Annotated in this window: 51 protein-coding genes, 1 tRNA gene and 1 riboswitch; of the genes, 30 read left to right on the top strand and 22 right to left on the bottom strand. The window is 65.7% G+C overall.

Annotation, left to right across the window (positions count from 1 at the left end; genetic code table 11):
• From ACYP33_RS27640 to nadC, 4 genes are all read left to right on the top strand, one after another.
• A partial coding sequence (locus ACYP33_RS27640; protein WP_459624633.1) for a mechanosensitive ion channel family protein occupies window positions 1-1,154 on the top strand: 1,154 nt, incomplete at its 5' end.
• Between the two features lie 219 nt (window positions 1,155-1,373).
• The gene (locus ACYP33_RS27635) at window positions 1,374-2,570 is read left to right on the top strand and encodes a DesA family fatty acid desaturase (protein ID WP_414451166.1); all 1,197 of its coding nucleotides are present in this window, start codon (window positions 1,374-1,376) and stop codon (window positions 2,568-2,570) included.
• 130 nt (window positions 2,571-2,700) lie between these two features.
• Window positions 2,701-3,828, top strand: coding sequence for a quinolinate synthase NadA (nadA, locus tag ACYP33_RS27630; RefSeq protein WP_459624632.1), 1,128 nt, complete (start codon window positions 2,701-2,703; stop codon window positions 3,826-3,828).
• On the top strand, window positions 3,825-4,706 hold the full coding sequence (gene nadC / locus ACYP33_RS27625) for a carboxylating nicotinate-nucleotide diphosphorylase (protein ID WP_459624631.1): 882 nt from the start codon (window positions 3,825-3,827) through the stop codon (window positions 4,704-4,706). The genes nadA and nadC overlap by 4 nt, the downstream gene beginning before the upstream one ends.
• 102 nt (window positions 4,707-4,808) lie before the next feature.
• Here the strand turns inward: nadC and nadB are convergent, their stop codons facing one another.
• The 4 genes from nadB to radC form a co-directional block, all read right to left on the bottom strand.
• Entirely contained in the window at window positions 4,809-6,389 is a 1,581-nt protein-coding gene (gene nadB / locus ACYP33_RS27620) for an L-aspartate oxidase (protein WP_414442873.1), read from the bottom strand.
• 198 nt (window positions 6,390-6,587) lie between these two features.
• Window positions 6,588-6,755 carry a 50S ribosomal protein L33 gene (rpmG, locus tag ACYP33_RS27615; RefSeq protein WP_006478046.1) on the bottom strand — a complete coding sequence of 56 codons (168 nt, stop codon included), beginning with the start codon at window positions 6,753-6,755 and terminating at the stop codon, window positions 6,588-6,590.
• Window positions 6,756-6,766: 11 nt separating this feature from the next.
• On the bottom strand, window positions 6,767-7,000 hold the full coding sequence (gene rpmB / locus ACYP33_RS27610; RefSeq protein WP_007586227.1) for a 50S ribosomal protein L28: 234 nt from the start codon (window positions 6,998-7,000) through the stop codon (window positions 6,767-6,769).
• Window positions 7,001-7,281: 281 nt separating this feature from the next.
• Window positions 7,282-8,073, bottom strand: a complete 792-nt coding sequence (gene radC, locus ACYP33_RS27605) for a RadC family protein (protein WP_459624678.1) — start codon at window positions 8,071-8,073, stop codon at window positions 7,282-7,284.
• 147 nt (window positions 8,074-8,220) lie between these two features.
• Between radC and ACYP33_RS27600 the strand changes: the two genes are divergently transcribed.
• The 7 genes from ACYP33_RS27600 to ACYP33_RS27570 all read left to right on the top strand — a co-directional run bounded on the left by ACYP33_RS27600 (window position 8,221) and on the right by ACYP33_RS27570 (window position 14,714).
• Complete coding sequence (locus ACYP33_RS27600; RefSeq protein ID WP_414445646.1) at window positions 8,221-8,676, top strand: FKBP-type peptidyl-prolyl cis-trans isomerase; 456 nt, start codon at window positions 8,221-8,223, stop codon at window positions 8,674-8,676.
• A 2-nt stretch (window positions 8,677-8,678) separates the two neighbouring features.
• Window positions 8,679-9,659: a 4-hydroxy-3-methylbut-2-enyl diphosphate reductase gene (ispH, locus tag ACYP33_RS27595; protein ID WP_414442871.1), complete on the top strand. Its 981-nt coding sequence runs from the start codon at window positions 8,679-8,681 to the stop codon at window positions 9,657-9,659.
• 193 nt (window positions 9,660-9,852) lie between these two features.
• Complete coding sequence (locus ACYP33_RS27590) at window positions 9,853-10,854, top strand: hypothetical protein (RefSeq protein WP_459624630.1); 1,002 nt, start codon at window positions 9,853-9,855, stop codon at window positions 10,852-10,854.
• A gap of 211 nt (window positions 10,855-11,065) precedes the next feature.
• A complete protein-coding gene (locus tag ACYP33_RS27585) occupies window positions 11,066-12,016 on the top strand; it encodes a branched-chain amino acid ABC transporter permease (protein ID WP_414442869.1) in 951 nt (316 codons plus the stop codon).
• An 11-nt stretch (window positions 12,017-12,027) separates the two neighbouring features.
• On the top strand, window positions 12,028-13,200 hold the full coding sequence (locus ACYP33_RS27580; RefSeq protein ID WP_414451170.1) for an ABC transporter permease subunit: 1,173 nt from the start codon (window positions 12,028-12,030) through the stop codon (window positions 13,198-13,200).
• Between the two features lie 24 nt (window positions 13,201-13,224).
• Window positions 13,225-13,998 (top strand): ABC transporter ATP-binding protein, encoded by a 774-nt coding sequence (locus ACYP33_RS27575; protein ID WP_414442867.1) that lies wholly within the window; start codon window positions 13,225-13,227, stop codon window positions 13,996-13,998.
• The gene (locus tag ACYP33_RS27570; protein ID WP_414442866.1) at window positions 13,998-14,714 is read left to right on the top strand and encodes an ABC transporter ATP-binding protein; all 717 of its coding nucleotides are present in this window, start codon (window positions 13,998-14,000) and stop codon (window positions 14,712-14,714) included. The genes ACYP33_RS27575 and ACYP33_RS27570 overlap by 1 nt, the downstream gene beginning before the upstream one ends.
• 95 nt (window positions 14,715-14,809) lie before the next feature.
• Here the strand turns inward: ACYP33_RS27570 and ACYP33_RS27565 are convergent, their stop codons facing one another.
• The 3 genes from ACYP33_RS27565 to ACYP33_RS27555 form a co-directional block, all read right to left on the bottom strand.
• Window positions 14,810-15,262: a GNAT family acetyltransferase gene (locus ACYP33_RS27565; protein ID WP_459624629.1), complete on the bottom strand. Its 453-nt coding sequence runs from the start codon at window positions 15,260-15,262 to the stop codon at window positions 14,810-14,812.
• 22 nt (window positions 15,263-15,284) lie between these two features.
• Window positions 15,285-16,469, bottom strand: a complete 1,185-nt coding sequence (locus ACYP33_RS27560; RefSeq protein WP_459624628.1) for an acetylornithine transaminase — start codon at window positions 16,467-16,469, stop codon at window positions 15,285-15,287.
• 304 nt (window positions 16,470-16,773) lie between these two features.
• Entirely contained in the window at window positions 16,774-17,805 is a 1,032-nt protein-coding gene (locus ACYP33_RS27555) for a CDP-6-deoxy-delta-3,4-glucoseen reductase (RefSeq protein ID WP_414451173.1), read from the bottom strand.
• Between the two features lie 26 nt (window positions 17,806-17,831).
• Here ACYP33_RS27555 and ACYP33_RS27550 point away from each other — a divergent pair, with 26 nt between their 5' ends.
• A complete protein-coding gene (locus ACYP33_RS27550) occupies window positions 17,832-18,917 on the top strand; it encodes an NAD-dependent epimerase/dehydratase family protein (protein ID WP_459624677.1) in 1,086 nt (361 codons plus the stop codon).
• Here the strand turns inward: ACYP33_RS27550 and ACYP33_RS27545 are convergent.
• Together ACYP33_RS27545 and ACYP33_RS27540 are read right to left on the bottom strand one after the other, a co-directional pair.
• Window positions 18,910-19,098 (bottom strand): hypothetical protein, encoded by a 189-nt coding sequence (locus tag ACYP33_RS27545; protein WP_414451174.1) that lies wholly within the window; start codon window positions 19,096-19,098, stop codon window positions 18,910-18,912. The two genes, ACYP33_RS27550 and ACYP33_RS27545, sit on opposite strands and share 8 nt — an antisense overlap.
• Window positions 19,099-19,242: 144 nt before the next feature.
• Complete coding sequence (locus ACYP33_RS27540) at window positions 19,243-19,959, bottom strand: 16S rRNA pseudouridine(516) synthase (RefSeq protein WP_459624627.1); 717 nt, start codon at window positions 19,957-19,959, stop codon at window positions 19,243-19,245.
• A gap of 66 nt (window positions 19,960-20,025) precedes the next feature.
• On the opposite strand from ACYP33_RS27540, the gene ACYP33_RS27535 reads away from it, so the two are divergent.
• On the top strand, window positions 20,026-20,871 hold the full coding sequence (locus ACYP33_RS27535) for a LuxR C-terminal-related transcriptional regulator (protein WP_459624626.1): 846 nt from the start codon (window positions 20,026-20,028) through the stop codon (window positions 20,869-20,871).
• 19 nt (window positions 20,872-20,890) lie between these two features.
• Here the strand turns inward: ACYP33_RS27535 and ACYP33_RS27530 are convergent, their stop codons facing one another.
• Window positions 20,891-21,889, bottom strand: a complete 999-nt coding sequence (locus tag ACYP33_RS27530) for a GlxA family transcriptional regulator (RefSeq protein ID WP_414451177.1) — start codon at window positions 21,887-21,889, stop codon at window positions 20,891-20,893.
• 216 nt (window positions 21,890-22,105) lie between these two features.
• Between ACYP33_RS27530 and ACYP33_RS27525 the strand changes: the two genes are divergently transcribed.
• Both ACYP33_RS27525 and ACYP33_RS27520 read left to right on the top strand, forming a co-directional pair.
• Window positions 22,106-22,804, top strand: coding sequence for a response regulator (locus tag ACYP33_RS27525; protein WP_414442860.1), 699 nt, complete (start codon window positions 22,106-22,108; stop codon window positions 22,802-22,804).
• A 223-nt stretch (window positions 22,805-23,027) separates the two neighbouring features.
• Entirely contained in the window at window positions 23,028-24,017 is a 990-nt protein-coding gene (locus tag ACYP33_RS27520) for a LysR family transcriptional regulator (RefSeq protein WP_414451178.1), read from the top strand.
• Window positions 24,018-24,415: 398 nt separating this feature from the next.
• Here ACYP33_RS27520 and ACYP33_RS27515 read toward each other — a convergent pair whose 3' ends face one another.
• The 3 genes from ACYP33_RS27515 to ACYP33_RS27505 form a co-directional block, all read right to left on the bottom strand.
• Window positions 24,416-25,525: a hypothetical protein gene (locus ACYP33_RS27515; RefSeq protein WP_459624625.1), complete on the bottom strand. Its 1,110-nt coding sequence runs from the start codon at window positions 25,523-25,525 to the stop codon at window positions 24,416-24,418.
• 359 nt (window positions 25,526-25,884) lie between these two features.
• A tRNA-Leu gene (locus ACYP33_RS27510) sits at window positions 25,885-25,969 on the bottom strand.
• Window positions 25,970-26,124: 155 nt separating this feature from the next.
• A complete protein-coding gene (locus tag ACYP33_RS27505) occupies window positions 26,125-27,066 on the bottom strand; it encodes a CysB family HTH-type transcriptional regulator (RefSeq protein ID WP_414442857.1) in 942 nt (313 codons plus the stop codon).
• A gap of 226 nt (window positions 27,067-27,292) precedes the next feature.
• Here ACYP33_RS27505 and ACYP33_RS27500 point away from each other — a divergent pair, with 226 nt between their 5' ends.
• The 6 genes from ACYP33_RS27500 to cobA all read left to right on the top strand — a co-directional run bounded on the left by ACYP33_RS27500 (window position 27,293) and on the right by cobA (window position 33,493).
• The gene (locus tag ACYP33_RS27500) at window positions 27,293-28,972 is read left to right on the top strand and encodes a nitrite/sulfite reductase (protein ID WP_414451180.1); all 1,680 of its coding nucleotides are present in this window, start codon (window positions 27,293-27,295) and stop codon (window positions 28,970-28,972) included.
• Window positions 28,973-28,990: 18 nt separating this feature from the next.
• On the top strand, window positions 28,991-29,533 hold the full coding sequence (locus ACYP33_RS27495; protein ID WP_459624624.1) for a DUF934 domain-containing protein: 543 nt from the start codon (window positions 28,991-28,993) through the stop codon (window positions 29,531-29,533).
• Window positions 29,530-30,267 (top strand): phosphoadenylyl-sulfate reductase, encoded by a 738-nt coding sequence (locus tag ACYP33_RS27490; protein WP_459624623.1) that lies wholly within the window; start codon window positions 29,530-29,532, stop codon window positions 30,265-30,267. The genes ACYP33_RS27495 and ACYP33_RS27490 overlap by 4 nt, the downstream gene beginning before the upstream one ends.
• 93 nt (window positions 30,268-30,360) lie before the next feature.
• The gene (gene cysD, locus ACYP33_RS27485; RefSeq protein ID WP_414451182.1) at window positions 30,361-31,317 is read left to right on the top strand and encodes a sulfate adenylyltransferase subunit CysD; all 957 of its coding nucleotides are present in this window, start codon (window positions 30,361-30,363) and stop codon (window positions 31,315-31,317) included.
• Between the two features lie 23 nt (window positions 31,318-31,340).
• Window positions 31,341-32,657, top strand: a complete 1,317-nt coding sequence (locus ACYP33_RS27480; RefSeq protein ID WP_414442852.1) for a sulfate adenylyltransferase subunit 1 — start codon at window positions 31,341-31,343, stop codon at window positions 32,655-32,657.
• Window positions 32,658-32,725: 68 nt separating this feature from the next.
• Window positions 32,726-33,493: a uroporphyrinogen-III C-methyltransferase gene (gene cobA, locus ACYP33_RS27475; RefSeq protein ID WP_414451183.1), complete on the top strand. Its 768-nt coding sequence runs from the start codon at window positions 32,726-32,728 to the stop codon at window positions 33,491-33,493.
• Window positions 33,494-33,594: 101 nt separating this feature from the next.
• On the opposite strand, the gene ACYP33_RS27470 is transcribed toward cobA, so the two are convergent.
• Genes ACYP33_RS27470 through lptF form a run of 3 tightly spaced genes read right to left on the bottom strand, consistent with a single transcriptional unit; the run spans window position 33,595 to window position 36,229 of the window.
• Entirely contained in the window at window positions 33,595-33,969 is a 375-nt protein-coding gene (locus ACYP33_RS27470; protein WP_414442850.1) for a sirohydrochlorin chelatase, read from the bottom strand.
• Window positions 33,970-33,985: 16 nt separating this feature from the next.
• A complete protein-coding gene (lptG, locus tag ACYP33_RS27465) occupies window positions 33,986-35,134 on the bottom strand; it encodes an LPS export ABC transporter permease LptG (RefSeq protein ID WP_414451184.1) in 1,149 nt (382 codons plus the stop codon).
• A 3-nt stretch (window positions 35,135-35,137) separates the two neighbouring features.
• The gene (lptF, locus tag ACYP33_RS27460; protein WP_414451185.1) at window positions 35,138-36,229 is read right to left on the bottom strand and encodes an LPS export ABC transporter permease LptF; all 1,092 of its coding nucleotides are present in this window, start codon (window positions 36,227-36,229) and stop codon (window positions 35,138-35,140) included.
• A gap of 112 nt (window positions 36,230-36,341) precedes the next feature.
• On the opposite strand from lptF, the gene ACYP33_RS27455 reads away from it, so the two are divergent.
• The 3 genes from ACYP33_RS27455 to ACYP33_RS27445 are packed head-to-tail and all read left to right on the top strand — an operon-like array spanning window position 36,342 to window position 40,193.
• Window positions 36,342-37,853, top strand: coding sequence for a leucyl aminopeptidase (locus ACYP33_RS27455; RefSeq protein ID WP_414442847.1), 1,512 nt, complete (start codon window positions 36,342-36,344; stop codon window positions 37,851-37,853).
• Window positions 37,854-37,899: 46 nt separating this feature from the next.
• Window positions 37,900-38,316: a DNA polymerase III subunit chi gene (locus ACYP33_RS27450; protein ID WP_414451187.1), complete on the top strand. Its 417-nt coding sequence runs from the start codon at window positions 37,900-37,902 to the stop codon at window positions 38,314-38,316.
• Between the two features lie 17 nt (window positions 38,317-38,333).
• The gene (locus ACYP33_RS27445; RefSeq protein ID WP_459624622.1) at window positions 38,334-40,193 is read left to right on the top strand and encodes a DUF2486 family protein; all 1,860 of its coding nucleotides are present in this window, start codon (window positions 38,334-38,336) and stop codon (window positions 40,191-40,193) included.
• A gap of 89 nt (window positions 40,194-40,282) precedes the next feature.
• Here ACYP33_RS27445 and ACYP33_RS27440 read toward each other — a convergent pair whose 3' ends face one another.
• Together ACYP33_RS27440 and ilvD are read right to left on the bottom strand one after the other, a co-directional pair.
• A complete protein-coding gene (locus ACYP33_RS27440; RefSeq protein ID WP_459624621.1) occupies window positions 40,283-40,609 on the bottom strand; it encodes a c-type cytochrome in 327 nt (108 codons plus the stop codon).
• Window positions 40,610-40,733: 124 nt separating this feature from the next.
• Complete coding sequence (ilvD, locus tag ACYP33_RS27435; RefSeq protein WP_414442843.1) at window positions 40,734-42,407, bottom strand: dihydroxy-acid dehydratase; 1,674 nt, start codon at window positions 42,405-42,407, stop codon at window positions 40,734-40,736.
• A gap of 130 nt (window positions 42,408-42,537) precedes the next feature.
• On the opposite strand from ilvD, the gene ACYP33_RS27430 reads away from it, so the two are divergent.
• Together ACYP33_RS27430 and lgt are read left to right on the top strand one after the other, a co-directional pair.
• Window positions 42,538-43,452 carry a LysR family transcriptional regulator gene (locus ACYP33_RS27430; RefSeq protein ID WP_459624620.1) on the top strand — a complete coding sequence of 305 codons (915 nt, stop codon included), beginning with the start codon at window positions 42,538-42,540 and terminating at the stop codon, window positions 43,450-43,452.
• A gap of 92 nt (window positions 43,453-43,544) precedes the next feature.
• Entirely contained in the window at window positions 43,545-44,435 is an 891-nt protein-coding gene (gene lgt, locus ACYP33_RS27425; RefSeq protein ID WP_414442841.1) for a prolipoprotein diacylglyceryl transferase, read from the top strand.
• 112 nt (window positions 44,436-44,547) lie between these two features.
• Here lgt and ACYP33_RS27420 read toward each other — a convergent pair whose 3' ends face one another.
• From ACYP33_RS27420 to ACYP33_RS27405, 4 genes are all read right to left on the bottom strand, one after another.
• Window positions 44,548-45,249, bottom strand: a complete 702-nt coding sequence (locus tag ACYP33_RS27420; RefSeq protein WP_414442840.1) for an SIMPL domain-containing protein — start codon at window positions 45,247-45,249, stop codon at window positions 44,548-44,550.
• 181 nt (window positions 45,250-45,430) lie between these two features.
• The gene (locus ACYP33_RS27415) at window positions 45,431-45,892 is read right to left on the bottom strand and encodes an EVE domain-containing protein (protein ID WP_414451191.1); all 462 of its coding nucleotides are present in this window, start codon (window positions 45,890-45,892) and stop codon (window positions 45,431-45,433) included.
• 384 nt (window positions 45,893-46,276) lie between these two features.
• Window positions 46,277-46,591, bottom strand: a complete 315-nt coding sequence (locus tag ACYP33_RS27410; protein WP_414442838.1) for a cell division protein ZapA — start codon at window positions 46,589-46,591, stop codon at window positions 46,277-46,279.
• Window positions 46,588-46,944 carry an ATPase gene (locus ACYP33_RS27405; RefSeq protein WP_459624618.1) on the bottom strand — a complete coding sequence of 119 codons (357 nt, stop codon included), beginning with the start codon at window positions 46,942-46,944 and terminating at the stop codon, window positions 46,588-46,590. The genes ACYP33_RS27410 and ACYP33_RS27405 overlap by 4 nt, the downstream gene beginning before the upstream one ends.
• Window positions 46,945-47,128: 184 nt before the next feature.
• A riboswitch (cobalamin riboswitch) is annotated at window positions 47,129-47,398 on the top strand.
• Between the two features lie 68 nt (window positions 47,399-47,466).
• Here ACYP33_RS27405 and ACYP33_RS27400 point away from each other — a divergent pair.
• From ACYP33_RS27400 to ACYP33_RS27385, 4 genes are all read left to right on the top strand, one after another.
• Window positions 47,467-49,425: a TonB-dependent receptor domain-containing protein gene (locus ACYP33_RS27400; RefSeq protein WP_459624617.1), complete on the top strand. Its 1,959-nt coding sequence runs from the start codon at window positions 47,467-47,469 to the stop codon at window positions 49,423-49,425.
• Between the two features lie 71 nt (window positions 49,426-49,496).
• Window positions 49,497-50,543 (top strand): FecCD family ABC transporter permease, encoded by a 1,047-nt coding sequence (locus ACYP33_RS27395; protein WP_459624616.1) that lies wholly within the window; start codon window positions 49,497-49,499, stop codon window positions 50,541-50,543.
• The gene (locus ACYP33_RS27390) at window positions 50,540-51,361 is read left to right on the top strand and encodes an ABC transporter ATP-binding protein (RefSeq protein ID WP_459624615.1); all 822 of its coding nucleotides are present in this window, start codon (window positions 50,540-50,542) and stop codon (window positions 51,359-51,361) included. Before ACYP33_RS27395 ends, ACYP33_RS27390 begins: the two co-directional genes overlap by 4 nt.
• Window positions 51,362-51,446: 85 nt before the next feature.
• Window positions 51,447-51,733 (top strand): nicotinate-nucleotide--dimethylbenzimidazole phosphoribosyltransferase (locus ACYP33_RS27385; RefSeq protein WP_459624614.1); only part of this gene is annotated, 287 nt, incomplete at its 3' end.

The following is a 51,733-nucleotide window of genomic DNA, read 5'->3' as shown; positions in this document are numbered from 1 at the left end:
GCGCCGCCGGCCGCGCGTCCGGCACCGGTTCGGAAAGCCTGAACCGCGCGCTGTTCCCGCTCGCCGGCGGCACGCTGCTGACGGTGGCGCAGGCGGTTGGCGACCGCTTCTTCGCCACGCCCATCCTGCAACTCGCGCTGGTGCCGTTGTTCGGCATCGCGCTGCTCTATCTGCTGTTCTCGATCGCGCGCCGCGCGTTTGCGCGCGACGGCGATACCCACGCGTGGCTGTCGATCGTCGAAAAGCTGGTGTCGGCGGTGGTCTGGGTCGCGATGGGGCTGACCGTGCTCGGCATCCAGCGCGACGTGGTCGACTGGCTCGACAGCCTGACGTTCCATGTCGGCAGTGCGCACCTGAGCCTGCTCTCGCTGTTGTCCGGTTGCCTGTGGATTTGCGTGACGCTGGTGGTGGCGATGTGGCTCGGTTCGCTGCTGGAGGACCGCCTGGCGCGGGCCGTCACGCTCGATGCGAACCTCAAGGTGGTGCTGTCGCGGGTCGGCCGCGCGCTGCTGGTGGTGGCGGCCGTGCTGATCGGCCTGTCGCTGGTCGGCATCGACGTGACCGTGCTCGGTGTGTTCGGCGGCGCGCTCGGCGTGGGGCTCGGCTTCGGCCTGCAGAAGATCGCCAGCAACTACGTGTCGGGCTTCATCATCCTGCTCGACCGCTCGCTGCGGCTGGGCGACGCGATCGACGTGGGCGGCCTGCAGGGCATCGTCACGCAGATCCGCACCCGCTACACGGTGGTGCGTGGCCTCGACGGCTACGAAAAGCTGATCCCGAACGAGAAGCTGATTACCGACGTGGTGCAGAACCAGTCGTCGTTCCAGACCCGCGGCTACGCCAAGGTGGCGATCCGCATCGCCTACACGAGCGACGTCGAAGCGGCGCTGGCCTTGCTGGCCGAGGCCGCGAACGGCGTCGAGCGCGTGCTCGACGAGCCGGCGCCGGCGCCTTATCTGGTGGGCTTCGGCGTGGACGGCATCGAACTCGAACTGGGCTTCTGGATTGCCGATGCCGCGCGCGGCACGTCGGGGGTGCGCTCGGCCGTCAACCGCAGGCTGTGGCGGTTGTTCGCGGAGCATGGGGTTGCCGTGCCGTTGCCGCAGCGCGAAGTGCGGGTGATCGACGGGCGTTCGTTGCATGTCGAAGAATGAATTCGACCCTTTTCAAGGGTTTCGGGCGTGCCATTGGACCATTTTGGATCGATGGTCCACAGGTGGACTGCAATCCCCTTGCGCCGTAGCAACAATCATTCATTTTTGACAGTTGCCGGGAACGGATACAGTAAAATTTCGTCCATACCCGGTATGCTTTCATTTCTATGACGTTGGCGCGCGCATACCGGCGCCATCTCCGAATTACAGGTAAATGCCTTGTTGAATTCTGTGCTCGACTTCCTGGCCCACGGGCTGCTGCACCTCTCCTGGTGGCAGATCATTCTGTTCACGCTCGTTGCCACGCACGTCACGATCGTGGCCGTGACCATCTATCTGCATCGCTGTCAGGCGCACCGCGCGCTCGATCTGCACCCGATCGTCAGCCACTTCTTCCGTCTGTGGCTGTGGATGTCCACGGGCATGCTGACGGGCCAATGGGCGGCGATCCACCGCAAGCACCACGCCAAGTGCGAAACCGAAGAGGATCCGCACAGCCCGCAAACGCGTGGCATCTGGAAGGTGCTGCTCGAAGGCGCCGAGCTGTATCGCGCCGAAGCGAAGAACGAAGAAACGCTGCGCAAGTTCAGCCACGGCACGCCGAACGACTGGATCGAACGCAACATCTACTCGAAGTACACGATCCTCGGCGTGAGCCTGATGATGGTGATCGACGTGGCGTTGTTCGGCATCGTCGGCCTGTCGGTGTGGGCCGTGCAGATGATCTGGATCCCGTTCTGGGCTGCCGGCGTCGTCAATGGTCTCGCGCACTTCTGGGGTTACCGCAATTTCAACTCGGCCGATGCCAGCACGAACCTGATTCCCTGGGGCATCGTGATCGGCGGCGAGGAAATGCACAACAACCACCACACGTTCGCCACTTCCGCGAAGTTCTCGAACAAGTGGTACGAGTTCGACATCGGCTGGATGTACATCCGTATCCTGTCGGCATTCAAGCTCGCGAAGGTCAAGAAGGTCGCGCCCACGCCGCGCCTCGTCGCACGCAAGGCCGTGCTCGACCAGGAAACGCTGCAGGCCGTGCTGTCGAACCGCTATGAAGTGATGGCGCGTTACGGCAAGGCATTCAAGCGCGCTTACCGCCAGGAACTGGCGCATCTGAAGGGCCTCGGTTCGAGCGAGAAGTATCAGTCGCTGCGTGGCGCGCGCAACTGGTTCCACAAGGGTGAAGACGGCCTGAACGAACCGCAGAAGCGCCAATTGCCGGAAATCTTCGCGAACAGCCAGAAGATGGAAACCTACTTCCAGTTGCGCCAGGATCTGGCCTCGATGTGGGATCGTTCGAATGCTTCGCGCGAACAGCTGCTGGCCCAATTGCAGGACTGGTGCCATCGTGCCGAACAAAGCGGCATCAAGGCGCTGCAGGAGTTCGCGACGCGTCTGCGCCGCTACGCATGATCTGAAATCGATTAGAATTTCGGAACGTCACAAACCCCGCGTTGGCGGGGTTTTTTCTTTTGTGCCGCCGATTTGGCGGTGGCCAATCGACAGCGATTCTGCCGTGCAGAGGAAGTAGAGGAGATACGAGATGCAAGCCGCGATCAAACCCGTCGAGTACGACCGGCCCGGCGCCGTGTGTGGAATCGGGCAAGCCTGGGCGAAGGTGCCCGACAGCCCGTCCGCGGCGGAGCGCGATGCGCTGAAGGCGCGGATCAAGGCGCTGCTCAAGCGCGAAAAGGCGGTGCTTGTCGCCCACTATTACGTGGACGCCGAGTTGCAGGAACTGGCCGACGAAACCGGCGGTTGCGTAGCCGATTCGCTGGAAATGGCGCGTTTCGGGCGTGATCACGAAGCGCAAACCTTGATCGTCGCCGGCGTGCGCTTCATGGGCGAAACGGCGAAGATCCTGAGTCCCGGCAAGCGGATTCTGATGCCCGATCTCGACGCCACCTGCTCGCTCGACCTCGGCTGCCCGGTCGACGAATTCTCGGCGTTTTGCGACGCGCATCCGGATCGCACGGTGGTGGTGTACGCCAACACCAGCGCCGCCGTGAAGGCACGCGCCGACTGGATGGTCACCTCGTCGATCGGCCTGGAGATCGTCGCCGATCTGCATGCACGCGGCGAAAAGCTGATCTGGGCGCCGGACCGGCACCTCGGCAGCTATATCCAGAAGAAAACCGGCGCCGACATGCTGATGTGGCAAGGCTCCTGTTTGGTGCACGACGAATTCAAGGGCATCGAGCTCGACCTGCTGCGCGCCGAACACCCCGGCGCGAAGGTGCTCGTGCACCCGGAATCGCCCGAGAACGTGGTGGCGCTGGCCGATGTGGTGGGCTCGACCACGCAGTTGATCGACGCGGCCGTGAAGCTCGACGCGCAAACCTTCATCGTCGCCACCGACCTTGGCATCCTGCACAAGATGCAGCTTGCCGCGCCGGGCAAGACGCTGATCGCCGCGCCCACGGCCGGCAACAGCGCCACCTGCAAGAGCTGTGCGCAGTGCCCGTGGATGGCGATGAACGGCCTCGCGAATCTGGCCGACGTGCTGGAGCGCGGTCACAACGAAATCTTTGTGGATGCGACGCTCGGCGAGCGTGCCCGCCTGCCGATCGATCGGATGCTCGACTTCGCCGCGCAGCACAAGCGGCGCGTGCAGGCGAGCGGTGATCTGCAGCGCGATGCGCAACTGTTCTCGAACGTGGGGGCGGCATGACGGCAGCGGTGTCCCCGATCTACGACGAAATCGTCCATCAATACGGCGCGGCCTTCGAGGCCGCGATCGCGCGCAATATCGCCGATGCGATTGCCGAGGATGTCGGCAGCGGCGACCAGACGGGTCGCCTGGTGCCCGACGGCCCGGCGCGGCTCGCGCGGATCATCGTTCGCGAGAACGCGGTGCTGTGCGGCGTGCCCTGGTTTCAGGCCGTGATGCGCGCGATCGATCCGGCCATCGAGGTGGACTGGCGTTATCGCGAAGGCGAGCTGATGACGGCCGATTCGACCGTTTGCGAGCTGCGCGGTCCCGCGCGTTCGCTGCTGACGGCCGAGCGCAATGGCCTGAACTTCCTGCAATTGCTGTCGGGTGTGGCCAGCGCGACGCGGCGCTACGTCGACCTGATCGATGGTCAGCGTGCACGTATCCTCGATACGCGCAAGACGCTGCCGGGGCTGCGGCTCGCGCAGAAATACGCGGTGCGCGTTGGCGGCGGCGCGAATCAACGGCTCGCGCTTTACGACGGCATCCTGATCAAGGAAAACCACATCGCGGCGGCCGGCGGCGTGGGTGCGGCGCTCGATGCCGCGTTCGCCCTGGATGCCGGCGTGCCGGTGCAGGTCGAGGTCGAAACGCTGGCGCAGCTCGATACGGCGCTCGCGCACGGCGCGAAATCGGTGCTGCTCGACAACTTCACGTTCGACATGATGCGCGACGCGGTGCGCGTGGCCGGTGGCCGTGCCGTGCTCGAGGTGTCGGGCGGGGTCAATGCGGATACGGTCTGCGACATCGCCGCGACGGGCGTGGATCGCATCTCGATCGGCGCGCTGACCAAGGATGTGCGCTCGACCGATTATTCGATGCGGATCGTCGACTGAGAAACGGCTGGCCGCCTAAGCCAAAAACGAAGCCGCTCGCGGATGACCTCCGCGAGCGGCTTTGTCGTTTCGGGCTGCCGGAAATCGGCAGCGGCCGCGCGTTCAGCGACGCGGCAGCAGCACCGACGGCAATGCCTTCGGCAGCGTATCGGGCCAGTCGCGGCTGAAATGCAGGCCGCGGCTTTCGCGCCGCGAGCGCGCGCTTTCCACGATCAGCGACGCGACATCCACCAGATTGCGCAGTTCGAGCAGGTCGGGGCTGACGCGGAAATTCGCGTAGTACTCCTGGATTTCGTCGCGCAGCAGTTCGATGCGGTGCATCGCGCGGGCGAGCCGCTTGTCGGTGCGGACGATGCCCACGTAATTCCACATCAGGCGGCGCAGCTCGTCCCAGTTATGGGCGACCACCACTTCTTCGTCGGGATCGGACACGCGGCTTTCGTCCCAGGCGGGCAGCGCACCGTGCGGCAGGCGCGCGTAGCCGGCCGTTTCGATCGCTTCGGCGGTGGCACGGCCGATCACCAGGCATTCGAGCAGCGAGTTGCTGGCCAGCCGGTTCGCGCCGTGCAGGCCCGTGTATGACGTCTCGCCCACCGCGTAGAGGCCGGCCACGTCGGTGCGCCCGGCCAAGTCGGTGACCACGCCGCCGCACGTGTAGTGCGCGGCCGGCACCACCGGAATCGGTTGCTTGGCGATGTCGATGCCGAATTCGAGGCAGCGTGCGTGGATGGTCGGGAAGTGCTCGCGCAGGAACGCTTCGGGCTGGTGGCTGATGTCGAGATAGACGCAATCGATACCGCGCTTCTTGATCTCGAAATCGATCGCGCGCGCGACGATGTCGCGCGGCGCCAGTTCGGCGCGCGCATCGTGCGCCGGCATGAAGCGCGTGCCGTCGGGCAGCTTCAGCAGGCCGCCTTCGCCGCGTACCGCTTCCGAGATCAGGAACGACTTCGCGTACGGGTGGTAGAGGCAGGTCGGATGGAACTGGATGAATTCCATGTTCGCGACGCGGCAACCTGCGCGCGAGGCCATCGCGATGCCGTCGCCGGTCGCCGTGTCGGGGTTGGTCGTGTACAGATAGACCTTGCCCGCGCCGCCGGTGGCGAGCACCGTGTGCGGCGCCTCGATCGTGACGGTCAGCCCGGTGCGCACGTCGAGCGCATAGAGGCCGACGCAGCGCCCGCCGGGCAGGCCGATGCGCTCCGACGTGATCAGGTCGACCGCGTGGTGGTTCTCGAAAAACGTGATGTTCGGATGCTGGCGCGCCCGCGCGCTCAGGGTGGCCAGCACGGCATGTCCGGTGGCGTCGGCGGCATGAATGATGCGGCGATGGCTGTGGCCGCCTTCGCGCGTCAGGTGGAAGCCGAGTTCGGCGGCGGCGTCGCGCGTGAACGGCACGCCTTGCGAGATCAGCCACTCGATCGCCTCGCGGCCGTGTTCGACGATGAAGCGCGTGGTGGTTTCGTCGCACAAGCCGCCACCGGCCACGAGCGTGTCGCTGACGTGGTTTTCGACGCTGTCGGCCGAATCGAGCACCGCCGCGATGCCGCCCTGCGCGTAGTCGCTCGCGCCCTCCATCATCGATCGCTTCGCGATCAGCGCGACCTTGCGTGTTTGCGCGAGGTTCAGCGCGACCGACAAACCGGCAAGACCGCTGCCGACGATCGCCACATCGAAATTCATCTTGCTTCTCCGTTTCTGCGCCTTCATCCGGTATTCCCGTGCCGGCATGGCCGGCGGGAAGGGCAGAGCATACCGCGAACGCTGTGGCAATGTGTCACGGCCAAGGCAAAAAGACGATCGTCGCGAGGAAAAGCGGCGTGCCAAATAAAAAACCCCGCGATTGCGGGGTTTTTTGTGTCGCTAGACAGGGATCGAAGATTACTTGATCTTCGTTTCCTTGTATTCGACGTGCTTGCGGACGACGGGATCGAACTTCTTGATCGCCATCTTTTCCGGCATGTTGCGTTTGTTCTTCGTGGTCGTGTAGAAGTGACCCGTGCCTGCGGTCGATTCCAGCTTGATCTTGTCGCGTGCGCCCTTTGCCATGCTCGTGCTCCTTAGGCTTCGCCGCGTGCGCGCAGGTCAGCGAGCACGGTGTCGATACCGTTCTTGTCGATCAGGCGCAGGCCGGCGTTCGAAACGCGCAGACGCACCCAGCGGTTTTCGCTCTCCACCCAGAACCGGCGGTTTTGCAGGTTCGGCAGGAAGCGACGCTTCGTCTTGTTGTTGGCGTGGGAAACGTTGTTGCCGCTCATCGGCGCTTTCCCAGTTACTTGGCATACGCGTGCCATGAGAGCACTCCTAATACGCTGAATTCGGGTTCGATTGCCGATGAAGTTTCTTTGCACAACGACTGCGAACTCGCTGCCGTCTCGGAAAGACCTGGCCATCCTGAATGGCTAGACCCCTCGTCCCTTCTTTGGCTTCAGAACTGGTTGGAAAAAAGTCAGACGGCGATTCTAACAGAAAAAATTCTGGAAAATCAACCCTATTTCAGGTGCGGATCTCGGGGCGCGGTGATGGCCCGCGCCGGACGTGCGGGGTCATATCGAATGACGGCCCGTGGCGGGGTTCAGAGCAGCCCGGCGTGCGAAAACGACAAGGTGTCGCTGGCGCCGACCACGATGTGATCGATCAGCCGCACGTCCACCAGTGCGAGCGCCTCGCGCAGCAGCCGGGTGAGGCGGCGATCCTCGGCGCTCGGCCTGACCGCGCCGGACGGGTGATTATGCGCCACGATCAGTGCCGCCGCACTCAGTTCGAGCGCGCGGCGCACGATTTCGCGCGGGTAGACGGCCATCCGCGTCAGCGTGCCGACGGTGCTTTCCTCGCAATCGATCAGCCGGTGCTGCGCATCGAGATAGAGGCAGAGGAACGCCTCGCGGGTGCGGGTGCCGATCGTGAGCCGCAGATAATCGTGCACCGCCTCTGGTGAATCGATCAACGTGCGTTCCTTGCTGCGTTCGATCAGCGCACGGCGCACCAGCTCGGAGGTGGCGATCAACACGGCGGCGCGCGCCGCGCCGATGCCGGGCCGAGCGAGAACCGCCGCGGGCGACGCGTCGAGCAGGGCGCGCAGCGAGCGGAAATGCTCGAGCAGCGCCTGCGCCGTGATGGCGGTGTGCTTGCCGGCGATGCCGTTGCCGATCAGCAACGCGAGCAGTTCGCTGTCGGTCAGCGCGGCCGGCCCGCGCTCGAGCAGGCGTTCTCGTGGCCTGTCGTCGCACCGCGGATGGCTTCGCGAGGCTTTCCCGGCAAGGCGCGCCGCCGCCAGGGGCGTTGTCGGGGAAGCGGCCGCGGTCGCGGCGGGCAGGGCGGCGCGGGCCGGCGAGGCGGGCGCCGGACCGGTGACGCCGGCGAGCATCGTGACGCGTTGCGGGGCTGACGGCATGGGATTTCTCCGTTTGACGCGCGGGGAGCGGTGTGAGCCGACATTCCGCTCCAAGCGCTCAGGTGACTTACAATGGATGTTTTGCGTTATGCCGCCCGGCGGCGGATTGAACGAGTACACATGAGCCTCATCGATATCTCAGAAGTGAAGCCCGGTTCCCACGTCACGCTTCACTACCGGCTTGCGCTCGGCGATGGTGCCGACATCGTCAACACCTTCGCCGATAAGCCGGCTACGTTGCTGATGGGTGCCGGCCAACTGGCCCCGGCGCTCGAAAGCATTTTGCTCGGCCTGAAGTCGGGGCACCATTCGACCTTCCAGCTAGCGGCTGGCGAGGCGTTCGGCCCCCGCAACCCGGACATGATCCAGCGCGTGTCGATGAAAACCCTGCGCGATAACGGCATGGTGGGCGACGATTTCACGCCCGGCGACCTGATCGAGTTCAACGCGCCCGACGGCGGCCGCTATGCCGGCGTGTTGAAGGAAGTGGGCGAAACCTCGGCGCTGTTCGACTTCAACCACCCGCTCGCGGGCCAGGCCATTACGTTCGAAGTGAAAATCATCGGGATTCTGTAACCATGAGCACAACCGATACGCTGTCCGGCCAGACCGTTGCCGCCGACGCCGAAATCCTGCTCGCTCAGCCGCGCGGCTTCTGCGCCGGCGTCGATCGCGCGATCGAGATCGTCGAGCGCGCCATCGCGATGCATGGCTCGCCAATCTACGTGCGCCACGAAATCGTCCACAACAAATATGTGGTCGAGGATCTGAAGAAGAAGGGCGCGATCTTCGTCGAGGAGCTCGAGGAAGTGCCGTCGGGCAACACGGTGATCTTCAGCGCGCATGGCGTGTCGAAGGCCGTGCGCGACGAGGCCGACGTGCGCGGCCTGCGCATTTACGACGCCACCTGCCCGCTCGTCACCAAGGTGCACGTCGAAGTGGCGAAGATGCGCCAGGACGGCGTCGACATCGTCATGATCGGCCACAAGGGCCATCCGGAAGTCGAAGGCACGATGGGGCAGGTCGAACGCGGCATGCACCTTGTCGAGAGCGTCGAGGATGTGCTCGCACTGGAGCTGCCCGATCCGGAGCGCGTCGCGCTCGTCACGCAAACCACCCTGTCGGTCGACGATGCCGCCGAAATCATCGCCGCGCTGAAGAACAAGTTCCCGGCGATCCGCGAGCCGAAGAAGCAGGACATCTGCTACGCGACCCAAAATCGTCAGGACGCCGTGAAATTCATGGTGCCGCAATGCGACGTGGTGATCGTGGTCGGCAGCCCGAACAGCTCGAATTCGAGCCGGCTGCGCGAAGTCGCGGAAAAACGCGGTGTGGACGCCTATATGGTGGATTCGCCTGATCAGATCGACCCGGCGTGGGTGGCAGGCAAGCGCCGCATCGGCGTGACGGCCGGCGCGTCGGCGCCCGAGGTGCTGGCCCAGGCCGTGATCGCGCGCCTGCGCGAACTGGGTGTGCGCAACGTGCGCGCGCTCGAAGGCATCGAGGAGAACGTCTCGTTCCCGCTGCCGCGCGGCCTCAATCTGCCGCCCGCCGCGTAAGCGGCCCGCTTCCGCCTCTCTCCGCCTCTCGGCCGGCCGGATATTTTCCGGTGCGGTCCCCGCTAAAAAAGCGCGCCCTCCGGCGCGCTTTTTGTTTTTCCGTGCCGATATTTCGTTTTGCAACCGTTTGCTTCGCATGTAGTGCAACCAGGTTGCGATATTTTTGCGGACGCTTCGCAAAAAAACGGTTGCAATGCAGGAAAACCCTGTCGAATCAGGAATATTGGTTATCTATAAATTGGAGTTACAATGCGCGCGTTTTCAGGCCGAAATGCATTGCAGACAAGGATTTTGCGATGCGCAGGAGACCGATTTAATGCAGCACAAGTTGGCCGTCGCCCTGTTCGTGGCATGCGGGGTTGCAATGCGTCGCGCAGCGGTTGAGCGGGGTGCGGCAGAGTGCACCGACGCAGGAAACGCGTGCCGGACCGATTCGGTTCGGCCGGTTCGACGGGGCGCGGCAAACGGGAAGCAGAACGATAACGAGGTCTGTTTGACGATCGAAGCAATGCATTCGCGTGACCGGTGCGCCGCGCGGGATCGCTCTGCGGTTCCGGCGTGGCAGGCGGAAGCGGCCACCCATCAAATTGGCATGCAAATTGCTCAATGGATGGAAAGGCTTGGGGCGGCTGGCGCGACACACGCGACGGTACGGCATGTCCCAGCCCATCGTCTCGGCTTTTTGGATGGTTTGGGTATTGTGCGAAATACGTTTTTCTTGAATCGCCCGGCGGTTGCGACCGTGGTTGCACCATCGGGGGAACGGGATGCCGATTCGATTGCACCGGGAGTGTGCGTCGGCATGCCCGATATCGGGGCAGCAGGGCACGGCGTTGCGCAGCACGTCGCCGTGCCGGCCGCGATCGCGTACCGCGCGACGCGGCAACCTCGCCGTCTCGGCGATGCGCTCGCATCGTCGAACGGTGGATCGGCCGCCGGGCATCACGCCGGCACCGCCGAGCTCAGGCCGACGCGGCAAACCGCACGGTCGTGCCGGGCCGCGAGCCGGCAGGACGAGCGCATCGAAGCGCGCGCCACTTACCTCATGTCCGTTCCACGTCGCCCGTTCGCACGCCGTCCGGCGGCGCACGCGCACCTCGGCGCGGACATGCGGAATGCGGCGGCCTTGGGTGCAAGGATGCCTAACGACTTCAGGGAGGCCAGGATTACCGTCCTCGATGTCGTGGAGATGTAGCGACGGGACTCGTGACGGCGCCGAACCCGTGCGACGCCGTTTTGTACCCATCCCGGTGGCGGACAAGGTTGTACAGGCCACGTACCGCGCGCCGGGATGTCATCACCCTTACCGGTATTTATTCGTACCCGCAGTGCTGTCGAGAGCGCCTATCCGTCGCCTACCCGCGTCGAGCAGCGTCTCCCCGATTGCACGGACCAAGGAGCTTTAAATGGATATTTTTGTCCAGCAGGTCATCAACGGACTGGTGCTCGGCAGTGTCTACGCCATCATCGCGTTGGGCTACACGATGGTGTACGGCATTCTCGGCATCATCAACTTCGCGCACGGCGACGTGCTGATGATCGGCGCGATGGTGGCGTTGTCCGCGATCACCGTGCTGCAGAACCACTTTCCGGGCCTCGGCAACGTCGCCACGCTGACCATCGCGCTGGTGATCGCCGCGGCCGTGTGCTCGATCGTGGGTTTCGCGATCGAGCGCATCGCCTACCGGCCGCTGCGCCGCGCGCCGCGTCTCGCTCCGCTGATCACCGCGATCGGCGTGTCGATCCTGTTGCAGACGGCAGGCATGATGATCTGGTCGCGTAACCCGCTGCCGTTCCCGCAGCTGCTGTCGACCAACCCGCTGAACGTGATCCAGGCCACCGACGCGACGCCGGGCGCCGTGATTTCGCCGACCGAAATCGTGATCATCGCGGTGGCGTTCCTCGTGATGGCGGGCCTGCTGCTGCTGGTGCACAAGACCAAGCTGGGCCGTGCGATGCGCGCGATCTCGGAAAACCCGAACAACGCCAGCCTGATGGGCGTGAACCCGAACTTCGTGATCTCGGCCACCTTCATGATCGGCTCCGCGCTCGCGGCGCTGGCCGGTGTGATGATCGCGTCCGAATACGGCAACGTGCACTTCTACATGGGCTTCATCCCCGGCATGAAGGCGTTCACCGCCGCCGTGCTGGGCGGGATCGGCAACCTCGGCGGTGCGATGGTGGGCGGCGTGCTGCTCGGCCTCATCGAACAGCTCGGCGCCGGCTACATCGGCAACCTGACGGGCGGTGTGTTCGGCTCGAATTACCAGGACGTGTTTGCGTTCGTGGTGCTGATCATCGTGCTCGTGTTCCGTCCGTCCGGCCTGCTGGGCGAACGCGTGGCCGACCGCGCATAAGGAGACCCTCCATGACTTCCATTCAACCGATCGAAACCTCGACCACGCTGGTCGAGGAGCGCAACCTGGCCAAGACCCTCACGGTCGGCATCGTGGTGGCGATTCTCGTTGCCGCCGCGCCGTTCGTGATCGGCGCCGCCGGCGGCAATTACTGGGTGCGCGTGCTCGACTTCGCGATGCTCTACGTGATGCTCGCGCTGGGCCTGAACGTGGTGGTCGGCTTCGCCGGCCTGCTGGACCTCGGCTACATCGCGTTCTACGCGGTGGGCGCCTATGTCGCCGCGCTGCTGACCTCGCCGCACCTGACCACGCAGTTCGCATGGATCGCGGCGATGTTCCCGAACGGCCTGCATACGCCGTACTGGGTGGTGGTGCCGGTGGCGATGGCGGTGGCTGCGCTCGCCGGCGTGCTGCTCGGCGCGCCGACGCTGCGCCTGCGCGGCGACTACCTCGCGATCGTGACGCTGGGCTTCGGGGAAATCGTCCGGATCTTCATGAACAACCTCGACCGCCCGGTCAACATCACGAACGGGCCGCAGGGGATCACGGGCGTGGCGCCGCTGCACTTCGGCGGCTTCAACCTGTCGCAATCGCACTCGCTGTTCGGCCTCACGATCACGTCGGTCTATCTGTACTACTACGTGTTCGTGATCTGCTCGCTGCTGGTGATCTGGATCTGTACGCGCCTGCAACACTCGCGTATCGGTCGTGCCTGGGCCGCGATTCGCGAAGACGAAATCGCCGCCAAGGCGATGGGCATCAACACCCGTAACGTGAAGCTGCTGGCGTTCGCGATGGGCGCCTCGTTCGGCGGCCTGTCGGGCTCGATGTTCGGCGCGTTCCAGGGCTTCGTGTCGCCGGAATCGTTCACGTTCTGGGAATCGATCGTGGTGTTGGCCTGCGTGGTGCTGGGCGGCATGGGCCACATCCCGGGCGTGATCCTCGGCGCGGTGCTGCTGGCCGTGTTCCCGGAAGTGCTGCGCTCGACGATGGGCCCGCTGCAGCATGCGCTGTTCGGTCATGAAATCGTCGATACCGAAGTGATCCGTCAGGCGCTGTACGGCCTCGCGATGGTGCTGATCATGCTGTACCGCTCGGAAGGCCTGTGGCCCGCGCCGAAGCACGAGGACAGGATCGCGAAGCTGACCAAGCGCAACGGCAAGAAGACGGCAGTGCGCGCGTAACGCACGGATACGGAGAACCAAGCAATGAGCGACAACATTCGACTGTCCGTGCAGGGCGTCAACAAGCGCTTCGGCGGCCTGCAGGCGCTGTCCGACGTCGGCCTGCAGATCCGCCAGGGCGAGATCTACGGCCTGATCGGCCCGAACGGTGCCGGCAAGACCACCTTCTTCAACGTGATCACGGGCCTGTACACGCCGGATTCGGGCGACTTCAAGCTGGACGGCACCAACTACACGCCGACCGCGGTGCACGAAGTGGCGAAGGCCGGCATTGCGCGCACGTTCCAGAACATCCGCCTGTTCGGCGGCATGACCGCGCTGGAAAACGTGATGGTGGGGCGCCACGTGCGCACCCGTCACGGCCTGATCGGCGCGGTGTTCCAGACGCCGTCGGAGCGCCGTGAAGAGCGCGAGATCAAGGAACGCGCGATCGAGCTGCTCGATTACGTGGGCGTGCTGAAGTATGCCGACTACACCTCGCGCAACCTCTCGTACGGCCACCAGCGCCGTCTCGAGATCGCCCGCGCGCTGGCGACCGATCCGAAGCTGCTCGCGCTCGACGAGCCGGCAGCCGGCATGAACGCGACCGAGAAGGTCGAGCTCACGAGCCTGCTCGACAAGATCCGTTCGGATGGCAAGACGATCCTGCTGATCGAACACGACGTGAAGCTGGTGATGGGATTGTGCAACCGGATGACGGTGCTCGATTACGGCAAGGTGATCGCCGAGGGTCTGCCGCAGGACGTGCAGAAGGATCCGAAGGTGATTGAGGCATATCTCGGCGCAGGGGTGCACTGATGGCAGCGGCAATGTTGAAGATTTCGGGCTTGCAGGTGAACTACGGCGGCATCCAGGCGGTGAAGGGTGTCGACATGGAAGTTCGCCAGGGCGAGCTGGTCACGCTGATCGGCGCGAACGGCGCGGGCAAGACCACCACTATGAAGGCGATCACGGGCCTGAAGCCGTTCTCGGGCGGCGACATCACGTACGAAGGCGCTTCGATCAAGGGCGTCCCGGCGCACGAGCTGCTCAAGCGCGGCCTGGCGATGGTGCCGGAAGGCCGAGGCATCTTCGCGCGCATGTCGATCCTCGAAAACATGCAGATGGGCGCGTACCTGCGCAAGGACAAGGAAGGCATCAAGTCGGACATCGAGCGCATGTTCGGCTTCTTCCCGCGCCTGCGGGAGCGCGCGACGCAGTTCGCGGGCACGTTGTCGGGCGGCGAGCAGCAGATGCTGGCGATGGCGCGCGCGATCATCAGCAAGCCCAAGCTGTTGCTGCTGGACGAGCCGTCGATGGGCCTGTCGCCGATCATGGTCGAGAAGATCTTCGAGGTGGTGCGCGAGATCTCGAAGGAAGGCCTGACGGTGCTGCTGGTCGAACAGAACGCACGCCTGGCGCTGCAGGCGGCCGACCGCGGCTACGTGATGGATTCGGGGCTGGTGACGATGGAAGGCAACGCGAAGGACATGCTCGACGATCCGAAGGTGCGCGCAGCGTATCTGGGCGAGTAAGCGGGCAGACCTTGCCTGCATGAAAAAGGCCGCCACGGGAAACCGTGGCGGCCTTTTGTTTTTGCCGCTTGCCCGGGCAGACGAGGGGCGGCCCGTCAGGCCGGCAGCGGAAGCCGCTTGCCGAACGACACGAGCGGCTCGACGCGATAGCCGAGCGCTTCGTAGAAGCGGCAGGCCTCGTCGTTCTCGGGCAGCACCTGCAGGTTGATCTTGGTGCAGCCGCGTGCCGCGAGCGCGGCTTCGGCGTGCGCCATCAGCACGCGGCCGATGCCGAGCCGGCGCGCCGCGCCCGCCACCGCGAACGAGTAGAGCCAGCCGCGGTGGCCGTCGTAGCCGACCATCACGGTGCCGACCAATTGCGCGTCGCGAAATGCCACGAAAAACAGCTCGGGCTGCGCCGCCAGCTTCATGTCGATCGATCGTCGCGGGTCGCGATGCGGCGCGCTCGTATCGGTGTAGCTCGGAAACGCTTCGCACCACAGCGCGATCACCGCTTCGGTGTCCGCACGGTCGAAGATCCGGATCGTCACGTCGTCGTCGGCATGCATCGCGAGCCTCGTCATGGTTCGATCAGAGCGTGTCGAGGATCGAGCGCAGCATCGCCATCATCTGGTCGATTTCCGCGTTCGTCACGTTCAGCGCCGGCATGAAGCGCAGCAGGTTCGGGCGGGCCGCGTTCAGCAGCAGGCCGTCCGGGCCCATGTCGCGCGCCTTCTCGACGATCTGCGGGCCGATGTCCTTGCCGAGCAGCAGCGCGCGCAGCAACCCTTCGCCGCGCTCGCCCTGGAAGCCGCGCTCCGCCGACAGTGTCAGCAAGCTCTGCTTCAGGTATTCAGAGCGTTCACGCACGCTTTCGAGGAAGCCCGGCGCCACCAGTTGCGAGATCACCGAGTAGCCGACCGCCGTCATCAGCGGGTTGCCGTTGTAGGTGCCGCCCTGGTCGCCGGCCTCGAACACGGCCACCTCGGCCGTCGACAGCAGCGCGGCCAGCGGCGCGCCGCTGCCGATGCCCTTGCCGAGCGTCATGATGTCCGGCGCGATGCCCGACAGTTCGTAGGCGAACAGCGTGCCGGCACGGCCACAGCCGCTTTGCACTTCATCGACGATCAGCAGCAGGTTGTGCTGTTGGGTCAGTGCGCGCAGTTGCTGCATGAATTCCGGGGTGGCCGGGATCACGCCGCCTTCGCCCTGGATCGGTTCGAGCATCACGGCGACGGTTTTGTCGGTGATCAGTTGCTCGACCGAGGCGATGTCGTTCAGTTCGGCCTTCGGGAAGCCCGGCACCTGCGGCGCGTAGATCGTGTCCCAGCCCGGCTTGCCGCTGGCCGACATGGTGGCGATGGTGCGGCCGTGGAAGCTGTGGTTGAACGTGATGATCTCGAACGCGCCGTTCTTGAATTTGCGGCCCCACTTGCGCGCGAGCTTGATCGCGCCTTCGTTGGCTTCCGCGCCGCTGTTGGTGAAGAACACCTTGTCGAACACGCTGTGCTGCGTGAGCAGGCCGGCGAGCTTGGCCATCGGCTCGTTGTAGTAGGCCGGCGACGGGTTCAGCAGGCGTTCGGCCTGGCTTTTCAGCGCTTCGACGACGCCCTCGTTGCAGTGGCCCAGGCTGTTGACCGCCCAGCCCTGGATGAAATCCAGATAGCGCTTGCCGTTGTGATCGTAGAGCCACGAGCCTTTGCCGTGCGTGAACACGAGGTCGGGGCGGGTCGTGATGTACATCAGCGAGTCGATCGGATAATCGTTCAAAGGCATGGCTGCGGGCTCCAGCGGGTAGCGACAGGGGAAAAAAGGACAATAAAAAAGCCACGGAATGCCGTGGCTTGGTAGTTCGAACAGCTTGGGCGTAACGGGTACTGGTTACGCGTGCGTCCGTGACGAGCCGGCGGCATCCGTGCAATGCGGCGAGCGGCGACGTCGGAGGGCGGACAGGAAGCGGTTCATGGCGCAAGCATAAGGCATGACGTGGCGATAAGTAAACCGCGCGGTTGCGACAAACGCATGTCGCGCGGGGATTTTCGGCCGGCGCGTCGCGTGGGCGAGACGCCGGCCGCGCCGCTCAGACGGCGTTCGCGAGGTCGGCTGCGCTCGTGAACGAATCGGCGTAGAACTCGTCGGCCGGCAGCCCGTGATGGGCCGTGAAATCGCGTTGGGCCGATTCGACCATCACCGGCGCGCCGCAGGCGTAGACCTGATGACCGGACAGATCGGGCAGATCCTCGACCACGGCGCGGTGGACGAAGCCGGTGCGGCCTGCCCAGGCGTCGCCGGCGTCGGGCTCGGACAGCACCGGCACGAAGCGGAAATTCGGGATCTCGCGCGCCCATTGCTCGGCCAGCTCGAACATGTAGATGTCCTTCTTGCGGCGCGCGCCCCAGTACAGGCGCATCGGGCGCGTGAAATTGCTGTGCCGGGCATGCTCGATGATCGCCTTGATCGGCGCGAAGCCAGTGCCGGAGGCCAGCAGCACGATCGGCTTCTCGGAATCCTCGCGCAGGAAGAACGTGCCGAGCGGGCCTTCGAAGCGAAGGATTTCGCGCTCCTTCATGGTGTTGAACACGTGATCGGTGAACTTGCCGCCGGGCATGTGACGGATATGCAGCTCGACCGGGCCTTCCTCGTGCGGCGCGCTGGCCATCGAGTAGCTGCGGCGCGAGCCGTCCTTCAGGATGAATTCGAGGTACTGGCCGGCCAGGTACTGCAAGCGCTCGTTGGCCGGCAGTTGCAGCTTCAGCACGGCGACGTCGTCGGCCTTGCGCTCGATCGCGTTGACGCGGCACGGCAGCTTCTTGACCTGCACGCCGTCCACGCCGGCGATTTCACGTACGTCGATTTCGAGATCGCACTGTGCGCTCGCGCAGCAGAGCAGGGCCAGCCCGCGCGTGCGCTCGTCGTTCGACAGCGCCGACGCCGCATGCGGGCGTTGCTCGACCTGCCCTTGCACGATCTGCCCCTTGCAGGAGCCGCACGCACCGTTCTTGCAACCATACGGGAGATGCACGTTCTGCCGCAGGGCGGCCGCCAGCACGGTTTCTTCGGCCTCGACCTGGAATTGCCGGCCGCTTTGCTTGAGGGTTACGTTAAATGCCATAAGTCCATGAACCAAAAGTGGGGACCGTGCGAATCGGGCACGGCGGCTACAATGATTGCGCTACGAATTCCGGTAACACCATGATTGCGACACGAATCCTGCGCCGCTCGCGCGTACTGATCGTCGGCTGCGGCGATGTCGGCATGCGCTGCGTCGAACAGTTGCGCGCGCGGGCCTGCCCGCCGCGAATCATCGCGCTGACTAGCCAGCCGGCCCGCCGGGCGGAGCTGGCGGCAGCCGGCGCGGTGCCGATGATCGGCGATCTGGACCGCCGGGGTACGCTCGCGCGGCTCGGCGGCATCGCGCATCGGGTGCTGCACCTGGCGCCGCCGCAAGCGTCGGGCAACGACGATCGGCGCACGCGCGCCTTGATCGCGGCGCTCGGCGCCCGGCACGGTGCGCGGCGCGGGCCGGCCAGGCCGGCTGGCGCCGCGGCCGTGGGCCGCTTGCGAGCGGCCGGCGCGCCGTTTCAGGCAGCGCGTATTGTACCCGAGGGGCTTCGGCCGGCTCCCGCGCTTGTCTATGCCAGCACGAGCGGCGTGTACGGCGATTGCGGCGGCGCGCGGGTGGACGAAACGCGCCCGGTGCGCCCGGCCAACGCGCGTGCCGTGCGGCGCGTGTCGGCCGAACGGCAACTGCGGCGGGCGACCGCACGCGGTGCGCTCGCTGCCCGGATCGTGCGAATTCCGGGCATCTACGCGGCCAACCGCCTGCCGATCGCGCGGCTGGAGCGCCGCACGCCGGCGCTGGTCGATGCCGACGACGTGTATACCAACCACATTCACGCCGACGATCTGGCCCGCATCCTGTTGGCCGCTGCCGTGCGCGGCCTGCCGTCGCGCGTGGTGCTCGCGTCGGACGACACCGAGATGAAGATGGGGGAGTATTTCGAGCGCGTCGCGCGGGCGAGCGGCCGCGCCGGCCCGCCGCGTATCACGCGCGCCGAAGCCGAGACGCGGCTCGAACCCGTGCAGTTGTCATTCATGCGGGAATCGCGGCGCCTCGTCAACCGGCGGCTCAAGCGCGAACTGCGCGTGGCGCTGCGTTACCCCACGGTGGACGATTTCCTGCGCACGATTTCGCCGGACAGCGAACTCGGCTCGCTCAGATGATCGCGGGCAGCGCCTCGATCAACATGAAACAGAGCAGGGCGCCGATCAAGGCGCCGATCAGGTTCGGATCGTAGCGATGCCGCAGTCGCATGACGACCAGCAACGCGCCGATGGCGATAACGCCCATCACGGCGAATATCAGCACCATGGATGACAGTTCGATCGGATTGTTGACGTTCATGATCTTCCCCAGGGCCTCGCGGTTTGCTCGTTTTTTATCGTTGTGATTCGAGTATAGCGACGCAACGGCGCACGTCCATGCTGCAATGCGACGACACCGTCTGATGCGCGCAACGCCATGGCCCCGCGAGGTGGGCAGCCGGTTTCAGCCGGCGGAGGGCACCGCGCGCAGCGAGTCCAGATCGGTGCTGTCGAGCCAACGCCATGCGCCCGGCGCGAGGTCGGCCGGCAACCCGTAGCCGCCGATCCGTTCCCGATGCAGCGCCTCGACGCGATTGCCCGAGGCCGCCACCATCCGCTTGACCTGGTGATACTTGCCTTCCAGCACGGTCAGTTCGAGCGTGCGCTCGCCGCGCGCATTCGCCGCGACCGCCGCGATCGGCTTCGGTTCGCCATGCAGCAGCACGCCGCCGCGCAGCGCCGCGAGTTGCGTGTCGTCGAGCGCGTGCCTGACTTCGGCCACGTAGGTTTTCGGCACCTTGCGCTTGGGCGACGTGTAGGCGTGGACGAACTGGCCGTCGTCGGACAGCAGCAGCAGGCCGGTGGTGTCCTGATCGAGCCGGCCGACGCATTGCACGCCGCGCGCCGCGAACGGCGGCGGCAACAGCGAGAAGACGCTCAGGTGATGCTGCGGATCGTGCGAGCACTCATAGCCGGCCGGTTTGTTCAGCGCGAGATAGGCGCGTTCGCGATAGGGCCAGCGCGTGCCGTCCACCTCGAAGTCGAGGCCTGCGGTATCGAACGCCGCATCGGCGTCGTCGCATGCGGCACCGCCGATCGATACGCGGCCTGTATCCACGAGTGCGCGGCACTGGCGGCGCGAGCCGAAGCCCTGGGAAAAGAGGATGGTTTCGAGTTTCATGGCGCGCGCATTGTAACAAGCGGCACATCGGCCCACTGCGCGGCGCTGGCAGTTTTCGTGTGAAGCTTGTCCGAATATTTCACGCCGCCTGCCTATGATTCAACTATTAATTTTATGGGCGTGTGCAGCCTTGCCGCTTCGGGGCGGTCATCGCGGCAAAGCGCAAAGCCGACAATAATCATGCACGCACGATCAATATACGAAAAACACAATGGATCGGGAATGGAGCAGCGCGACCGGTGCGAGCCGGTCGTCAGGGAGGGACGGTTCATCGAGGTCGTCATCGCCGATTGCTTTCCCATCATGCGATACAGCCTGATGCGATTGCTCGAGAGCGAGCCCGGCATCGCCGTGGTCGCATCCGTCGGCGCGGTGCGAGATATCTACGCCGCTGTTGAACGCTACCCCCGTTGCACGCTGATCTGCGACTACAACTTCGGCGACGATGCGCAACCGGATGGCCTGCAACTCGTCGAGCGCATCGTGCGCTCTTATCTCGGGGTCAGGACAATCTTCATGTCGACGCACGCTCAGATGCCGATCGTCAGCCGCATCTTCAAACTCGGTGCGCATGCGTTCGTGCGCAAATGCGGCGAGGATCTGGTCGATGTCGCTGCGTTGATCCACAAGGTGCAGGATGGCGCGCGCCATTTCGAGTTCGACGCAACCAGCGTGTCGTTGCCGAGCGGGCCGTTCGGTGCGAGCACGGCGTGCGGTGGCGTGGCGGATTTGTCGGTACGCGAAATCGAAGTGATGCGGATGTGGGCGAAGGGGCTGACCGTCACGGAAATCGCGGTGCTGCGCAAGCGCAGCAAGAACACGATCAGCGCGCAGAAGGCCAATGCGATGAAGAAGCTCGGCGTGCGCAACGCCGTGGAGTTGCTGACCGTAGCGCGCAAGCTGTTGCCGTGAGCGGGCGCGCCGATTCGCTTCAACGAAAGCGTGCCCGGTAATCGAGCGGGCTGACGCCCACGTAGCGCTGGAAATTGCGCCGCAAGGTTTCGGTGCTGCCGAAGCCGCAGCGCTCGGAAATCAGCAGCAGCGAATCGTTCGAATCTTCCAGGCAACGTTTGACCGCTTCGACGCGCGCGCGAATCACGAATTCGGCGGGTGTCGAGCCGGTCGCGCGCGTGAACACGCGGGCAAAATTGCGCGGGCTCATCGCTGCGCGTTCGGCCAGGGTTTCGATGGTCAGGTTCTGATCGAGATTCGCCAGCAGCCACTGCTGCACCTGGCTGATCGGATCGGTTTCCACCATTTGCGCATTGAGCAACGCGCTGAACTGCGACTGCCCGCCGGGGCGCTTCAGGAACATCACGAACAGGCGCGCCACCGCCAGCGAAATCTTGCGGCCAAAGTCTTCCTCGACGAGCGCGAGCGCGAGATCCAGCCCGGCCGTCACGCCGGCCGAGGTATAGACCGGACCGTCCTTGATGAAGACCGGATCGCGATCCACCTGCACTTGCGGATAGAGCGATGCGAGCCTGTCGCATTCGCGCCAGTGCGTGACGGCGCGGCGGCCGTTCAACAGGCCCGCTTCGGCGAGAAAGAAGGTGCCGGTGCATGTCGAGACGATGCGCCGGACTTTACCGTCCGCATCGGTGAACCAGTGACGCAGCGCCCGTGCGGTGTCTTCGATGATCGACATGTTGCCCGATCCACCGACGATCAACGTGTCGTAGCGCGCCAGATCCGTGTCCGAAAAACCGCGTTCCGCATAGAGCTTGAGGCCCGACGAACTCGTGACCGGGCCCGCTTTCGGTGCGATCAATTCGACTTCGTAGCCGGCATCGGCGCGGCCCTGGCCGGCGAGGCACGCGGTGGCGACGGTAAAGACCTCGAGCGGCCCGATCACGTCCATGAATAGCTCGCCATCGAATACCACGAACCCAATTCGGCGCTTCTGATCGAGGGTTTTATTCAGTGGCATGCAGTCTTATTTCCGGTCTATTGCTGCGGGCCAGTATGGCAGATTTTGTGGGGAAGCTGTCCTAAGAATCAATCGAGCAAAAGCTAGGATATGTCCTAGGCAATATGTTGGACAACCACGCGGCATGACGGATCGGCTTCGGCGTGCGATCGCAAGAAGATCGATCGATTCGAGACCTAGCATGCTTGCCGCACATTAAAGGGTAACGAAATGCAAATGCAATCCTTCATCAAGGGCGTGACCGAGCCAGGCCGCGTCTGCACGGTGCCCATCCGTGTGATCATTGCCGATCGCCAACCGGTGCTGCGTTACGGGCTTTCCCGTTTGCTCGAAGACGAGAACGACATCGACATCGTGGCCACCGCCAGTTCGGTCGACGAACTGTATGCGCAACTGAATCGCACGTCGTGCGATCTGCTCGTGTGCGACTACAACTTCTCGAACGATTCTCAACCCGATGGCTTGCAAATGGTTGAGCGTATTCTGCGTACCTATCCTGAGATTCGTACTATTTTCACGTCGACGCTTGATCAATTCGCGATGGTGGCACGCGTTGTCGAACTGGGCGCGGATGGCTTTATCCGAAAAGGCAGCGAGGATTTGATCGAGCTGGCCAAAATCATCCGCAAGGTATTCGGCGGCAGCAAGTATTTCGATTCGGAAACCTCGTCGATCGTGCTTCAACGCTTCGGTTCGGGCGGCACCGGTTACGGCAACGGTAGCCTGGTCGATTTGTCCTTGCGCGAACTCGAAGTCATGCGCATGTGGTCGAGTGGCATGACCGTCACGGAAATCGCAGCGGTGCGTCGGCGCAGTTGTAAAACCATCAGCGCGCAGAAGAAAGCAGCCATGAAAAAGCTCGGCGCGCGTAATTCGGTCGAGTTGCTGACTGCCGCAAAGCGTTTGTTCTCCTGATCGTTCCAACACGGCAAACAGCCTCATTCAGCGGTTTCTTCGTGGTGTCCCTGGCTACATTCTTTTGACATCGAGTCCCTGATATTAATAAGTTGTCCTGTTGTTTATGTACTGGTCGCGAGATGGTTCATATCTGGGTGCCGGTTGCCTGCATGGGTATCACCTGGAAAATCGAACGTCAGATACGCCGTCGATGAGCGTCATTCGGTATCGGAAGTGGAACATGCAAAACAAGCTACAGAACATGCGCATTTTCGCCTGTGTCGCAAATGCAAAAAGTTTTACCGCCGCAGCTCATCGGTTGAACACGACGATTCCTCAGGTATCGCGTGCCGTGGCGGCACTCGAGGCCTATCTGCAAACGCGGCTGCTCAATCGCACCACGCGCCGCATTGTTTCGACCGAAGCCGGCGAGCGTTATTTGCAGCGTTGCCAGGCGATCCTCGTGCTTATCGACGAAGCCGAAGCCGAAGCGCGCGAAGCCAGCATCAATCCGAGCGGCTGGTTGCGCGTGCATTGTATGGTCAGTCTCGGGCAACATTATCTCGTGCCTGCCGTCGCAAAATACCGGCAGCGCTATCCGGAAGTCCAGATCGAATTGACCCTGTCGCAACGTACACCAGGGCTGGTCGACGAGGGCCTCGATGTATCGGTCTTGGTGGGCGGTGATTTGCCGAATTCAAGCCTCGTTGGCGTCCGGCTCGGTGAAACCTTCGGTGTGTTGTGCGCATCGCCAGCGTACCTTGCGAAGCACGGCACGCCGCGTTGTCTGGCCGATCTCGTTACGCACAGCTATGTAACGTCCGATGCGGCATCGGCGGGCTCGGGTGAATGGGAATTGGTCGGACCCGACGGCAAGGCCAATGTATCGGTAACAGCCGCGCCGTTTCGAGTGAATACCTATGAAGCGATGGCGGTTGCGATTCGCGAGGGAATGGGCATCGGTATCCTGCCCGTCTATTCCGTCATTGATGCGATGCGTGCTGGCGACATCGTGCGTGTGATGCCTGAGTATCGTTCGTCCAAGCGCACCATTTCCGCGCTGTATTCGTCGCGGCACTATATCGATGCCAAGATCCGCACGTGGCTCGATTTTTTGCGAGACGAAATCGGGGCCGCACAACGTATCGAGCAGGAGGCTTTTCGGCCCTTCGACCCGTTGAACGATCCGAATGCGAATGGCACACCGTCCCCCGCTGATAAGCCTGTCTGAGCCTGTCCCCTTCCTCTGTTTTTCTTATTGCCGGCCCCGACATCCCCTCTTCGGTTCAGGGTGCGCGTCGTTTGGCTCTCCTTACTCACGGTAGGCTTGCGATCAATGATGATCGCCGCTGCGCGATCCGTGACGTTCAGTCGATCTGTGGCCGAGTGGTCAGGAGTCACGCCCGCTTGCGACGGGTGGCGAGCATCGCCTATTCGCGGCCAAGTAGCAGGCCGCGTCGCCAATCCCCCCTTTTGAAGGCGACGAATGGCGATCGGATCTGGCGCTTGAGAGAGACGTGCGACGCGTTTTCGGTGCGACTCGGACGTCGGTTCGGCGACCGAGAGGTCATCGCGTGAGCGACGCCTGTCGATTTCGCTCGGATGGCCGGCTGCGATAGCCAGGAATCTTCAGGCGGGCAGAGCCGCCAATACTTGCCGCAGCACGGCAGGGTCGACGTCGCCTTCGATGCGGATGGTTGCCTTGCCGATCACGATTTCGATATGCCCAGCGGCCGTTTTCGCAGCGGCCGGCATGGCAACGGGCACGCTTGTGCCGGGCGTTGCGACGAGAATTGCCGGGGTTTCGCTGCGCAGCGGCACCAGCGGCTCCCGGGCACGAGACGTTTGGGCGAGGTGGGCGTGCGATACCGGATGCGCATAGGCACGCGTTGCGGCCGGATCGAGGTTGGGCGTGCCCAGCTTTCCATCGCTTACGGCGTTGACCGGCGCCGGCGTGGGTAGCGCTGCGGCGCGGTGAGGCGCAAATCTTTGCATCGCGCCGATCTCGCGCCAGCGTTGCGCACGCAATGCGTCACGATCATGGGCCACACGCGCATCGACTTTAGGGGCCGCAGCGCGAGGCGCTTGTGTGGTCTTGTGCGCTTGCTTGGTCGCTGGCGCCTTGCCTGCAAGCGGGATCTCATAATTCTGCTTGTGCTTGTGCTTGTGCTTGGCGGTGGCCGCATGTCGAGGCGTGGCGTGATGCGGCATGGCGTGCGACGGGGTGTGGGCCGGTGCTTTCTTCACCGGAGCCGCGGGCGATGGCGTTTCGGGCTGAACCGATGCGGTAGGCGAGGCCTTGCGGCTCTCTTCGGGCGTTGTGAGGCTCGCTCCGGGCGTTGTGACGGAGGCAAGCGCTGCAAGCGGCTTCGCGCTGCTTACGGCGGGCTGCATCGGCACGGCGTTTTCCCGCGGCTTTTCGTTGCTGCGCGAGGTGCCGAATACGAGGCCGCCCAGTACGCCGAGTGCACCGATCGTCCAGTAGGTTGCGAGGCGTATTTCGCGCGGCGAGATGCCGCCGGCCGCGCGAATGGATGCGACGTGCGCTGCGGGAGCGGATTGCGGCCGGTTGGCGGTGCCGAAAAACGACGCGAACGCAGCACGACAGGTCGCGCGTACGAACGACGGATGACGATCGGTGGCATGACCAGCAAGCGCCCACGATTCACCGAACGGTACCGTACGCAGCGCGTGCCAACCGGGAAGGGCGAGGTCGCCCGCGATGGGGATGAGTTTCATGACCATGATCGGGAAGGGTAGGAGGGGTGTGGGAGGGGCGGCGCGTGGGCCAATCGTTCGGCGCGCGACAAAAGTTGACCGAGTAGGCAAAGTGTAAAGTTCGACGGCGCGCGCGAGGGCACGACTCGGGAAAATCTGGTTTTTCCCGGCAAGGAATGGGGAAATCGGATGGGCTGTTTTCGGAATTTTTCCGATGGCGCTGGTGAGCTAGATGGGCTAGCTATGTGGGCCAGTCGGTGCATCGGGGTGATGCGAAACCCGACACACAACCCGCCGCGGCTACCAATGAAAAACCCGTGGCGATCAGCGGATCGACACGGGTTTTGAGAGGCTCCGGAAACGTATCCGAAGCGAATATCTGGTGCCCAGGGCCGGAATCGAACCGGCACGCCTTGCGGCGGGGGATTTTGAGTCCCCTGCGTCTACCAGTTTCACCACCTGGGCAGAGAATTCGGACCTTGCGCGTGCGATTGCGCGCAGGCCAAACGGAGATTATGGCGGAAATCGTTGCGACGGGCAAGCAGCGCGCCGCGATCGGGTGACAATCCCTTCTATATAGTCCGCGCGAGATCAACAGGCCGTCAGCGCCGCCCCGTACCTCACAGCTCGTACGACTCCGCCTCGCCCTTGAGCGCTTGCTCGATCAGCTTGCGATTCAGCGTCGGTGAGAGCAGTTCGACCAGCGTATACACATAACCGCGCAGATACGCGCCCTGCTTGAGCGCGACCCGCGTGACGTTGCTGCCGAACAGATGTCCGACCGGAATCGCGCGCAGGTTGCGGTCGCGCTCGGGATTGAACGCGATGTCGGCCAGGATGCCGACGCCCAGCCCCAGTTCCACGTAGGTCTTGATCACGTCCGCGTCGATCGCCTCGAGCACGATGTCGGGCGACAAGCCGCGCAGCGCGAACGCGTGGTTGATCTTCTTGCGGCCGGCGAACGCGTCGTCGTAGGTGATCAGCGGGTATTGCGCGAGATCGTCGAGCGAGGGCGGCCGGCGCTCCAGCAGCGGATGGTCGGCCGGCACCACGGCCGCGTGGTGCCACTGGAAGCACGGCAGCGACACCAACTCCTTGTAGTCGGCGATCGCCTCGGTCGCGATCGCGAGATCGGCCTGGTCGTGGATCACCATTTCGGCCACCTGCGTGGGGCTGCCCTGCAGGATCGAAAGATGCACCTTCGGGAAGCGCTTCTTGAATTCGGCGATCGCGCCCGGCAGCGAATAGCGCGCCTGGGTATGGGTGGCGGCGATGGTCAGGTTGCCCTGATCCTGCGCCGCATAATCCTTTCCGACCCTTTTCAGGCTTTCGACTTCCTGCAGAATCCGTTCGACCGAGGCGAGAATGATGCGTCCGGGTTCGGTCAACGAGCGCACGCGCTTGCCGTGCCGCGTGAAGATCTCCACGCCCAGCTCGTCCTCGAGCTCGATGATGGCCTTCGAGACGCCCGGTTGCGACGTAAACAGGGCCTTGGCCGCCTCGGTGAGGTTGTAATTCTGGCGGACGGCCTCGCGCACGAAACGAAATTGGTGCAGGTTCATATATAACCCTTCCGCATATGGACAGAATTTTTTAGTCGTTTGAAATATAAGGCGAGTTTATTACGATTCACCTTGGTTTTTCAAATATGGATATCTGTTTTCGTCATTAGCAAATGACACGGCCGCGGGCTAGACGGCTCGATGGGTCAGGCGCAGACGAAAACGGAGGTCGGGCACGGCGTGGCTAGGACGCCGAGCAGTCAACACGAAACCCTGGGGTCCCCGAATGTATCAGTACGACCAGTACGACCAGACGATCGTCGACGAACGCGTCGCGCAGTTCCGCGATCAAGTGCGCCGCCGGCTGTCGGGCGAATTGAGCGAAGACGAATTCAAGCCGCTGCGCCTGCAGAACGGCCTGTACATGCAGCGTCACGCCTACATGCACCGGATCGCGGTGCCGTACGGCAACCTGCGCAGCGATCAGCTCCGGATGCTGGCCCGCATCGCCCGCGAGAACGACCGCGGCTACGGCCATTTCTCCACGCGCTCGAACATCCAGTTCAACTGGATCAAGCTCGAGGAAACACCCGACATTCTCGCCAAGCTCGCCTCGGTCCAGATGCACGGCATCCAGACCTCGGGCAACTGCATCCGCAACATCACGGCCGACCAGTTCGCCGGCGTCGCGCAGGACGAAGTGATCGACCCGCGTCCGTGGTCGGAAATCCTGCGCCAGTGGTCGACGTTCCATCCGGAATTCGCCTGGCTGCCGCGCAAGTTCAAGATCGCCGTGTCCGGCTCGAAGGTGGACCGCGCGGCCGTGCAGATGCACGACCTCGGCGTGTACCTGTCGCACGACGCGAACGGCCAGGTGGTCGCGAGCATCCTCGCGGGCGGCGGCCTGGGCCGTACGCCGATCGTCGGCGCGATCATCCGCGAAAACCTGCCGTGGCAGCACCTGCTGACCTATTGCGAAGCCGTGCTGCGCGTGTACAACCGCTTCGGCCGCCGCGACAACCTCTACAAGGCGCGGATCAAGATTCTCGTCAAGGCGCTGTCGCCGGAGAAGTTCTCGCAGCAGGTCGAGGCCGAGTGGCAACACCTGAAGGACGGCCCGTCGACGCTGACGCAGGCCGAACTGGATCGCGTCTCGCAGTTCTTCGCGCCGCCGGCCTACGAAAAGCTCGCGGACACCGATACGTCCTACGAGCAGCACCTGCTCGAGAACAAGGCGTTCGCGCGCTGGGTCGAGCGCAACGTCGCGCCGCACAAGGTGTCGGGCTACGCGGCCGTCACGCTGTCGCTGAAGCCGAACAACGTCGCGCCGGGCGATGCGACCGACGCGCAGATGGACCAGGTGGCCGATTGGGCCGACCAGTATTCGTTCGGCGAGCTGCGCGTGTCGCACGAGCAGAACCTGATCCTCGCGAACGTCAAGAAGCACGACCTGTTCGCGCTGTGGGAAAAGGCCAAGGCGGCCGGCTTCGCCACGCCGAACATCGGCCTGCTGACCGACATCATCGCGTGCCCGGGCGGCGATTTCTGCTCGCTGGCGAACGCGAAGTCGCTGCCGATCGCGCAGGCGATCCAGGATCGCTTCGACGATCTCGATTACGTGTACGACCTCGGCGAGATGTCGCTGAACATCTCGGGCTGCATGAACTCGTGCGGTCACCACCACGTCGGCAACATCGGCATCCTCGGCGTCGACAAGGACGGTTCCGAGTGGTACCAGATCTCGCTCGGCGGCGAACAGGGCACCGGCGCGGACGGCCTGAAGCTCGGCCGCGTGATCGGCCCGTCGTTCTCGGCGCATGAAGTGCCGGACGTGATCACCAAGCTGGTGGATACGTTCGTCGAATCGCGCATCGACGGCGAACGCTTCATCGACACGTACCAGCGCATCGGTCTCGCGCCGTTCAAGGAACGCGTGTACGCAGCCCGCCAGCCGGCCCACGCGTAAGCAACGAGGAATTAGCAGATGGCTTCGATTATCAAGAACCGCGCCGTGATCGACGACGCATGGCAGGTCGTGCGGGCCGGCGAAGACGGCGTGCTGCCCGACGTGGACGCGCTGCCGGCCGGCAAGCTGCTGGTGCCGCTGGCCTACTGGCAGGCCGGGCGCGACGCGCTGCTGGCCGCGCGCGGCAAGGATCAACTCGGCGTGTGGCTCGCGCCGGACAGCGAACCGGCCGACGTGGTGGCCGACTTCGACAAGCTGACGGTGATCGCCGTCGATTTCCCGCGCTTCGGCGACGGCCGCGGCTACAGCACGGCGCACTTGCTGCGCAATCGCTACGGCTGGACCGGCGAGCTGCGCGCGATCGGCGACGTGCTGCGCGACCAGTTGCTGTATCTGTCGCGTTGCGGTTTCGACGCGTTCGCGGTGCGTGCCGACCGCGATCCGCACGATGCGCTGGCCGCGTTCACGGAATTCTCCGAGCGTTACCAGAGCGCGGTGGACGAGGCCGTGCCGCTGTTCCGCCGCCGCGCCGCCGCCGCCGCCGGACAGGTGAGCGCATGAGCGACGCCCTCACGCCCGAACTGAGCGCGAAGATGGCCCGGCTCGACGCGCTGCTCGCGTCGATCGCCGAGCGCCACCCGCGTGTGAAGTTCGCGAGCAGCCTGGCGGCCGAGGACATGCTGGTGACGCACGCGGTGTTGTCCAAGGGCATCGCGATCGGCATCTTCTCGCTGAACACCGGCCGGCTGCACGCGGAAACGCTCGGCATGATCGACCGCGTGCGCGAACGCTACGGCTACGAGATCGAGCAGTTCCATCCGCAGCAGGATGCGATCGACCAGTATGTGGCCGAGCACGGCCTGAACGCGTTCTACGAAAGCGTCGAGCTGCGCAAGTCGTGCTGCCACATCCGCAAGGTGGAGCCGCTGAACCGCGCGCTCTCCGGCGTCGATGCATGGGTCACGGGCCAGCGCCGCGAGCAGTCGGTCACGCGTGCGGAGCTGCACGAGGAAGAACACGACGACGCACGCGGCATCGCGAAGTACAACCCGCTCGCCGACTGGACCGAAGCCGATGTGTGGGCGTACCTGAAGGCCTTCGACGTGCCGGTCAATCCGCTGCATGCGCGCGGCTACCCGAGCATCGGCTGCGAGCCGTGCACGCGGGCGATCCGCCCCGGCGAGGACAGCCGCGCGGGCCGCTGGTGGTGGGAATCGCGCGACAGCAAGGAATGCGGCCTGCACATCACGGCCGCCCCGGTATCCGAATTGCCGAACCGCGGCGCCAGCGCCTGAGCCGGTCGACGCAATCGGCCAGGCAGCACGAACCCTATAGAACGGCGTCGTCCGCCATGACGGACGGCCAGCAACCCAGTAAGGACTGACATCATGAGCACGACGCTCGAACAATCCGCACCGCCCGCCGGCACCGCCAGCCGGATGGGTCACCTCGACTGGCTCGAGGCCGAATCGATCCATATCCTGCGCGAGCTCGTGGCCGAGTGCAGCAAGCCGGCCCTGCTGTTTTCGGGCGGCAAGGATTCGGTCGTCGTGCTGCATCTGGCGCTGAAGGCGTTCGGGCTGGGCGCGGGCCGCAAGACCTCGCTGCCGTTCCCGCTGGTGCACATCGATACCGGCCACAACTACGAGGAAGTGATCGACTTCCGCGATCGCCGCGCCAAGGAAATCGGCGCCGAGCTGGTGGTGGGCCATGTCGAGGATTCGATCAAGCGCGGCACCGTGGTGCTGCGCCGCGAAACCGATTCGCGCAACGCCGCGCAAGCCGTCACGCTGCTCGAAACGATCGAGCAATACGGCTACACGGCGCTGATCGGCGGCGCGCGCCGTGACGAGGAAAAGGCGCGGGCGAAGGAACGGATCTTCTCGTTCCGCGACGAATTCGGCCAATGGGACCCGAAGGCGCAGCGCCCGGAACTCTGGAGCCTGTACAACGCGCGCCTGCACAACGGCGAGCACCTGCGCGTGTTCCCGATCTCGAACTGGACCGAGCTCGACGTGTGGCAATACATCGCCCGCGAGAACCTCGAACTGCCGTCGATCTATTACGCGCACCACCGCGAGATCGTGCGCCGCAACGGCCTGCTGGTGCCGGTCACGCCGCTCACGCCGATGCGCGAGGGTGAAACGAGCGAACAGGCGCTGGTGCGCTTCCGCACGGTCGGCGACATCAGCTGCACCTGCCCGGTGGACAGCGATGCCGACGACGTCGAGAAGATCATCGCCGAAACCGCCGTGACCGAGATCACCGAGCGCGGCGCGACGCGCATGGACGATCAGGCATCGGAAGCCGCGATGGAACAGCGCAAGAAGCAAGGTTATTTCTGAAGCACGCGAGGACAGAGAACATCATGAGCATCATCGAGAACCACGAAGACCTCGGCGTGTTGCGATTCATCACGGCAGGCAGCGTCGACGACGGCAAGAGCACGCTGATCGGCCGCCTGCTGTACGACAGCAAGGCCGTGCTGTCGGACCAGCTTTCGGCGCTGTCGCGCGCGAAGAACAAGCGCACGGTTGGCGACGAGCTCGACCTTGCGCTGCTGACCGACGGCCTCGAAGCCGAGCGCGAGCAGGGCATCACGATCGACGTCGCATACCGCTATTTCGCGACCGCCAAGCGCAAGTTCATCATTGCCGACACGCCGGGCCACGAGCAGTACACGCGCAACATGGTGACCGGCGCGTCCACGGCGCATGCGGCGATCATCCTGGTCGACGCCACCCGCGTGACGGTCGAGAACGGCGTCACGCAACTGCTGCCGCAGACCAAGCGCCATAGCGCGATCGTCAAGCTGCTCGGCCTGCAGCACGTGATCGTCGCAATCAACAAGATGGATCTGGTCGAGTATTCGGAATCCACCTACAACGTGATCCGCGACGCCTACGTGGGGCTCGCGCAGCAACTGGGCCTGAAGGACGTGAGCTTCGTGCCGGTGTCGGCGCTCAAGGGCGACAACATCGTCACGCTGTCGGACAGCATGCCGTGGTACGCGGGCGAACCGCTGCTCGACCTGCTCGAATCGCTGCCGGTGGCGATCGACGGCGGCGACGCGCTGCGTTTCCCGGTGCAGTGGGTGGCGCGCCAGGACGGCAACTCGGCCGACGATTTTCGCGGCTACATGGGCCGTGTCGAAGCGGGCGAAGTGAAGGTGGGCGACGAGATCGCGGTGCTGCCGTCGGGCCGCACGGCCACGGTGGCGGAGATTGTCGCGCCGGTGCCGGGCGGCACGGCTGCGGTAGAATCCGCGTTCGCCGGGCAGACCGTCACGATCCGCCTGGCCGAGGATGTCGACGTGTCGCGCGGCGACGTGTTCGTGCCGAACGCGCAGCGCATCGAGCCGGCCAAGAAGCTCGAGGCCGACCTGTGCTGGTTCGACGAAACGCCGCTGTCGCCGCAACGCAAGTATCTGCTGAAGCAGACCACCAACACGGTGTTCACGAAGATCGGCGCGGTCAGGCAGGTGCTCGACGTGCATACGCTGTCGCAGGCCATCGACCGCCAGGATCTGAAGATGAACGACATCGGCCGCGTGGCGCTGACGCTGCAAAAGCCGATCGTCTGCGACACCTACGATGCGCATCCGGCCACGGGCGCGTTCGTGCTGATCGATGAGGCGACGCACCACACGGTGGCCGCCGGCATGATCCGCGCGTACTCCGCCTGAGGTCCGTACCGGCGGCCGGGGCGCTTTTTGCTGCCCGCCGCCGGCGGCGAACAACCGACGAAGAACATATGGGCAAGGTGTATCTGATTGGCGCGGGGCCGGGCGCGGCGGACCTCATCACGGTTCGCGGCGCGCGGCTGCTCGCGCAGGCCGACGTGGTGCTGCACGACGCGCTGGTCGAGCCGGAGATGCTCGACTACGCGCCGAACGCACGCCGCATCGCGGTCGGCAAGCGCTGCGGGCAGCGCTCGTCGGCGCAGCAATTCATCAACAAGCAGATCGTGGACGCCGCGCGCGAGCACGCCGTGGTGGTGCGCCTGAAGGGCGGCGACCCGATGCTGTTCGGCCGTGCCGACGAGGAAATGCGCGCGCTGGAAGCGGCCGGCATCGACTACGACGTGGTGCCGGGCATCACGGCCGCATTGGCCAGCGCGGCGGCGCTCAAGCGCTCGCTGACGCTGCGCGGCGTGTCGCGCAGCGTGGCGTTCGCCACCCAGAGCCGCGCGCCCGGCAGCGACGAGATCCGCGAGCAGGTCAACGCCGATTCGCTGGTGTTCTACATGGGCCGCGACAGCGCGCCCGGCATCGCGCAGCAACTGATCGACGCGGGCCGCCCGGGCGATACCCCGGTGGCGATCGTTGAGGCTTGCAGCACGCCGCGCGAGCGCAGCTTCGCGTTGACGCTGGCGCGGATGGCGGCGGGTGAGGCGCAGGCCTGGCTCGATGCCTCGCAACCGAGCCTGCTGATGATCGGCAATGCGTTCGCCGAGCGCGGGCGCGAGGCGGGTGAGGGCGATGCCGAGGGTGAAGGCGGCGAGATTCGCAACGCGGCCTGAGCGTCGCGCGTTGCGGCTCAGGCGGTCCAGCAAAAACGCCGGCTTTCGAGCCGGCGTTTTTTCATGATGCGTGAAGCGTACTTATCAGGCTCAGCTCAGGCTCAAGCGTGCGCCTGTTGCACGCAGTAGCGCGCGATGGCGTCGAGTACCGAGTCGTCTTCGCCGATGGCCGACGCGCTGCGGATTTCGACATTCGGATGCGCGGCGCGGCAGACCTCGATGATCTCGGGCAGGTCGCGGCGCACGTGGCCGCCTTGACCGACGAACACCGGCACCACGGTGATCTTCGCGCAGCCGGCCGTGACGTGGGCGGCGATCGCCTCTTCGAGTTCGGGCGGCATCAGCTCCAGGAAGGCGAGCGCGACGGGACCGCTCGTGTGCGTGGCGCGTACGCGCTCGGCGAGCCGCTCGAACGGCTCCATCCAGCGCGGGTCGCGCGAACCGTGTCCGAACAGGATGATCCCGTGTTTGCTCATCTTCGCTCCTTGTCGATCAGTGGCGGTCGACCCACTTCAGCGCGAACAGCCCGAGCGCGAGGTAGATCAGACCAGGAAGCGCCGCCGTGAGCGGCGCGGGCCAGGTATTCAGCGTACCGATATGCGAGAACAGCGTGTTGAAGAGCTGGAAGCTCATGCCGAGCATGATGCCGCCGAACACCTTCACCCCGACCACGCCTGCACGCGTGTGCAGGTAGGCGAACGGCAGCGACAGCACCAGCATCACGAACACCGCGAACGGGTATAGCAGCTTGCGCCACAGCGCGATGTCGTAGCGCTGCGTGTCCTGCTGGTTCTCGCGCAGATGCTGGATGTAGCGGAACAAATTGAAGATCGACATCCGTTCCGGCGACACCAGCAGCACCGAGAGGATCTGCGGCGTGAGGTCCGAGCGCAGCGAATATTGCGGCATCGACACCTGCTCCGAGCGGTAGACCGGGTTCAGCGCGTCCTGCGGGCCGGTGGCGGCCGGCACGATCGGCGTGAGCTGGGTGTCGGTCACATCGGTCAGCAGCCAGTGGCCCGGCGGCGCGTAGCGGCCCGCCTTGGCGATCCGCACGTTCTGGAGCTGGAACTTCGAATCGAATTCGTAGATCCGCACGTTGCGCACGGTGGAGTCGGGCGACAGCGTGCCGACGTTGACGAAACGCGTGACCGGCTCGCCGTTGTCGCGCGCGGTGAGCGTGTCCTTGACCCATACGCCCGAGGCGAAATCGGACGACACCGACGACCCGAGCGCTTCGAGCCGCACGCGCTCGGACAGTTGATCCGTGTACGGGCCGACGAATTCGCCGATCAGGTAGGTGGCGATCACGAGCGGCACGCCGATCTTCAGCAGCGAGCGCAGCGCCTGGTTGGTCGCGAGGCCCGACACGCGGAAGATCGTGAATTCGGAGTTCGCGGCCATCTGCGCGAACACGTAGATCGAGCTGATCAGCGCCGCCACCGGGATGATTTCGTAGAAGCGCGACGGCGTTTGCAGCGCCACGCGCAACACCGCGTAGCCGAAGTTGTAGGTGCCGTGCCCGACCGAGTTCAGTTCGCTGATCAGGTCGAAGAAGAAGAACAGGCCCGAGAACGCGAACAGCACGAAGATGAAGGTCAGGTAGATCTGCCGCGCGAAGTACTTTTCGTAGAGCCGCATCGGTCAGCTCCCCCGGCGGAACGTGGCGCGCGAGATCAGCGGCCGGTTGCGCACGCGCATCCAGAACAGGAACGCCACCACGCCGCCCACCGCCAGGTGCAGCACGACCAGGCCGACGGCGAACGGCAGCTTGCCGCGTTCGATCTGCGATTGCACCACGTTGAGCAGGTTCGAATACGTCAGATAGATCAGCACGGCCATCACGAGATTCACGGTGCGGCCGCGCCGCGGGTTCTGGTAGGCGAGCGGAATCGCCAGGATCATCAGATTGATCGCGATCAGCGGCAGGCCGGCGCGCCAGGCGAATTCGGCCAGGTTCTCGTTGGTCGGATTGCGCAGTAGGTCGAGCGTGGGCGTGCTGGTGGTGGTGGGCTGGGTGACCACCGCCTTGCTCTGGATCTTCAGGCCGTAGCGCTCGAACTGCATGATCTTGAAGTTCGGCTGGCCGGGCACGCCGTCGTAGCGCCGGCCCTTCTCCAGCACGATGAAGCGATCGCCGTTGGCTGCGGTTTCGGTGTGGCCCGTTTGTGACACCACCACGTTGACCTTGTCGGCCTCGGTGGTCGTGACGAACACGTTCTGCACCTTGGCCTGATCGGGCGTCATCTTCTCGATGAAGAACACGCGGTTGGTCGCGGGCGATTCGCGGAACTGGCCGGGCGCGAGCAGCGAAACTTCGTCGCGCTGCTGGAAGCGCGCCTTGATCAGCTTGCTCTGCTGGTTCGACCAGGGCCAGCCGACGAACGCGAAGAAGGCGATCAGCAGCACGAGCGGCGTGGCGAACACGCCGATCGGCTTGATGAGGCGCGTCAGGCTCACGCCGGAGGCGAGCCAGACCACCATTTCGGAATCCTTGTACCAGCGCGTGAGCACGATCAGGATCGACACGAACAGGGTGCCGACGAGGATCATCGCGAGGTAGCCGATCACGGTGAGGCCGATCAGCACGAGCACATCCTTGGGGCTGACCTGACCGGACGCTGCGTAGCCGACGATGCGGATCATCATCGACGTCAGCATGATCGTGAGCAGCACCATGAATACAGCGCCGGCCGTATACGCCAGCTCACGCCGGAGGGAGCGTTCGAAGATCATGTTTGATGCGAAGAGGGCGGGGAGGGGCGGGAGCGCGCGCCGCCACGGGAAAAATAGCGGATAATTGCGGCTTTCACCCACATAGCCCAGATTTTATCCGAGGACAAGCGCGATGGACTTTAGCATAAAAGGCTTTGATTGGAGCAAAGGTGCCTCCAAGGGGTTCCTGACCGGCAAGTCCGACTGCGTCGTGATCGGTGTGTTCGAATCGCAGACGTTGTCCGGTGCCGCGCTCGATATCGACGAGGCCACCAAGGGCCTGCTGTCGCGCATCGTCAAGGCCGGCGACATGGATGGCAAATCCGGCAAGACGCTGTTCCTGCACGAAGTCCAGGGAATCGGCGCGTCGCGCGTGCTGCTGGTCGGCCTCGGCAAGCAGGATGCGTTCGGCCAGAAGGCCTACCAGGATGCCACTCGCGCCGCCTGGCGTGCGCTGCTGGCCACTCGCATCGCGCAGGTCACGTTCACGCTCGCGCAACTGCCGGTGACCGACCGCGGCGCCGACTGGGGCGTGCGCGCCGCGATTCTCGCGCTGCGCAACGAAACCTACCGTTTCACGCAGATGAAGAGCAAGGCGGAGCCGGCGCCGGCCACGCTCAAGCGCATCGTGTTCAGCGTCGACACCACCGAAGAGAAGGCCGCCAAGACCGCGCTGAAGCAGGCCGTGGCGATCGCCAACGGCATGGATCTGACGCGCGACCTCGGCAATCTGCCGGGCAATGTCTGCACGCCCACCTATCTGGCGAACACCGCAAAGCAACTGGCCAAGGATTTCGGACTGAAGGCCGAGGTGCTGGGCCTCAAGCAGATCCAGGCGCTGAAGATGGGCTCGTTCCTGTCGGTCACGCGCGGCTCGGTCGAGCCGCCGCAGTTCATCGTGCTGCACTACCAGGGCGCCGGCGCCAAGGCCGCGCCGGTGGTGCTGGTCGGCAAGGGCATCACGTTCGACACGGGCGGCATCTCGCTGAAGCCGGGCGAGGGCATGGACGAGATGAAGTACGACATGTGCGGCGCCGGTTCGGTGCTCGGCACGATGCGCGCCGTGGCCGAAATGGGGCTGAAGCTCAACGTCGTCGCGATCGTGCCGACCTGCGAGAACATGCCGTCGGGCCTGGCCACCAAGCCGGGCGACATCGTCACGAGCATGAAGGGTTTGACGATCGAGGTGCTCAACACCGACGCCGAAGGCCGCCTGATCCTGTGCGATGCGCTGACCTACGCCGAGCGTTTCAAGCCGGCCGCCGTGATCGACGTCGCAACGCTGACGGGCGCTTGCGTCATCGCCTTGGGCCATCACAACAGCGGCCTGTTCTCGACTGACGACGCGCTCGCGGGCGAACTGCTCGACGCCTCGCGCGAAGCGGGCGATGCGGCCTGGCGCCTGCCGATCGAAGACGAATATCAGGAGCAACTGAAGTCGAACTTCGCCGACCTCGCCAACATCGGCGGGCGTCCGGGCGGCAGCGTGACGGCGGCCTGCTTCCTGTCGCGCTTCACCGAAAGCTATCCGTGGGCGCACCTCGACATCGCCGGCACCGCCTGGAAGAGCGGCGCGGCGAAGGGCGCCACGGGCCGTCCGGTGCCGTTGCTGTCGCAGTTCCTGATCGACCGCGCCGGCGCGTGAGCGAAGCCGTGACGAGCAGCCCGGCACGGGCCGGGTGGAGCGCGCGATGACGCGAATCGACTTCCATTCGAACGTCGGCGATTCGCTCGCGTATGCGTGCCGGTTGCTGCGCAAGGCGTATCTGGCGGGGCAACCCGTGGTCGTCTGTGCAGATCCGGCGCGCCTGCGCGCGCTCGACGAGCGGCTCTGGACCTTTGCTCCGCTCGATTTCATTCCGCACTGCTCGGTCGACAGCCCGCAGGCGTCGCAGACGCCCATCGTGCTGACCGCCGATCTGTCCCATGCGCCGCACGACGGCGTGGTGCTGAACCTCGGTGCCGAGGTGCCCGCGCAGTTCGCGCGGTTCACGCGGTTGCTGGAGGTGGTCGGCAACACGCCCGACGAGCTGGCCGCTGGCCGCGACCGTTACCGGTTCTATCGCGACCGCGGCTACGCGCTGAACAATTACAAGCAAGGCGGCTAGTCGCGCCTGGAGCCAACATGCCCGACGCCCACAACGCGTTCGACATTCCCGTTCTGACCGACGTGCTGGTGCCCGGCAAGGCGGCACTGGCGCGCGCGACGCCGCGGCCCGACGTACCGCCGCATGCCACCGATCTGCCGGACCAGCCGCCCGACGTGGCGCCGGGTGTCGCGGCGTCGGGTTTGCCTGCGGTCGAGGCGGGCCGGCCGCTTGCCACGGCTTACGATGCGCCGGCCGATGCGGTGGGCGCCGATGCGTTGCCGGTTTCGCGGCTTGCGCCGGCTGACGGCGAGCGGGGTGAAGAGGCAGCGCCGTTGGCGGTGGGTGGGCTGGATGCTTCGGCGGCGGCGTTCGTGGCGGACGAGCCTGAGTCGGTGCCACAAGAACTGGCGGCGGAGCCGCAGCCGCTTGAACCGCATCACGCGACTGAGCCGGTTGAGCCGACGCAGGCCGAAGCGCCGTTTGCGGCTCACGAGCCTGAGTCGGTGCCACAAGAACTGGCGGCGGAGCCGCAGCCGCTTGAACCGCATCGCGCGACTGAACCGGTTGAGCCGACGCAGGCCGAAGCGCCGTTTGTGGCTCACGAACCTGAGTCGGTGCCACAAGAATTGGCGGCGGAGCCGCAACCGCTTGAACCGCATCGCGCGACTGAGCCGGTTGAGCCGACGCAGGCCGAAGCGCCGTTTGTGGCTCACGAACCTGAGTTGGTGCCACAAGAACTGGCAGCGGAGCCGCAGCCGCTTGAACCGCATCACGCGACTGAACCGGTTGAGCCGACGCAGGCCGAAGCGCCGTTTGTGGCTCACGAACCTGAGTTGGTGCCACAAGAACTGGCAGCGGAGCCGCAGCCGCTTGAACCGCATCACGCGACTGAACCGGTTGAGCCGACGCAGGCCGAAGCGCCATTCGCCGCACCTGAATCCGAACCGGCATTGCACGAACCGGCAACCGAGCCGCAACCGCTCGAACGCCAGGAGACGGCCGCACCGGTCGAGCAGGCACATGCCGAAACACCCTTCCTCGTCCCCGAGCCACAACCACCGATTCCGCCAGCGTCCGCCGCTCAAGCCGAATCGCAGCCGCCCGAACCCGCAACCCTGACGCAACCCGAAGCCGCCTTCGCTTCGCCCGAACCCGCCGTGCCGGCGGAATTCGCAGCGATACCCGAGCCGCTCGCGTTGCATGAACCCACCGACGTGTCCGAGCCGACGCTGGCGGAAGCACGGTTCGTCGCGACCGAGCCGGCCGTGCCGCAAGAGTTGGCAGCCGCCCCCGAACCGTTACCGGTCCACGAACCGGAGCCGTCCGCCGCGCATGCCAGGCTCCCGTCCGTCATTCACGACGACGAACACGACACCCCGGATGGCGACCCGCTCGCCTACGCGCTCAATCTCGAGGACGACGAAGCGACCTCGGCACCTGCGGCGCAAACCGAAGCTGCAGCCAGCGATCTCGCCGACCGCACCGAATCGGCCCGGCAGCGCGCCGATGCGCTGCCGCCGCCTGCCTTCGCGCAACTGACGCCGTTCGATGCCGCCACGCCGGTGCCGTCGCGCTTCACCGACGTCGAAACGCCGTTGCCGGCCGAGTTGCGCCACAGCGAATCGGTGGTGGTGCCGCAGCCTCCGCCGGTCAAGATCGATTCGCGCCGGATTGCCGAGCGTCTGCAAGGGCGCGTGAGCGCCTATCTGTCGGGCGAGGGGCGTGAGTTGATCGACGCGCGCAGCCGCGAAGTCGTGCAGCAGCACGCGGCCTGGCTGGTGGGCGAGGTGTCGCAACAGGTGGTGTCGGCGCTTGCGCCCGAGATCGAACGCTGGGTGAGCGAGGCAGTGGAAGAGGCGATCGCGCATCGCAACGCGCCCACGTCGGAACACTGACGCGACGCCACGGCAGAGCAAAAGGAAAACGCAGAATCAACGCCGCGCGATGCCTGACCGGCCGCGCGGCGTTCGTTTTTGCCGTCGCCTCACTTCAACGTCAGGATCCACTGCGCCAGCGCGCGAGCCTCGTCGCCCGTCACCTGCGTATTGGCGGGCATCGGCACCGAGCTCCATACGCCCACGCTGCCGCGCACGATGGTTTGCGCGAGATAGTCGACGGCGTCGGGGCGTGGCAGATAGCGGTCGGCAATGGCGTGGAACGACGGTCCCATCAGCGGATTGGCGATGGCATGGCATGCCATGCAATTCTTGCGTTGCGCGAGCACCGGGCCGCTGGCCGATTGCTGCGCGATGGCGGGGGCGCTCGATGCCAGCAGCGCAACGAGCGTGGCACCCAGAAACAGGGTTCTCATAGGGGTCTCCGCCGGCTCGTGGGCCGGCCTGGCTGTCCGCGCATTATAGAAGCAAAGGTGCATGGCTTCTTCGCACCTTGCTTCTCGCTGCGCATCGGCCCGCGAACGCGCGCCTGCCGCATGCTTACCCCGTCACGGCCCCCCGATTGGCCGGCAGCGCCAGCGCCGCGAATTTTGCCAGCACGCCACGCGTATAACGCGGCGCGGGGCGTTGCCAGGCGGCGCGGCGGCGCGCGATTTCGGCCTCCTCCACGTTCAATTGCAGCAGCAGCCGGTGCGCGTCGATCGTGATCGAATCGCCTTCCTGCACCAGCGCGATCGTGCCGCCGGCGAACGCCTCGGGTGCGACGTGCCCCACCACCATGCCCCAGGTGCCGCCCGAGAAGCGCCCGTCGGTGATCAGCCCGACCGATTCGCCGAGCCCCTTGCCGATGATGGCGGAGGTCGGCGCGAGCATCTCCGGCATGCCGGGGCCGCCTTGCGGGCCGAGATAGCGCAGCACCACCACGTCGCCGGCGCGGATCCGGTCGTCGAGGATCGCCTGCATCGCGCTTTGCTCGTCGTCGAACACGCGCGCCGGGCCGGTGATCACCGGGTTCTTGAGGCCGGTGATCTTGGCGACCGCGCCGTCTTCGGCGAGGTTGCCCTTGAGGATCGCCAGATGCCCCTGCGCATAGAGCGCCCGGTCGATCGGGAAGATCACCTGCTGGTCGGCGCGCGGCACGGGCGGCACGTCGCGCAGCGTCTCCTCGATGGTCTTGCCGGTGATGGTCAGACAATCGCCGTGCAGCAGCCCCGCGTCGAGCAGGAGCCGCATCACCTGCGGGATGCCGCCGGCCTTGTGCAGGTCGGTCGCGACGAAGCGCCCCGACGGCTTCAGGTCGCAGATCACCGGCACGCGCTGGCGGATTCGTTCGAAATCGTCGATGGTCCAGTCGATCTCGGCGGCGTGCGCGATCGCGAGGTAGTGCAGCACGGCATTGGTCGAGCCGCCGGTGGCCATCAGCACCGACACGGCGTTCTCGATCGAGCGCCGGGTGATGATGTCGCGCGGCTTCAGATCGCGCTTGACGGCTTCCACCAGCACGCGCGCCGATTCGGCGGCCGAATCGACGGTTTCCTGATCGGGGTTGGCCATCGTCGACGAATAGGGCAGCGCCATGCCGAGCGCCTCGAACGACGAGCTCATCGTGTTGGCCGTGTACATGCCGCCGCACGAGCCGGTGGACGGGCAGGCATTGCGCTCGATGCCGTCGAAATCCTCCTGCGACATGCGCCCGGCCGTGAACTCGCCCACCGCCTCGAACGCCGACACGATCGTCAGATCGTGCCCCTTCCAGTTGCCGGGGCGGATCGTGCCGCCGTACACGTAGATGCCCGGCACGTTCAGGCGTGCCAGCGCGATCATGCCGCCGGGCATGTTCTTGTCGCAGCCGCCGACCACCACCACGCCGTCCATCCATTGCCCCTGCACGCAGGTCTCGATGCAATCGGCGATCACCTCGCGCGACACGAGCGAATACTTCATGCCCTCGGTGCCCATCGACATGCCGTCGGAGATGGTGGGCGTGCCGAAGATCTGCGGATTCGCGCCGGCCGCCCTGACGGCCTCGACGGCCGCATCGGACAGCCGCTGCAGGCCCGCGTTGCACGGCGTGATGGTGGAGTGGCCGTTGGCGATGCCGATCATCGGCTTGTCGAAATCCGCCTTCTCGTAGCCGAGCGCGTAATACATCGAACGATTCGGGGAGCGGGCGACGCCTTGCGTGATGTTTTTCGAGCGACGGTTGTGGGACATGAGGGGCTCCATCTCGGGATTCTCGTGACCGGTCGCGAGGCACGGCCGGGGATCAGGCAAGGATGGTGGCTCCGGAAGTGCGTGTCCAATATATTATTCATCGCTTATTGAGTCGCAGAACATATCGATCATGGCTGAACCGATCCCCGATTTACGGCAGTGGCGCTATTTCGTCGCCGTGGCCGACGAGCGCCACTTCGGCCGCGCGGCCACGCGGCTGTCGATGACACAGCCGCCGCTGTCGCAGGCGATCCGCGCGCTGGAGGCGGCGCTGGGCGTCGAACTGTTCGTGCGCACGCGCCGCTCGGTGGCGCTGTCGGCGGTGGGCGCGGCGCTGCTGCCCGACGTGCGCCGGCTGCTGGCGGCCGCCGACGCCCTGCCGCCGCTGGCCACCAGCCTGGCGCGCGGCGAGGCCGGCACGCTGGCGCTGGCGTTCGTGTCGACGGCCGATTACGGCCTGCTGCCGGCGCTGCTGCGCGAGTTCGGCGCGCGCTATCCGCGCGTGCGGCTCAAGCTGACCGAGGCCACCAGCGACGTGCAACTGGAGATGCTGGCGGCCGGCGCGATCGATGCCGGCCTCGTGATCGCGCCGCTGCCGCCACGCCACGCAGCCGGGCTGTCGTACCTGACGGTGGCGCGCGAGCCGCTGGTGCTGGCGATGCCCGAGCAGGCCGCGCCCGGCGCCGAGGCGGAGCCGGTCCGGCTCGACGCGCTGGCCGATCTGCCGCTCGTGATCTTCCCGCGTCGTTTGGCGCCCGGCTTTTATGACATCATTACGGGCTGCTACGGCGCGCTTGGACTCACGCCGCGCATCGGGCAGGAGGCGATCCAGATGCAGACCATCGTCAGCCTGGTGTCGGCCGGCATGGGCGTCGCACTGGTGCCGCAATCGCTGCGTAACCTGCGCCGCACGGGCGTTGCCTATCGTCCGCTCGCGGGCGGCGCGCCGGTCGTCGAAACCGGCCTGGTCTGGCGCACGCAGGAAGTCGGTCCGGTGCTCGCGGGCTTCGTCGACATCGTGCGGCGCCTGGCGGCCACCGATTAAGATGCGCGGCGAACGCGCGCGGGATACGAACGTCAAATGGCAGGCGCGGCTCACGTAGGCCGCGCCGATTCAGCAACTCTCCACACCGACTCATGATCATTCACCCCAATTTCGACCCCGTCGCGATTCATCTCGGACCGCTGGCCGTGCGCTGGTACGGGCTCATGTATCTGCTGGGCTTCATCGCGGCGATCGTCGTCGGCCGCGTGCGGCTGAAGCTGCCGTATGTCGCCGCGCAAGGCTGGACCGCCAAGGACATCGACGACATGATGTTCTACGGCGTGCTCGGCGTCGTGCTCGGCGGGCGTCTCGGCTACGTGCTGTTCTACAAGGCCGATTACTACTTCGCGCATCCGCTCGACATCTTCCGCGTGTGGGAAGGCGGGATGTCGTTCCACGGCGGCTTCCTCGGCGTGCTGTTCGCGATGGTGCTGTTCGCGTGGCAGCGCAAGCGCACCTGGCTGCAGGTCACCGATTTCGTCGCGCCGATGGTGCCGACGGGCCTTGCCGCCGGCCGCTTCGGCAACTTCATCAACGGCGAGCTGTGGGGCCGCGTGACGAGCCCCGATTCGCCGTGGGCGATGCTGTTCCCGGGCGCCTCGCGCGACGACGCGATCTGGCTGTCGCAGCATCCGGCGCTGGCCGCCAAGTGGCATCTGAACGACGTGTTCCTGCAATACCAGATGCTGCCGCGCCATCCGTCGCAACTGTACGAGATCGCGCTGGAAGGCATCGCGCTGTTCCTCGTGCTGTTCTTCTTCGCGCGCAAGCCGCGGCCGGTGGGCGCGGTGTCGGCGCTGTTCCTGATCGGTTATGGCCTCGCGCGCTTCACGGTGGAGTTCGCGCGCGAGCCGGACGACTTCCTGGGCCTGCTGGCGCTGGGGCTGTCGATGGGGCAATGGCTGTCGCTGCCGATGGTGGTGGCCGGCGTGCTGCTGCTCGTGTGGTCGTATCGCAAGGCACGTCGCACCGCGGCGGCCTGAGCGCGGCGTCGGATTCGACGCCCGATACGAAAACGGCCCGACCGGCTTGCGCTGGTCGGGCCGTTTGTCTTGCGGGTCACGCCGATGCGCGCCACCCGCTCGACGCCATGCGTTACTTCATCTGCACCGAGCCGTTCACGTTGACGGTGACGGTGGCCTTGCCGCCTTCCACGGCGATCGGCGCGGCGGCCTTGGCCGACATCATCGGCGCCGAATCCATCGCCATCATGCGCGGATACGGCTGCACGCTGCGCCCGCCGCCCACGCTGACCTCACGAATCGCGAAGCCGCCGTAGCCGAACGCCTTGGCGGCTTCGGCGGCGCGGTCGCGGAACGACTGGATCGCCTGCGTCGTCAGCTTCTGCTCGGCCGTGCGCTGCGCTTCCGGCGACAGCGAGAACGCGACGTTGCCGACCTGCAGCGAGCTCGACAGATCGCCCGCGAGTTTCGAGGCGGCCGTGAAATCGCGCGACTCCAGCACGACCTCGGTGCGGCCGCGCCAGGCGGAGATCTTGCCGTCGCGATCGGTGCTCGGATAGACCGAGAAGCCGCCGGTGCGCGCGGTGACGCCCGACACGCCGCGCGCACGCGACAGCGCCGCATCGGCGCGGCGGTTCAGCTCGGCGGTCAGGCTGCCCGGATCCTTCGCTTCCTGTTCGTAGAACAGCGTGATGTCGACCACGTCCTGCGGCACGTCGATGCTGGCTTGTGCCGACAGCGACAGCACGCCGGCCGGCTGCGGCGCGACCTGGGCGTGGACGGCGGGAATCATGGCGGACAGCGCGAGTGCCAGTGCGGCAGCGGATTTTTTCATCGTATGAGCTCCTGTTGGTGCGCGGCGCGAGGCAGGTTCGCCGGGGCCGCGCGTCTTGTCGAGGCAGCCGCGGGCAGCCGTGGCCCGCGATTGCGCGAGCGTTAGGCAGATGAAAGACGCATCGAGTTCCGGCGCTGTGCGGGCGATTTGACGATGTCTGACCCAGCGCAGCATCGGCGCGTCACTTCATCAGCTTCTCGGTGATGAAGCGCCATTCCGCGCGCGTGACCGGCGTGATCGACAGGCGGTTGCCTTTCGCGAGCACACGCATCTCGGCCAGTGCATCGTGTTCGCGCAGCGCCGCCAGTGCGATCAGCGGGCTCTTCTTCACGAAGCGCACGTCGACGAGCGTCCAGCGCGGGTTCTCGTGCGTCGACTTCGGATCGTGATACGGGCTGGCCGCATCGAACTGCGTGGGATCGGGGTAGGGGGTGGACGACACTTCGGCCAGCCCCGCGATGCCCGGCTCGGGGCAGCTCGAATGATAGAACAGCACGCCGTCGCCGATCTGCATCGTGTCGCGCATGAAGTTGCGCGCCTGATAGTTGCGCACGCCGGTCCACGGCAGCGTGTGCTGCGGCGCCTTGGCGAGATCGTCGATGCTCGCTTCGTCCGGTTCGGATTTCATCAGCCAGAATTGCATGGATGCGCTCGCTGAAAGAGGGGGCTGAAGAGGCGAGAGAGCGGCATGACGCGCGGAGAAAACGCGGCCGCCAATGAAAAACGGCATCGGGCGTGGCCCGATGCCGTTGAATAGGTCCCCGCCTTGGCCGCTAGGCCGGCATCCTGAACCAGGGGTTCAGAATTGGTCGCAGTTAGCAGCACTTCGGGTACATCAGACAGAGTGACGCGCTCGCCCGTGCTACAAATTTCCGCAACCGTGCACGAAGGCTATTGGTTCAAGGAATATATGACCTTGGCGAACCAGGCAGGGAAGCTGAGAGAACCTTGTGGATTCGATCTTGTGGACCGGACCCGTATGAACCGCTTGATTCGGAGCAGCCCTGAGGCCGTTCCGACGAGCCGCTTATCGCGCCTCTTGCTGGGCCAGTACCGCACCGAGCTGTTCATTCATGTGGTGCATTGTACGCCGGATTTCTTCCGCGGGAAATGCTTCGCCGTGACGAACGCTTTGTTGCAGCCGGAGCAACTCCGAAGCCAGCGACAGCGCAGCCATCACGGCGATGCGATCGGTGCCGCGCACGGAGCTGTTGGTGCGGATCTTCGACATCTCGGCATCGACGCGCGCCACCGCTTCGAGCAGCGCCGCTTCCGTTTCCGGCGAGCAGGCGAGGCGGTACGACTGGCCGAGAATCGATACTTCGATCTGCTTCGTGGTCATGCATGTTCTCCGTGGCTGGCCGCGTCGTTATCCTTGCCAACGGCCGGTTCCGCGGCGCCGAGCAGATCGAGCTGGCTGTCGCCGTCAGCGGCCTGCTTCGAGCGCGGCAGTTTCTCGAGGATCGCGTTGAGCTTGATCTGCGCATCGTCGATCTTCGCGGAGAGCGTGTCGCGCTCGGAGACGAGACCATTGCGTTCATCGCGCAATTGTTCGAGCTCGACGCGCACCGCTTCGGAATCGGCGCGCAATTGCGCGACCTGTTCCTCGAGCGCGAGCCGCTCGGTGTGATGGCGTTGATTCAGCGCGATCAGGCGGCCAATATTCTGAGATAGGGTTTCGAGTTCGTTAAGCATGTGCTGCGTCCTCTAAAGACCCGGCATTTTAGCGCGGAAAGCCCGCCGTACCGACATTTGTAACGTATCCAGACGTAACACCCCCCTTCCTGACGTGAAATGCGCCGCAAAGCACGGCATTTGATTCGTTGCACGACACGATGGCGGTGCCGGGCGGCTTTCTTGACGCGCCGTTTTGCGGCTCCTACACTGGCGCCGCTTCGGTGCTCGCGCGCCATGCCTCGGCGTGGCGCGCGGTTAAACGGGAAGCAGGGTGCGATGCCGGCAACGGCGCGCCAACCTGCGCTGCCCCCGCAACGGTAAGCGACCGCGTCGACGTTTTCAGCATGAACGCCGACGCAAGCCGTCCCTCGATCGGCCGCCTGGCGGCCGTGGCCACTGCGCGGCCTGTCGCGCGGGAAGGCGGGGCGTGCCGGTCGCCAGCCCGGATACCGGCCGAAGCGGGGAAGCGCGCCGCGCGCGGCTTCCGGAGGCGGGACCTGCGGGGAGGCAGGCGCCGCGCTGGCCCACAGGATGTTCTCGATGCGTACCCCGATTGTCCGCGCCGCGCTTGCCGCGATGTGCGGGCTCCCCTGTTTTGCGAGCGCGCAGGTTGATGCACCGCAGGCGGTGTCTTCCGCTGTGCCGAATGCAACGGCCCAGGCAACCGCCGCCATAACCACCGCCGCGAATCCCGCCGCAAATCCCACCGCAAATCCCACCGCAAATCCCACCGCCACCGCACTCGACCCGGTGGTCGTGACCGCGAGCCGCGGCCCGCAAAAGCTCGCCGACGCCTTGCCGCAAACCACGTTGTTTTCGCGCGACGACATCGCCCGCAGCAGCGCCTCCGATCTGCCGGGCCTGCTCGCGCTGGCACCGGGCGCGCAGATCGTGCGCAACGGCGGCCCCGGCTCGACGGCCTCGCTGTTCCTGCGCGGCGCGCAATCGACTCAGTCGCTGGTGCTGATCGACGGCGTGCGGGTGGATTCGGGCAGCCTCGGCGCGGCGCAGATCGCCGACCTGCCGCTCGACCAGATCGACCATGTCGAGATCGTCAACGGCAACGTGTCGTCGCTGTACGGCTCGGGCGCGATCGGCGGCGTGGTGCAGGTGTTCACCAAGGATGGCGGCAATCATCCGCCGCGCTTCGATTTCTCGGTGGGCTACGGCAGCTATCACACGCAAACGCAGCAGGCCGGCGTGTCGGGCCGGCTCGACGCCGACGGGCGCACCACGTTCTCGCTGTCGCTGTCGCGCGAGAAGACCGACGGCTTCTCGGCGATCGATCCGGCGCTGCAGCCCGGCGCGAACCCGAACGCGAACGGCAACCTGAACGAAAGCGTGTCGGCCACGCTGCGGCATCGCTTCACGAACGGCTGGACGGCCGGCGTGAGCTGGTTCCAGGCGAACGACACCAACAGCTTCGACAACGCCTACGGCGCGCCCGCCGATCTCAACACGCTCTACAGCCGCGTGCAGCAGATCTCGGCCTTCGCCGACGGCCGGCTGGCCGACTGGTGGACCACCCGCCTGCGCGTGTCGACCGGCAACGACCGCAGCCAGAACTGGCTGAACGGCGCCTACACCGACCGCTTCAACACCGACAATCGCCAGTACACCTGGCAGAACGATTTCACGATCGCGCACGGCCAGACGATTCAGGCCGGCTACGAGCGGCTCGATCAGTCGTTCGATTCGGATCTCTATTCGGCGCCGCAGCGGCATGTGAATTCGGGCTGGCTCGGCTATACGGGCCGCATCGGCAACAGCCAGTTCCAGGCCAACGTGCGGCGCGATCAATACTCCGATTTCGGCGGCGCCAACAGCTACTATCTCGGCTACGGGCTCGATCTGGGCGAGCACTGGAAGGTCACGGCCAGCTACTCGGATGCGTTTCGCGCGCCGACCTTCAACGATCTGTACTATCCGCTGTCGGGCAATCCGGCGATCCTGCCCGAGCGCAGTCATTCGGTGGAGGCGGGCCTGCAATACGCGTCCGATGCGCTCGGCCTGCTGCGCCTGAACCTGTTCCAGACGCGCTACGCGAATCTGATTCAATACGTGCCGGGCCCGGGCGGCTTCATCTACACGGCCGAGAACGCGGGTCGCGCCAAGGTGCAGGGGCTGGAGGCATCGTGGCAGGGGCAGCTCGGGCGCACCGATTTGCGCGTGTCGGCCACGCTGCAAAACCCGGTCGACCAGAGCGCGGATCAGGATCTCGTGCGGCGCGCGCGGCGGTTCGCGGCGTTTTCGGCGAGCCATCCGTTCGGCGGCTGGCGCGTCGGCGGCGAATGGCTCGTCAGCGGCGCGCGCGACGATTTCGGCGAGCGGCTCGGCGGCTACGGCGTGGTGAACCTGACGGCGCGCTACGACATCACGAAGGCGTGGTACGTCAGCGCGCATCTCGACAACCTGTTCGACAAGGATTATCAGCTTGCCTATGCGTACAACACGCCGCGGCGCGGTGCCTACGTCACGATCGGCTGGCGGCAGCCGTGACGGCGGCGCGTCGTGGGGCGTGACAGGGATGACGGCATGCGACGCGTCCTGAGCCAAGCCCGGAGCGGCCGATGAACGCGCCGATGCCGCGCGCGGCGACCATGACGCGCGCCCGTGCCATGACGATCTGGGTCGGGCTCGCCGTGGCGGCGGCGCTCGTGTTCGTGGCGTCGCTTGCGCTCGGCAGCGTGTCGGTGTCGCCGTGGCGCGCGCTCGGTGCGTTGGTCGCGCCGGCTGGCGGCGACCCGCTGACGGGTGAAATCGTGCGCAGCCTGCGGCTGCCGCGTGCGTTGGCCGGCTTCGGTTGCGGCGCGCTGCTGGCGCTGGCCGGCGCGTTGTTGCAGGTGCTGCTGCGCAATCCGCTGGCCGAGCCGTACGTGCTCGGCGTGTCGGGCGGCGCGGCCGGTTTCGCGCTCGCGGCGATGATCGCCGGCGGCGCGTGGTGGCTCGTCGATGCCGCGTCGTTTGCCGGCGCGTTGCTGTCGATCGCGCTCGTGCTCGGCCTGGCGCGCCGCTCGCTGGTGCTGGCCGGTGGCCTGCACGATGGCGCGCGCGACGCTTCGCCCCGCTTGCTGCTGACGGGCGTGGTGATCGCGTCCGGCTGGGGCGCGCTGGTCACGCTGATGCTGTCGATCGCGCCCGACAACCGGCTGCGCGGCATCGTGTTCTGGTTGGCGGGCGATTTGTCGAGCGCCGCGCCGCCGTGGGTCGCGCTAGGCGCGCTGGCGTGTGCTGCTGCAGCGGCGTTGCCGGTCGCGCCGCAACTGAACGCGCTGCTGCGCGGTGAAGTGGCGGCCGCCTCGCTCGGCGTGCCGGTGGCGCGGCTGCGCTTGCGCATCTATCTGATCGCCTCGCTTGCTGCCGCCGCCGCGGTGACCACGGCGGGCACCATCGGCTTCGTCGGGCTGGTCGCGCCGCATGCGCTGCGGCTCGCGTTCGGCAACGACCAGCGCATGCTGTTGCCGGCGTCGATGCTGGCGGGCGGCGCGGGCGTGATGGTGGCGGATCTCGTGGCGCGCACGGCGATCGCGCCCGCGCAACTGCCGGTGGGTGCGATGACGGCGCTGATCGGCGTGCCCGCGTTTCTGTGGATGCTGTTGCGCAGGCCGAGCCGATGAACACGCCAGCGTCCTCAGCGTCCTTTGCCCCACACGAATGGCGCGCCCGCGACTTGACGCTGACCGCAGGCGAGCGCCGTCTCGTCGAAGACTTGTCGCTGCGCTTCGCGCCGGGCGAGCTGTGGTGCATCGCCGGGCCGAACGGCGCGGGCAAGACCACCTTGCTGGCCGCGCTCGCGGGCTTGCGCGCACCGGCTGCCGGCCATGTCGAAGGCGACGGGCAACCGTTGCACGCATGGCGGCCCGACGCGCTGGCGCGTCGCCGCGCGGTGATGGCGCAGGCCCAGCACGACGCGTTCTCGGCCAGCGTGTTCGACACCGTGCTTGCGCATCGCTTCCCCCATTTGGCCGGCTGGGGCTGGGAGCGCGACGCCGATCTCGCCGCCGCCCGCGACGCGCTGGCATCGCTCGGCCTCGACGCCCTGGCCGCGCGCGACGTGTTGACGCTGTCGGGCGGCGAACGGCAACGCGTCGCGCTGGCCGGCGCGCTGTGCCAGGATGCGCCGCTGCTGCTGCTCGACGAGCCGTTCGCGCACCTCGACCTGCATCATCAGGCCGACTGTTTCGCCGCGCTCGTGCGCTGGCTGCACGCCGCGCCGCGCACGGCGATCGTGTCGTGCCACGATCTGAATCTGGCGCGCCGCTTCGCCACCCACGCGCTGCTGCTCGATGGCCGCGGCGGCGCGCAGGCCGGCCCCGCGCGCACGGTGCTGTCGGCCGAGGCGGCCAGCGCCGCGTTCGGCTATCCGCTCGTGCTGATCGAGCGCGACGGCCATGAAGCGCTGGTGCCGGCGTGGCCGGCCGAGCACGCACGATGAACCGCCACGACCCACGCTTGCCCGATTTCCGACTCAGCCCGGCGCGCCCCGCGCGCCGCATGCCAACCGAACCGACGATGTCCGCATGAACCCTCAATCGATTTCCTACACCGTTCCCCCGATCGCCATGCCGGACCCGGCGCTGCGCGCGACGCTCCAGCATCTGATCGACACCAAGACCAAGCCGCCCGGCAGCCTCGGCAAGCTCGAAGCGCTGGCGCTGCAACTGGGCCTGATCCAGCAGAGCACGACGCCGCGCATCGAGCGCCCGGTGGTGATCGTGTTCGCGGCCGATCACGGCATCGCGGCCGAGGGCGTGAGCCCCTATCCGCAGGCCGTGACCGCGCAGATGGTGGCGAACTTCCTGGCCGG

The sequence above is a fragment of the Burkholderia sp. 3C genome (genome assembly GCF_054589155.1).
Note: the sequence above shows the minus strand (reverse complement) of the source record. Positions and strands in the feature narration are given on the sequence as shown.

Excerpts from the sequence above, each read along its gene's own strand:
- ACYP33_RS27540 (WP_459624627.1), bottom strand. The coding sequence starts at position 19,959 with ATGAAACTCGAAACCATCCTCTTTTCCCAGGGCTTCGGCTCGCGCCGC.
- ACYP33_RS27560 (WP_459624628.1), bottom strand. The coding sequence starts at position 16,469 with ATGCCTTTGAACGATTATCCGATCGACTCGCTGATGTACATCACGACC.
- rpmB (WP_007586227.1), bottom strand. The coding sequence starts at position 7,000 with ATGGCACGCGTATGCCAAGTAACTGGGAAAGCGCCGATGAGCGGCAAC.
- cobA (WP_414451183.1), top strand. The coding sequence starts at position 32,726 with ATGGGCAAGGTGTATCTGATTGGCGCGGGGCCGGGCGCGGCGGACCTC.
- rpmG (WP_006478046.1), bottom strand. The coding sequence starts at position 6,755 with ATGGCAAAGGGCGCACGCGACAAGATCAAGCTGGAATCGACCGCAGGC.
- ACYP33_RS27445 (WP_459624622.1), top strand. The coding sequence starts at position 38,334 with ATGCCCGACGCCCACAACGCGTTCGACATTCCCGTTCTGACCGACGTG.
- ACYP33_RS27580 (WP_414451170.1), top strand. The coding sequence starts at position 12,028 with ATGACTTCCATTCAACCGATCGAAACCTCGACCACGCTGGTCGAGGAG.
- ACYP33_RS27555 (WP_414451173.1), bottom strand. The coding sequence starts at position 17,805 with ATGGCATTTAACGTAACCCTCAAGCAAAGCGGCCGGCAATTCCAGGTC.
- ispH (WP_414442871.1), top strand. The coding sequence starts at position 8,679 with ATGAGCACAACCGATACGCTGTCCGGCCAGACCGTTGCCGCCGACGCC.
- ACYP33_RS27450 (WP_414451187.1), top strand. The coding sequence starts at position 37,900 with ATGACGCGAATCGACTTCCATTCGAACGTCGGCGATTCGCTCGCGTAT.
- ACYP33_RS27600 (WP_414445646.1), top strand. The coding sequence starts at position 8,221 with ATGAGCCTCATCGATATCTCAGAAGTGAAGCCCGGTTCCCACGTCACG.
- ACYP33_RS27400 (WP_459624617.1), top strand. The coding sequence starts at position 47,467 with ATGCGTACCCCGATTGTCCGCGCCGCGCTTGCCGCGATGTGCGGGCTC.
- ACYP33_RS27410 (WP_414442838.1), bottom strand. The coding sequence starts at position 46,591 with ATGACCACGAAGCAGATCGAAGTATCGATTCTCGGCCAGTCGTACCGC.
- ACYP33_RS27530 (WP_414451177.1), bottom strand. The coding sequence starts at position 21,889 with ATGCCACTGAATAAAACCCTCGATCAGAAGCGCCGAATTGGGTTCGTG.
- radC (WP_459624678.1), bottom strand. The coding sequence starts at position 8,073 with ATGCTCGCCGGCGTCACCGGTCCGGCGCCCGCCTCGCCGGCCCGCGCC.
- ACYP33_RS27415 (WP_414451191.1), bottom strand. The coding sequence starts at position 45,892 with ATGCAATTCTGGCTGATGAAATCCGAACCGGACGAAGCGAGCATCGAC.
- lptF (WP_414451185.1), bottom strand. The coding sequence starts at position 36,229 with ATGATCTTCGAACGCTCCCTCCGGCGTGAGCTGGCGTATACGGCCGGC.
- ACYP33_RS27570 (WP_414442866.1), top strand. The coding sequence starts at position 13,998 with ATGGCAGCGGCAATGTTGAAGATTTCGGGCTTGCAGGTGAACTACGGC.
- cysD (WP_414451182.1), top strand. The coding sequence starts at position 30,361 with ATGAGCACGACGCTCGAACAATCCGCACCGCCCGCCGGCACCGCCAGC.
- nadA (WP_459624632.1), top strand. The coding sequence starts at position 2,701 with ATGCAAGCCGCGATCAAACCCGTCGAGTACGACCGGCCCGGCGCCGTG.
- ACYP33_RS27490 (WP_459624623.1), top strand. The coding sequence starts at position 29,530 with ATGAGCGACGCCCTCACGCCCGAACTGAGCGCGAAGATGGCCCGGCTC.
- ilvD (WP_414442843.1), bottom strand. The coding sequence starts at position 42,407 with ATGTCCCACAACCGTCGCTCGAAAAACATCACGCAAGGCGTCGCCCGC.
- ACYP33_RS27515 (WP_459624625.1), bottom strand. The coding sequence starts at position 25,525 with ATGAAACTCATCCCCATCGCGGGCGACCTCGCCCTTCCCGGTTGGCAC.
- ACYP33_RS27455 (WP_414442847.1), top strand. The coding sequence starts at position 36,342 with ATGGACTTTAGCATAAAAGGCTTTGATTGGAGCAAAGGTGCCTCCAAG.
- ACYP33_RS27575 (WP_414442867.1), top strand. The coding sequence starts at position 13,225 with ATGAGCGACAACATTCGACTGTCCGTGCAGGGCGTCAACAAGCGCTTC.
- ACYP33_RS27405 (WP_459624618.1), bottom strand. The coding sequence starts at position 46,944 with ATGCTTAACGAACTCGAAACCCTATCTCAGAATATTGGCCGCCTGATC.
- ACYP33_RS27545 (WP_414451174.1), bottom strand. The coding sequence starts at position 19,098 with ATGAACGTCAACAATCCGATCGAACTGTCATCCATGGTGCTGATATTC.
- nadB (WP_414442873.1), bottom strand. The coding sequence starts at position 6,389 with ATGAATTTCGATGTGGCGATCGTCGGCAGCGGTCTTGCCGGTTTGTCG.
- ACYP33_RS27390 (WP_459624615.1), top strand. The coding sequence starts at position 50,540 with ATGAACACGCCAGCGTCCTCAGCGTCCTTTGCCCCACACGAATGGCGC.
- ACYP33_RS27470 (WP_414442850.1), bottom strand. The coding sequence starts at position 33,969 with ATGAGCAAACACGGGATCATCCTGTTCGGACACGGTTCGCGCGACCCG.
- ACYP33_RS27480 (WP_414442852.1), top strand. The coding sequence starts at position 31,341 with ATGAGCATCATCGAGAACCACGAAGACCTCGGCGTGTTGCGATTCATC.
- ACYP33_RS27495 (WP_459624624.1), top strand. The coding sequence starts at position 28,991 with ATGGCTTCGATTATCAAGAACCGCGCCGTGATCGACGACGCATGGCAG.
- nadC (WP_459624631.1), top strand. The coding sequence starts at position 3,825 with ATGACGGCAGCGGTGTCCCCGATCTACGACGAAATCGTCCATCAATAC.
- ACYP33_RS27525 (WP_414442860.1), top strand. The coding sequence starts at position 22,106 with ATGCAATCCTTCATCAAGGGCGTGACCGAGCCAGGCCGCGTCTGCACG.
- ACYP33_RS27440 (WP_459624621.1), bottom strand. The coding sequence starts at position 40,609 with ATGAGAACCCTGTTTCTGGGTGCCACGCTCGTTGCGCTGCTGGCATCG.
- ACYP33_RS27500 (WP_414451180.1), top strand. The coding sequence starts at position 27,293 with ATGTATCAGTACGACCAGTACGACCAGACGATCGTCGACGAACGCGTC.
- ACYP33_RS27590 (WP_459624630.1), top strand. The coding sequence starts at position 9,853 with ATGCAGGAAAACCCTGTCGAATCAGGAATATTGGTTATCTATAAATTG.
- lptG (WP_414451184.1), bottom strand. The coding sequence starts at position 35,134 with ATGCGGCTCTACGAAAAGTACTTCGCGCGGCAGATCTACCTGACCTTC.
- ACYP33_RS27565 (WP_459624629.1), bottom strand. The coding sequence starts at position 15,262 with ATGCATGCCGACGACGACGTGACGATCCGGATCTTCGACCGTGCGGAC.
- ACYP33_RS27395 (WP_459624616.1), top strand. The coding sequence starts at position 49,497 with ATGAACGCGCCGATGCCGCGCGCGGCGACCATGACGCGCGCCCGTGCC.
- ACYP33_RS27505 (WP_414442857.1), bottom strand. The coding sequence starts at position 27,066 with ATGAACCTGCACCAATTTCGTTTCGTGCGCGAGGCCGTCCGCCAGAAT.
- ACYP33_RS27520 (WP_414451178.1), top strand. The coding sequence starts at position 23,028 with ATGCAAAACAAGCTACAGAACATGCGCATTTTCGCCTGTGTCGCAAAT.
- ACYP33_RS27420 (WP_414442840.1), bottom strand. The coding sequence starts at position 45,249 with ATGAAAAAATCCGCTGCCGCACTGGCACTCGCGCTGTCCGCCATGATT.
- ACYP33_RS27430 (WP_459624620.1), top strand. The coding sequence starts at position 42,538 with ATGGCTGAACCGATCCCCGATTTACGGCAGTGGCGCTATTTCGTCGCC.
- lgt (WP_414442841.1), top strand. The coding sequence starts at position 43,545 with ATGATCATTCACCCCAATTTCGACCCCGTCGCGATTCATCTCGGACCG.
- ACYP33_RS27585 (WP_414442869.1), top strand. The coding sequence starts at position 11,066 with ATGGATATTTTTGTCCAGCAGGTCATCAACGGACTGGTGCTCGGCAGT.